50 protein-coding genes (1 of these 50 running past the window's edge) are annotated in these 57,083 nt (G+C 59.1%); 27 read left to right on the top strand and 23 right to left on the bottom strand.

Annotation, left to right across the window (positions count from 1 at the left end; all coding sequences use genetic code 11):
• Window positions 1–923: the 3' portion of a SurA N-terminal domain-containing protein gene (locus EAY64_RS04795; RefSeq protein ID WP_103523651.1), read on the top strand. 922 nt of this gene lie to the left of the window's left edge; 923 of the gene's 1,845 nt are visible here — the last part of the coding sequence; its start codon lies off the left edge, out of view; its stop codon occupies window positions 921–923.
• Between the two features lie 106 nt (window positions 924–1,029).
• Here EAY64_RS04795 and sodB read toward each other — a convergent pair whose 3' ends face one another.
• Window positions 1,030–1,611 (bottom strand): superoxide dismutase [Fe], encoded by a 582-nt coding sequence (gene sodB, locus EAY64_RS04790; RefSeq protein ID WP_103523650.1) that lies wholly within the window; start codon window positions 1,609–1,611, stop codon window positions 1,030–1,032.
• A gap of 129 nt (window positions 1,612–1,740) precedes the next feature.
• Between sodB and EAY64_RS04785 the strand changes: the two genes are divergently transcribed.
• From EAY64_RS04785 to EAY64_RS04770, 4 genes are read left to right on the top strand one after another with little or no spacing between them, the layout of a single operon-like run.
• Window positions 1,741–2,922, top strand: a complete 1,182-nt coding sequence (locus tag EAY64_RS04785) for a BaiN/RdsA family NAD(P)/FAD-dependent oxidoreductase (protein ID WP_103523649.1) — start codon at window positions 1,741–1,743, stop codon at window positions 2,920–2,922.
• Between the two features lie 52 nt (window positions 2,923–2,974).
• Complete coding sequence (dnaB, locus tag EAY64_RS04780; protein WP_103523648.1) at window positions 2,975–4,384, top strand: replicative DNA helicase; 1,410 nt, start codon at window positions 2,975–2,977, stop codon at window positions 4,382–4,384.
• A gap of 60 nt (window positions 4,385–4,444) precedes the next feature.
• Window positions 4,445–4,753 carry a (2Fe-2S) ferredoxin domain-containing protein gene (locus tag EAY64_RS04775; protein WP_103523647.1) on the top strand — a complete coding sequence of 103 codons (309 nt, stop codon included), beginning with the start codon at window positions 4,445–4,447 and terminating at the stop codon, window positions 4,751–4,753.
• Complete coding sequence (locus EAY64_RS04770; protein ID WP_103523646.1) at window positions 4,753–5,361, top strand: alpha/beta hydrolase; 609 nt, start codon at window positions 4,753–4,755, stop codon at window positions 5,359–5,361. The genes EAY64_RS04775 and EAY64_RS04770 overlap by 1 nt, the downstream gene beginning before the upstream one ends.
• Before the next feature lie 55 nt (window positions 5,362–5,416).
• Here EAY64_RS04770 and rnk read toward each other — a convergent pair whose 3' ends face one another.
• From rnk to dinG, 6 genes are all read right to left on the bottom strand, one after another.
• Entirely contained in the window at window positions 5,417–5,827 is a 411-nt protein-coding gene (rnk, locus tag EAY64_RS04765; protein WP_103523645.1) for a nucleoside diphosphate kinase regulator, read from the bottom strand.
• 126 nt (window positions 5,828–5,953) lie between these two features.
• Entirely contained in the window at window positions 5,954–6,808 is an 855-nt protein-coding gene (locus EAY64_RS04760; protein ID WP_103523644.1) for a flagellin N-terminal helical domain-containing protein, read from the bottom strand.
• Between the two features lie 125 nt (window positions 6,809–6,933).
• Window positions 6,934–7,731, bottom strand: a complete 798-nt coding sequence (map, locus tag EAY64_RS04755; RefSeq protein ID WP_103523643.1) for a type I methionyl aminopeptidase — start codon at window positions 7,729–7,731, stop codon at window positions 6,934–6,936.
• Between the two features lie 107 nt (window positions 7,732–7,838).
• Window positions 7,839–9,020, bottom strand: a complete 1,182-nt coding sequence (locus EAY64_RS04750) for a porin (RefSeq protein WP_226034278.1) — start codon at window positions 9,018–9,020, stop codon at window positions 7,839–7,841.
• 166 nt (window positions 9,021–9,186) lie between these two features.
• Window positions 9,187–9,501, bottom strand: coding sequence for a DUF3579 domain-containing protein (locus EAY64_RS04745; protein WP_059285374.1), 315 nt, complete (start codon window positions 9,499–9,501; stop codon window positions 9,187–9,189).
• Between the two features lie 127 nt (window positions 9,502–9,628).
• The gene (gene dinG / locus EAY64_RS04740) at window positions 9,629–11,755 is read right to left on the bottom strand and encodes an ATP-dependent DNA helicase DinG (protein WP_103523642.1); all 2,127 of its coding nucleotides are present in this window, start codon (window positions 11,753–11,755) and stop codon (window positions 9,629–9,631) included.
• Window positions 11,756–12,025: 270 nt separating this feature from the next.
• Between dinG and EAY64_RS04735 the strand changes: the two genes are divergently transcribed.
• The 4 genes from EAY64_RS04735 (at window position 12,026) to EAY64_RS04720 (ending at window position 16,766) form a co-directional block, all read left to right on the top strand.
• Window positions 12,026–13,984 carry an aminotransferase class I/II-fold pyridoxal phosphate-dependent enzyme gene (locus EAY64_RS04735; protein ID WP_103523641.1) on the top strand — a complete coding sequence of 653 codons (1,959 nt, stop codon included), beginning with the start codon at window positions 12,026–12,028 and terminating at the stop codon, window positions 13,982–13,984.
• Between the two features lie 191 nt (window positions 13,985–14,175).
• Entirely contained in the window at window positions 14,176–15,099 is a 924-nt protein-coding gene (gene argF / locus EAY64_RS04730; protein WP_103523640.1) for an ornithine carbamoyltransferase, read from the top strand.
• A 44-nt stretch (window positions 15,100–15,143) separates the two neighbouring features.
• Window positions 15,144–16,370 carry an argininosuccinate synthase gene (locus tag EAY64_RS04725; protein ID WP_103523639.1) on the top strand — a complete coding sequence of 409 codons (1,227 nt, stop codon included), beginning with the start codon at window positions 15,144–15,146 and terminating at the stop codon, window positions 16,368–16,370.
• 222 nt (window positions 16,371–16,592) lie between these two features.
• Window positions 16,593–16,766: a DUF2788 domain-containing protein gene (locus tag EAY64_RS04720; RefSeq protein ID WP_181836620.1), complete on the top strand. Its 174-nt coding sequence runs from the start codon at window positions 16,593–16,595 to the stop codon at window positions 16,764–16,766.
• 72 nt (window positions 16,767–16,838) lie between these two features.
• Here EAY64_RS04720 and EAY64_RS04715 read toward each other — a convergent pair whose 3' ends face one another.
• The 6 genes from EAY64_RS04715 to EAY64_RS04690 all read right to left on the bottom strand — a co-directional run bounded on the left by EAY64_RS04715 (window position 16,839) and on the right by EAY64_RS04690 (window position 24,118).
• Window positions 16,839–17,477, bottom strand: coding sequence for a LysE family translocator (locus EAY64_RS04715; RefSeq protein ID WP_103523638.1), 639 nt, complete (start codon window positions 17,475–17,477; stop codon window positions 16,839–16,841).
• A gap of 154 nt (window positions 17,478–17,631) precedes the next feature.
• A complete protein-coding gene (locus tag EAY64_RS04710) occupies window positions 17,632–19,170 on the bottom strand; it encodes an amino acid permease (RefSeq protein ID WP_103523637.1) in 1,539 nt (512 codons plus the stop codon).
• A 344-nt stretch (window positions 19,171–19,514) separates the two neighbouring features.
• Window positions 19,515–20,225 (bottom strand): gamma-glutamyl-gamma-aminobutyrate hydrolase family protein, encoded by a 711-nt coding sequence (locus EAY64_RS04705; RefSeq protein WP_103523636.1) that lies wholly within the window; start codon window positions 20,223–20,225, stop codon window positions 19,515–19,517.
• Window positions 20,222–21,385 carry an iron-containing alcohol dehydrogenase gene (locus tag EAY64_RS04700; protein ID WP_103523635.1) on the bottom strand — a complete coding sequence of 388 codons (1,164 nt, stop codon included), beginning with the start codon at window positions 21,383–21,385 and terminating at the stop codon, window positions 20,222–20,224. The genes EAY64_RS04705 and EAY64_RS04700 overlap by 4 nt, the downstream gene beginning before the upstream one ends.
• A gap of 3 nt (window positions 21,386–21,388) precedes the next feature.
• Window positions 21,389–22,774 (bottom strand): aldehyde dehydrogenase family protein, encoded by a 1,386-nt coding sequence (locus EAY64_RS04695; protein ID WP_103523634.1) that lies wholly within the window; start codon window positions 22,772–22,774, stop codon window positions 21,389–21,391.
• Window positions 22,775–24,118, bottom strand: a complete 1,344-nt coding sequence (locus tag EAY64_RS04690; RefSeq protein ID WP_226034279.1) for a glutamine synthetase family protein — start codon at window positions 24,116–24,118, stop codon at window positions 22,775–22,777.
• Window positions 24,119–24,401: 283 nt separating this feature from the next.
• Here EAY64_RS04690 and EAY64_RS04685 point away from each other — a divergent pair, with 283 nt between their 5' ends.
• The 3 genes from EAY64_RS04685 to EAY64_RS04675 all read left to right on the top strand — a co-directional run bounded on the left by EAY64_RS04685 (window position 24,402) and on the right by EAY64_RS04675 (window position 27,556).
• Entirely contained in the window at window positions 24,402–25,274 is an 873-nt protein-coding gene (locus EAY64_RS04685) for a MurR/RpiR family transcriptional regulator (protein ID WP_147456176.1), read from the top strand.
• A 63-nt stretch (window positions 25,275–25,337) separates the two neighbouring features.
• On the top strand, window positions 25,338–25,838 hold the full coding sequence (locus EAY64_RS04680) for a YajQ family cyclic di-GMP-binding protein (protein ID WP_103523631.1): 501 nt from the start codon (window positions 25,338–25,340) through the stop codon (window positions 25,836–25,838).
• A 116-nt stretch (window positions 25,839–25,954) separates the two neighbouring features.
• Window positions 25,955–27,556, top strand: coding sequence for an NAD(P)/FAD-dependent oxidoreductase (locus EAY64_RS04675; protein ID WP_103523630.1), 1,602 nt, complete (start codon window positions 25,955–25,957; stop codon window positions 27,554–27,556).
• 69 nt (window positions 27,557–27,625) lie between these two features.
• Here EAY64_RS04675 and EAY64_RS04670 read toward each other — a convergent pair whose 3' ends face one another.
• Both EAY64_RS04670 and EAY64_RS04665 read right to left on the bottom strand, forming a co-directional pair.
• Complete coding sequence (locus tag EAY64_RS04670; RefSeq protein ID WP_103523629.1) at window positions 27,626–29,113, bottom strand: aldehyde dehydrogenase; 1,488 nt, start codon at window positions 29,111–29,113, stop codon at window positions 27,626–27,628.
• A gap of 60 nt (window positions 29,114–29,173) precedes the next feature.
• Complete coding sequence (locus EAY64_RS04665) at window positions 29,174–29,719, bottom strand: cupin domain-containing protein (RefSeq protein WP_103523628.1); 546 nt, start codon at window positions 29,717–29,719, stop codon at window positions 29,174–29,176.
• 411 nt (window positions 29,720–30,130) lie between these two features.
• On the opposite strand from EAY64_RS04665, the gene EAY64_RS04660 reads away from it, so the two are divergent.
• From EAY64_RS04660 to EAY64_RS04620, 9 genes are all read left to right on the top strand, one after another.
• Window positions 30,131–30,886, top strand: a complete 756-nt coding sequence (locus tag EAY64_RS04660) for a gamma-glutamyl-gamma-aminobutyrate hydrolase family protein (protein ID WP_103523627.1) — start codon at window positions 30,131–30,133, stop codon at window positions 30,884–30,886.
• Between the two features lie 53 nt (window positions 30,887–30,939).
• Window positions 30,940–32,271 (top strand): glutamine synthetase family protein, encoded by a 1,332-nt coding sequence (locus EAY64_RS04655; protein WP_103523626.1) that lies wholly within the window; start codon window positions 30,940–30,942, stop codon window positions 32,269–32,271.
• A 219-nt stretch (window positions 32,272–32,490) separates the two neighbouring features.
• On the top strand, window positions 32,491–33,870 hold the full coding sequence (locus tag EAY64_RS04650) for an aspartate aminotransferase family protein (protein ID WP_103523625.1): 1,380 nt from the start codon (window positions 32,491–32,493) through the stop codon (window positions 33,868–33,870).
• A 324-nt stretch (window positions 33,871–34,194) separates the two neighbouring features.
• Window positions 34,195–35,052 (top strand): flagellar motor stator protein MotA, encoded by an 858-nt coding sequence (gene motA, locus EAY64_RS04645; protein ID WP_103523624.1) that lies wholly within the window; start codon window positions 34,195–34,197, stop codon window positions 35,050–35,052.
• 18 nt (window positions 35,053–35,070) lie between these two features.
• Window positions 35,071–35,979, top strand: coding sequence for a flagellar motor protein MotB (gene motB, locus EAY64_RS04640; RefSeq protein WP_103523623.1), 909 nt, complete (start codon window positions 35,071–35,073; stop codon window positions 35,977–35,979).
• 6 nt (window positions 35,980–35,985) lie between these two features.
• Window positions 35,986–36,732 (top strand): class I SAM-dependent methyltransferase, encoded by a 747-nt coding sequence (locus EAY64_RS04635; RefSeq protein ID WP_103523622.1) that lies wholly within the window; start codon window positions 35,986–35,988, stop codon window positions 36,730–36,732.
• The gene (locus EAY64_RS04630) at window positions 36,719–38,041 is read left to right on the top strand and encodes an HDOD domain-containing protein (RefSeq protein ID WP_103523621.1); all 1,323 of its coding nucleotides are present in this window, start codon (window positions 36,719–36,721) and stop codon (window positions 38,039–38,041) included. The genes EAY64_RS04635 and EAY64_RS04630 overlap by 14 nt, the downstream gene beginning before the upstream one ends.
• A gap of 3 nt (window positions 38,042–38,044) precedes the next feature.
• Window positions 38,045–38,848: a TrmH family RNA methyltransferase gene (locus tag EAY64_RS04625; protein ID WP_103523620.1), complete on the top strand. Its 804-nt coding sequence runs from the start codon at window positions 38,045–38,047 to the stop codon at window positions 38,846–38,848.
• A gap of 34 nt (window positions 38,849–38,882) precedes the next feature.
• Window positions 38,883–39,578: an N-acetylmuramoyl-L-alanine amidase family protein gene (locus EAY64_RS04620; RefSeq protein WP_103523652.1), complete on the top strand. Its 696-nt coding sequence runs from the start codon at window positions 38,883–38,885 to the stop codon at window positions 39,576–39,578.
• Window positions 39,579–39,620: 42 nt separating this feature from the next.
• On the opposite strand, the gene EAY64_RS04615 is transcribed toward EAY64_RS04620, so the two are convergent.
• The 4 genes from EAY64_RS04615 to EAY64_RS04600 are packed head-to-tail and all read right to left on the bottom strand — an operon-like array spanning window position 39,621 to window position 44,134.
• Window positions 39,621–39,995 (bottom strand): lysozyme inhibitor LprI family protein, encoded by a 375-nt coding sequence (locus EAY64_RS04615; protein ID WP_103523619.1) that lies wholly within the window; start codon window positions 39,993–39,995, stop codon window positions 39,621–39,623.
• Between the two features lie 44 nt (window positions 39,996–40,039).
• A complete protein-coding gene (locus EAY64_RS04610; RefSeq protein ID WP_103523618.1) occupies window positions 40,040–41,272 on the bottom strand; it encodes a multifunctional CCA addition/repair protein in 1,233 nt (410 codons plus the stop codon).
• A complete protein-coding gene (locus tag EAY64_RS04605; RefSeq protein WP_103523617.1) occupies window positions 41,272–42,219 on the bottom strand; it encodes a complex I NDUFA9 subunit family protein in 948 nt (315 codons plus the stop codon). Before EAY64_RS04605 ends, EAY64_RS04610 begins: the two co-directional genes overlap by 1 nt.
• 25 nt (window positions 42,220–42,244) lie before the next feature.
• Entirely contained in the window at window positions 42,245–44,134 is a 1,890-nt protein-coding gene (locus EAY64_RS04600; RefSeq protein ID WP_103523616.1) for a lytic transglycosylase domain-containing protein, read from the bottom strand.
• A gap of 345 nt (window positions 44,135–44,479) precedes the next feature.
• Here EAY64_RS04600 and EAY64_RS04595 point away from each other — a divergent pair, with 345 nt between their 5' ends.
• Window positions 44,480–45,217, top strand: a complete 738-nt coding sequence (locus EAY64_RS04595) for a hypothetical protein (protein ID WP_147456175.1) — start codon at window positions 44,480–44,482, stop codon at window positions 45,215–45,217.
• A gap of 208 nt (window positions 45,218–45,425) precedes the next feature.
• Here the strand turns inward: EAY64_RS04595 and trpE are convergent, their stop codons facing one another.
• The 4 genes from trpE to rpe form a co-directional block, all read right to left on the bottom strand.
• Window positions 45,426–46,889, bottom strand: a complete 1,464-nt coding sequence (gene trpE / locus EAY64_RS04590) for an anthranilate synthase component I (protein WP_103523614.1) — start codon at window positions 46,887–46,889, stop codon at window positions 45,426–45,428.
• A gap of 134 nt (window positions 46,890–47,023) precedes the next feature.
• Window positions 47,024–47,692 (bottom strand): phosphoglycolate phosphatase, encoded by a 669-nt coding sequence (locus tag EAY64_RS04585; RefSeq protein WP_103523613.1) that lies wholly within the window; start codon window positions 47,690–47,692, stop codon window positions 47,024–47,026.
• A gap of 20 nt (window positions 47,693–47,712) precedes the next feature.
• A complete protein-coding gene (locus EAY64_RS04580; RefSeq protein ID WP_226034280.1) occupies window positions 47,713–48,483 on the bottom strand; it encodes an SDR family NAD(P)-dependent oxidoreductase in 771 nt (256 codons plus the stop codon).
• Window positions 48,483–49,163 (bottom strand): ribulose-phosphate 3-epimerase, encoded by a 681-nt coding sequence (rpe, locus tag EAY64_RS04575; RefSeq protein WP_103523611.1) that lies wholly within the window; start codon window positions 49,161–49,163, stop codon window positions 48,483–48,485. Before rpe ends, EAY64_RS04580 begins: the two co-directional genes overlap by 1 nt.
• 105 nt (window positions 49,164–49,268) lie before the next feature.
• Between rpe and apaG the strand changes: the two genes are divergently transcribed.
• The 5 genes from apaG to EAY64_RS04550 all read left to right on the top strand — a co-directional run bounded on the left by apaG (window position 49,269) and on the right by EAY64_RS04550 (window position 56,970).
• Window positions 49,269–49,649: a Co2+/Mg2+ efflux facilitator ApaG/CorD gene (gene apaG, locus EAY64_RS04570; protein ID WP_103523610.1), complete on the top strand. Its 381-nt coding sequence runs from the start codon at window positions 49,269–49,271 to the stop codon at window positions 49,647–49,649.
• Between the two features lie 100 nt (window positions 49,650–49,749).
• The gene (locus tag EAY64_RS04565) at window positions 49,750–51,543 is read left to right on the top strand and encodes an ABCB family ABC transporter ATP-binding protein/permease (protein WP_103523609.1); all 1,794 of its coding nucleotides are present in this window, start codon (window positions 49,750–49,752) and stop codon (window positions 51,541–51,543) included.
• Window positions 51,544–51,955: 412 nt separating this feature from the next.
• Window positions 51,956–54,394 (top strand): EAL domain-containing protein, encoded by a 2,439-nt coding sequence (locus EAY64_RS04560; protein ID WP_158604608.1) that lies wholly within the window; start codon window positions 51,956–51,958, stop codon window positions 54,392–54,394.
• A gap of 31 nt (window positions 54,395–54,425) precedes the next feature.
• Window positions 54,426–55,211, top strand: coding sequence for an iron-containing redox enzyme family protein (locus tag EAY64_RS04555; protein WP_103523607.1), 786 nt, complete (start codon window positions 54,426–54,428; stop codon window positions 55,209–55,211).
• Between the two features lie 301 nt (window positions 55,212–55,512).
• On the top strand, window positions 55,513–56,970 hold the full coding sequence (locus tag EAY64_RS04550) for an aminoacyl-histidine dipeptidase (RefSeq protein WP_103523606.1): 1,458 nt from the start codon (window positions 55,513–55,515) through the stop codon (window positions 56,968–56,970).
• Window positions 56,971–57,083: the final 113 nt, after the last annotated feature.

The raw sequence follows: 57,083 nt of genomic DNA, 5'->3' as shown, positions 1-57,083 counted from the left end.
TGGGTTTCTTCGCCCATGGCGTGATGGTCAAGCCGTTTGATGACGTGGTATTCCGCATGCAGCCGGGCAAGATCAGCGAAGTGGTGGAAACCGAGTTTGGCTATCACATCATCAAGCTGGACGAGATCAAGCAGCCTGATTTTGCTGCAGTGAGAAGTGCGGTTGAAGCCAAGCTCAAGCAGCAGAAGGCCGCTGGCCAGTTGCGCAGCATGTCGGACAAACTGGCTGAGGTGGCATATCAGCAGGCGGATTCGCTCAAGGGCGTGCAAGATGCCCTGAAGCTGGAAATCAAGCATTCCGATTGGCTGTCTCGCGATAAGAAGTCGGCCGACCCGGACCTGGCCAATGCCAAGGTGCTGGATGCTGCTTTCAGCGATGATGTGCTGAAGAAGAAGCACAATAGTGAACCGGTAGATATTGGTGGCGGCAACCTGGTAGTGGTGCGTGTGGCCGACCATCAGCCGGCACGTCAGCAAGCGCTGGCTGAGGTACGTGAACAGATCAAGGCTGAACTGATTGCGACCGAAGGTGCCAAGCTCGCGGAAAAGCAGGGTCAGACTTTGCTGGCTCAGCTGAAGGCAGGCAAGGCCGTGGAAGCGCCTAAGTGGGGTGAGTTGCAGCCTGTGTCTCGCCGTAATCCGGGAACGATGCCGACGGCTGATGTCCGTGCAGTATTCTCGGTGGCGGCAAGCCCGCTGCCTGCCTTTGCCGGTAGCAAGCATGACAACGGTGACTACGCCATCTACCAGATTGCTAGCGTCGCGGCCGGTGCTGCGGTGAGTGATGCAGAGCGTGCGCAACTGGCTGCGGCGATGGAGCAGATGACCGCCCGTAACCAGCTGGGCAGTTATCTGGAAACCTTGCGCCAGAAATATCCGATCAAGCTGGGTAAACAACAGTTGAATGATCAGAGCGAGCAGTAAGTGGCTTAAGAAAAAGCCGACCTGATGGTCGGCTTTTTTGTTTGTCCCGACCGTGCCGGGGCAATATAAAAGGGCCGTGTGGCCCTTGTTTGGAACTCAAGCCTGCTTAGGCTGCAAAGTTCTTGGCGGCAAAATCCCAGTTCACCAGCTTCCAGAAGCTGTCCAGGTAGTTCGGACGGCTATTGCGGTAGTCGATGTAGTAGGCGTGCTCCCATACATCACAGGTCAGCAGCGGAGTCTTGTCAGTGGTCAGCGGTGTGGCGGCATTGCTGGTGGAAACCAGATCGAGCGAGCCATCGCTGTTCTTGACCAGCCAGGCCCAGCCGGAACCGAAGGTGCCAACGGCAGTCTGGGTGAAGGCCTTCTTGAATTCTTCGAAGGAACCCCATTTGGCGTTGATGGCATCGGCCAGTGCGCCGGTCGGTTCGCCGCCGGCATTGGGAGCCAGGCCAAACCAGTAGAAGGTGTGGTTCCACACCTGAGCGGCGTTATTGAAAATGCCACCTGAGGATTTCTTGACGATTTCTTCCAGCGAAGCGTTTTCGAACTCGCTACCCTTGATCAGGTTGTTCAGGTTGGTGATGTAGGTCTGATGATGCTTGCCGTAGTGGAATTCCAGGGTTTCCTTGGAGACGTGGGGGGCCAGCGCATCCAGTGCGTATGGCAGTTCCGGCAGTTTGTGTTCCATCATGCTCTCCTTGTTGAGAATTGGGCTTGCAGAATTGCGTAAGCCGAATCTAGCGGAATGCTGTATGCCCAAGTGTACTGGAATCGCCTGTTAATCGCCAATAGTTGACTAAATAAGTAAAGTAAGAAAATGAATAAGTCATTTGACGTCATTGTGCTGGGTGCCGGGGCTGCCGGCATGATGTGCGCAGCTGTTGCCGGCCAGAATGGTCGGCAGGTTCTGCTGCTGGACCATGCCGAAAAGCTGGCTGAAAAGATCCGCATCTCTGGTGGTGGTCGCTGCAATTTCACCAATAACACAGCCCGGCCCGAGTGCTATCTGTCAGAAAATGCCCATTTCTGCCGTTCGGCACTGGCACAGTTTGGCCCGCGTGATTTTCTGGCGATGGTGGAAAAACACGGTATTGCCTACCACGAGAAAAAGCTGGGCCAGCTGTTTTGTGATGACTCCAGCCAGCAAATCATCGACATGCTGGATGCCGAGTGTCGTCAGGGCGGGGTAGAGCGCCAGATGGGTGTTACGGTGCAGACAGTGAGCGCAGGCATGGCTGGTGGTTTTGTGTTGGATACTTCGCTGGGGCGTTTTGAGGCGCAATCGCTGGTCGTGGCCACTGGTGGTTTGTCCATCCCGCAAATTGGTGCTTCGCCGCTGGGCTATCGCATTGCCGAGCAGTTCGGCTTGCCAGTTACCAGCCTGAGTCCGGCCCTGGTGCCGCTGACCTTTCATGTAGAAGATGCCGAAGCTTTTGCCCCCCTGGCTGGAGTGTCACTGGATGTGGAAGTGCGTGCGGGCAAGGGCCGCTTCCGTGAGCAGGTGCTGTTTACCCACAAGGGACTCTCAGGTCCGGTCATCTTGCAGATTTCCTCGTATTGGGAACCCGGCATGGATGTGGTGATCAACCTCTTGCCCGATCATGATGCGCAGGCTTTCCTGGAGGAGCGGCAGGGTAGCGAGCAACTGCTGAGCAATGCGCTGGCAGAGTTGGGCTGGCCCAAACGCTTTGCCGAGGCCTGGCTGGCACGGCAGGGCTGCCATGTACGGCTGAAAGAGCTGACACCGAAGAAACGGCTGCAACTGGCCGAGCAGCTACATCACTGGCGTATCAAGCCCAATGGCACCCAGGGCTACAAAAAGGCGGAAGTCACGCGCGGTGGCGTTTCCACCAAGGCCCTGTCCTCCAAGACCATGGAGGCGCGGGATGTTCCGGGCTTGTACTTTATTGGCGAAGTGGTGGATGTCACCGGCTGGCTGGGGGGATATAACTTTCAGTGGGCGTGGTCATCCGGCTATGTGGCGGGTAAAAACTGCTAGAATTGCCACCTGATTCCCTGCTGTTGCCTGTAGCACATTTCATTGAGTCTCCATGACCGAACAGTACGAAAATTTTGACGGCGCCATGGCGTCCTTGCGCACACCGCCGCACTCCACCGAAGCAGAACAGTCGGTGCTGGGTGGTTTGATGCTGGACAACAGCGCCTTCGACAAGATTGCCGATGTGGTATCCGAGGCTGATTTTTATCGCCATGACCACAAACTGATTTTCAAGCACATTGCCCGCCTGATCGAGCTGGGACGCCCGGCCGACGTGGTGACGGTGTCCGAGGTGCTGGACAAGAATGCCGAGCTGGCTGATATCGGTGGCCTGTCCTATCTGGCCACGCTGGCGCAGAATACCCCGTCCGCTGCCAATATCCGCCGCTATGCCGAAATCGTGCGCGAGCGTTCCATCATGCGTCAGCTGGCGGTGGTTGGGGCGGAGATTGCCGAGTCGGCCTATGCGCCGCAAGGGCGTGATGCTGCCCAGTTGCTGGACGAGGCCGAAGGCAAGGTGTTCCAGATTGCTGAATCCACCGCCAAGTCCAAGCAGGGCTTTCTGGAAATGCCCGGTCTGCTGAAAGAAGTGGTCGAGCGCATCGACATGCTGTACAGCCGTGACAATCCGGACGAAGTAACCGGCATACCTACAGGCTTTATCGATCTGGATGCCAAGACCTCCGGCCTGCAGCCGGGGGACCTGGTGATCGTGGCTGGTCGTCCGTCCATGGGTAAAACTGCCTTCTCCATGAATATCGCCGAGCATGTGGCGGTAGAGTACAAGGCCCCCGTCGCCGTGTTCTCCATGGAAATGGGCGGCGCGCAGCTGGTGATGCGTATGCTGGGCTCGGTGGGCAGGCTGGATCAGCATGTCTTGCGTACCGGTAAACTGGGCGACGAAGACTGGCAAAAGCTCACCTATGCTATCGGCAAGCTATCCGAGGCGCCGATGTATATCGACGAAACGCCAGCACTGACGGCGCTGGAGCTACGTGCGCGGGCTCGGCGTCTGGCGCGTCAGCATGGTGGCAAGCTGGGCCTGATCGTGATCGACTATTTGCAGCTGATGTCGGGCTCGGGACGTGGCGACAACCGTACTGCGGAGCTGGGTGAGATTTCGCGCGGTCTGAAAGGTTTGGCCAAAGAGTTGCAGGTGCCGGTGATTGCGCTGTCGCAGCTGTCGCGAGCGGTAGAGCAGCGCCCCAACAAGCGCCCGATGATGTCTGACTTGCGCGAATCCGGTGCCATCGAGCAGGATGCCGACATCATCATCTTCATGTACCGCGAAGAGTACTACAGTCCGGAAAATGCCGAGGTCAAAGGCATGGCCGAGGCGATTATCGGCAAGCATCGTAATGGTCCCACGGGTGCTGTGCGGCTGGCCTTTGTCGGCAAGCATGCCAAGTTTGAAAACGCCGCCACACTGGGCATCAGTGGCTGGGCGGATAGTGATGGTTAAGCTGTGGGGTGGCAGCACGCTGCACGCACAGCGGTCTGCTGTACCTGGGAAAGGAAACGCATGAGTTTTTTCGACAAGCATGTTTTTGTCTGCTGCAATCAGCGGGCTGCCGGCGAGGATTGTTGCAATAACCATGGCTCCAGCGAGCTGCTGGCCTATATGAAAGACCGGATCAAGGCGCTGGGCCTGGCTGGCGACGGCAAGATCCGTGTCAATAAGGCGGGCTGCCTGGGACGCTGCGATCAGGGCCCGGTCATGGTGGTCTATCCGCAAGAGACTTGGTACACCTTTGTCGACCGCGAGGACATCGACGAAATCATCGATGAGCATATGGTGGCTGGCCGCATTGTGGAAAGGCTGAAAGTCTGATGCTGAAGGCGCAAAACAAGCTGCTCATCGCCGGACCTGCCGGTGCGCTGGAAACCATCGTGGTGTCGCCGTCTGGCCAGGTCAGTGGCATTGCGGTGATCTGCCATCCCAACCCGCTGCAAGGTGGCACCAATACCAACAAGGTGGTGCAAACCGCAGCCAAGGCGCTATCCCAGCTGGGCTACGTCTGCTATTGCCCCAACCTGCGTGGGGTAGGGGCCAGCGAAGGCCTGCATGATCATGGTCTGGGTGAGGTGGACGATGTGCTGGCCGTGGTGGCGCATGCGCGTGCGGAGCAGGGTGATCTGCCATTGGCGTTGGCAGGCTTTTCGTTTGGTGGCTTTGTGGCAGCCCGTACCAGGGCGGTGATCGAAGCTGACAAATTGCTGCTGATGGGCGTGGCCGTGGGCAAGTATGAAATCCCTACGCCAGCGGTACCAAATGATACCTTGGTGATTCATGGCGAAGAAGACGAGGTCATTCCCCTGTCTGCCGTGTTGGACTGGGCTCGGCCGCAGGATTTGCCGGTATTGGTTTTCCCGGGTGCCGGCCATTTCTTTCACGGCAAGCTGATCAAGCTGGCGCAGATGATTCAGCGTTGCTGGTGAGTGTTGTGGGTGAAAGCAGGGCCAGTCATCAGACTGGCCATTTTTTTGCCCGCGATCAGCGATGCAGTTCACCAGCGGCTTCAGGCTGGTAGATTACTTCCAGTACCGTCAACCTGGTCTGTCCCGCCAGTGTGGGCCAGTCTATGCTTTGGCCTTCGGCCAGTCCCAACAGGGCCGCTCCGATGGGGGCAAGGATGGATACATGGCCGGCGGTGCCATCGGCCTGATTGGGATAAACCAGCGTCAGCAGCTTTTCTTCACCACTTTGTTCAATACGAACCCGTGCCGTGCTGTTCATGGTGATGATGCCGGCCGGGATGTTTTCCGGATCAACCACCTCTGCGCGTTCCAGTTCTGCTTCCAGTGCCGCCAGGGTTGTCTTGTCCTGTGCGGGAAGACGCTCCATCCAGGCAGCCAGCCTTTCATAGTCCAGGCTGGAAACGATAATGGCCGGTTGAGTCGGCATGGTTCTACTCCTTGCTCATCAATAAAAAGCACAGGATAACGGTTGTTATCCTGTGCGGGTCGGTCAGCCTTGCTGCCGGTTGTTTACTGAAGCTTGGAGTGTCGCAGCGGGATAAAGTTGCCTGACTTAGCCGAGCAGGCTGAGTGCGCTGCGCTGGGAGATATTGGCCTGTCCCTGAACTGCAATCGCGGCTTGGCCGAGTATCTGTTGCTGCACCAGTTGCGCCGTTGCTGATGCATAGTCGGTATCGCTGATGCGACTATTGGCGGCCTGGGCATTCAGCGAGGCATTCTGCAAATTATCGATGGCAGCAGAGAACTGGTTGCTGCTTGCCCCAAGCTGGGTGCGCGAGCTGCTGATGGTATTCAGATCCGACTGGATATTACTCTGCGCAGCCAAGGCGCTGGCCGGGCTGGACAGGTCGATGGTGCCGGTGGCATTCAGATTGGCATTGTAGCCGTACAGGCCGCCACTAGCGGGGCTGGCGCTCAGGTCCGTGGTGTTTACGCTGATCTGGTTGCTGCTGTCGCCATTGGGGCCGACCTGGAATTGCAGTGCATTATTGCTGCTCAGCAAGGGGGTGCCGTTGTACTGGGTATTCTGGATGATGGCTGAATTGTTTTGGGTCAGCTGGTCGGCCTGCTGCTGCAAGGACTGACGGTTGCTGCTGTTCAGTGCGGCATCCCCGGCCTGAATGGCCAGATCCTGCAATTGCTGGCTATTGTCCTGTAGCTGGCTGAGCGCGCCATCCGCAGTTTGCACCAAGGAAATTCCATCCAGCGCGTTGCTGCTGGCTTGGTTGTCTCCTCGTACTTGTGCTTCCAGTGATTGTGACAGCGCAGTATTGGCTGCATTGACGGCGGCACTGCTCAGCTGCGTGCCAGAAGACAGTTCAGCCAGAGTCTGTTCTGTTTTTTTGCGCGACTTGTCCAGTTGAGTCTGTGCGCTGAGTGCGGAGGTGTTGCTACCGATGGTTAGCATGTCGAGCTCGCTTGAATTGCTGTCGGATCATGCAGTTACTATAGGAGCTCTTGCCGGGCTTAACCAGTATTTACATAAAAACACCCGCTATCAGCGGGTGTTTACTGTGGTATTGCTAACAAAACTCAGCGGCTGGCTGGTTTGGCCGGGGTGCCGGCGGACTGAGTCAGCACTTCATAGCCGGTTTCCGTTACCAGGATGGTGTGTTCCCATTGTGCGGAGAGGCTGCGGTCCTTGGTGGTAACGGTCCAGCCGTCGCCCATCATGCGCAGGTGGCGTTTGCCCTGATTGATCATCGGTTCGATGGTGAAGATCATGCCAGCCTGCAATTCCAGACCGGTCCCAGGACGGCCATAGTGCAGTACTTGTGGCTCTTCGTGGAAGCGCTTGCCAATGCCATGGCCGCAGAATTCCTGTACCACGCTATAGCCGTTGGTTTCGGCATATTGCTGCACGGCATAGCCGATATCGCCCAGTGTGGCGCCCGGCTTCACTTTTTCAATGCCGCGCCACATGCATTCATAGGTGATCTTGCACAGGCGACGGGCATGCTCGCTGACTTCGCCGACAAAGAACATGCGGCTGGTGTCGCCGTGGTAGCCATCCTTGATCACGGTGATATCGATATTCATGATGTCGCCGTTTTTCAGCGGCTTGTCATTGGGGATGCCATGACACACCACGCTATTGATCGAGGTGCAGATGGACTTGGGGTAGGGGTTATGGCCATCGGGGGCATAGTTCAGCGGGGCCGGGATGCAGCCCTGTACATTGACCATGTAGTCATGGCACAGCTTGTCGATGGCTTCGGTGGTCACACCCGGTTTGACAAAGGGAGTGATGTAGTCGAGTACTTCGGAGGCCAGTTTGCCGGCGATACGCATTTTCTCGATATCGGCGGCGGTTTTCAGTTCAACGCTCATTGTGGTGGTCTTGGTGTGTGCGGCAATGTTCCATTCTAGCAAATGATGAAAAAACGGGCATCCTTGCGGATGCCCGTTTTGCAGTTTGTTGCTAAGCGGTGTGCAGCTTAGAACGCAACTTTCAGACCAACACCGAAGGCTTGCGGGTCAACACCAGCTGCCAGTGCTGCGGAAGAGCCACCAACGCCAGAAGTGTAGATCGAAGTGTTGGCAAAGTTGGCGTTTTGAGCCGACTTGTTGGTGATCTTGGTGTAGTAACCGAACAGCTTGGTGGACTTGGACAGGTTGTAGTCAGCACCCAGAGCCCATTGGTGAGCCTTATAGTTGTCTTCGGTTCCGGCAGTTGCACCTTTCAGACGACCCAGCGAGCTGTACTCCAGCTTCAGGGTGGCAGCACCAATGTCCTGGCCAACCGACAGAGTCCAGTCATCCTGCTTCAGATCGGCACCGCTGGTACTGGAGCCAAAGCGACCAAATTCGTAGCCAGCACCAACAAAGGTTCCAGTGGCGAATTTGTAGCTGGTAGCCAGCTTGTAGAAGTCTACATTCTTGCCAGCCCAGTTTGCTGCGGCACCAGATGCGTTGCTTACGCCGCGGTCATACTGACGATCCCAGCCTGCGGCGACTTGCAGACCGCCATTAGTGTAGTTACCTGCCAGAGAAATACGGCTGGTGTTAGTCTGGCCGTTGGTGTTGGTTACAGTGCCGTCAGCTTTTACGTTGTTCAGGCGAGCTTCGTCAACGCCATAGGAAACACCAACCTGGAAGCCGGACCAGTTCGGCGAGAAGTAGTGAACAGAGTTCTTCAGACGAGTTTCCGCGCGGCTGTAAACCTGGCTGGAGCCGTTGTTTTCAGCAGTGCTGTCGCCGAACAGGTTCAGACCGATGTTAGTCATGGACTTGTAGGCGGTGTCGTTGTAACCAACGATAACTTTACCGAAGCTGGCATTGTCCAGGCCAACGAAGGAGTTGCGGGTGGCGAAGGTCGCGGTTTCGCCCTTATCGTTGGTACCGCCATTTTCAAAATACTTCAGGCTTTGTTCAACTTGCCAGATAGCCTTGTTGCCATTGCCCAGATCTTCAAAACCCTTGAAGCCGATGCGGGAGTTGTCATCCACGACACGGGTGCGGGACTTGTAGTCGGAAGCGGAGCCGGCGGTAGCGCCGGTAGCCTTGGTGGATTCAATGCTGCTGCTGATGAAACCGTAGATGGTTACATCGGCGTGGGCGGCGAACGGAACGGCGAACAGGGTTGCAACCAGTGCGGCTAGGCTTTTCTTTTGCATCATCAGTGCTCCATCAGGGGTTTTATGTTCGTTATACGTACTGGCTGTGGCGAAACTCTATGTTTGAGCCGTCCAGCACCTCAGTACTGTCGAAGTTTAACCACAAAATGTGACGCTGATGTTGCAGAAAAGATGCAAAGCTCTGCCGGAAAAAAGCTATCTGTTGTTTTTATGCTAAAAACTTATTGGGATAGACTTCATCAATTAGTGTCCGGCAATCAACAATGCGTAAATCATTGTCTTTGGCAAAGTCCATCAGGAACTGGAATACCTGCGGATCGATCTTTTGCAGCTTTTTGTCGACGGCTACACAGCGCACGCCTTCTAGCAGCATGGGGCGGACATAGGCGTGGTAGGACAACTTCTGGTCGCCGCCAAAGGAGGCCAGAATGCCCGCCAGGCGTTCTGCCCAGTCGCTGGGACGGAAAGTGCGGCCTTCGGAGGTAAGCCCCTGGATGACTACTTCATATGGATTGCAGATCATGGTGATGAACCGGAGTGTGCTTTTAAGGTGTGGTCTCTGTATTTATCTATAGCAAAGACAGTGTTGTTGTTTTGGACTGTCTTTGATGCAGCGCAATAGCGGGTTTACCCGCAATTTTACCCGAAAATCAAATGCGCTTGAATGGCGGTAGCGAGGCAAGTAGTTTTTTTCCGTAACTTTGTTTCAGCAAGCGGTTGTCCAGAATGGTGACGCGACCATAGTCGCGCTCGGTGCGGATCAGTCGGCCCACTGCCTGGATCAGCTTGATGGAGGCCTCTGGCACGGTCAGTTCCACGAAGGGATTGCCGCCGCGTTTTTCAATCCAGCGCGACAGGGTTTTACCAACCGGATCGTCCGGCATGGCGAAGGGCAGCTTGGCAATGATGACGTGCACGCAGCTTTCTCCCGGCAGATCCAGACCTTCCGAGAAGGAGTCCAGGCCGAAAATCACGCTGGCCTGACCTTGTTTCAGCCTGCTGTGATGGGTTTCCAGCAGCACGCTTTTGGGAATCTCGCCCTGAATCAGCAATTGTGCGCGCAGGGCTTCGGGTAGTTGACTGGCCACTTCCTGCATTTGCTTGCGTGAGGAAAACAGCACCAGGGTGCCGACCGGCTCGCCGGTATCTACGAGTTTGGGCAGCCACTCGACGATTTCGCGGGTATGGCCTTGCGGGTCTTTCGGGCTGGCCAGCATGGGCGGCAGATACAACTCACCTTGTTCGGTGAAATTGAATGGTGAGTCCAACGCCACGCAGCTGACTTGGGGCAGCCATTTGAGGCCGGTTTGCGATAGCAGCAGGTCAAAAGCACCCAGCGAGCGCAGGGTTGCCGAGGTCAGCACGGCACCGGCGGCACGGCGCCACAGGGTGGCTGCCAGGCTGGCGGCGGCGCTGACGGGGGAAGCGGAGAACAGATAGTCGCCCTTGCCCTCGATGCGCCGGGTAATCCATTTGGCAATCGGTGGTGCCGCTTCTTCGGTCTGCTTTTCAAACAGGTCCCACACTGCCATCAATTGCTCGGCGCGGCCGTTGAGAAAACCAATGTCGGCTGCCGCCTTGTCGATCTGGGTGGTATCGCTGCCTTTTTCCTTGCGCGCTTCGGTCAGGGCATCATTCAGCGCCGACAGATGTTTGAAAATGGCGCGCGCGGCAACTGCCATGTTGCGGGCGGGTTCTTGCAGGCGTTCCGGTAGCTGGCCATCGTCCATCAGCCAGGTGGGTTCCATATTGTCACTGCTGGCGCTGAGGGCTTCTTCACCGCTGAGCAGCCACAGCCATTCATTCAGTGTTTCCATGCAGGCGCTGGCGGCATCCATGGCCTGGGTGGCAATCTCCGATTTTCCGGTCAGGGTTTCCACCCGTGCGGCAATGGGCGCCACCTTGTCGAGCCAGCCAATAGCCTGTGCCAGCGAATGCTCGGCGGAGAACTGGTTGATGGCTTTTTTGGCCAGATGATGTGCCTCGTCGATGCAGTAGTAGCTGTCTTCCGGCGCCGGCAGGATGACGCCGCCACCCATGGAGACATCGGCCAGCATCAGGTCGTGGTTGGCCACGATGACGTCGACGGTTTCCAGGGTGTCGCGGGCCAGATAAAACGGACATTCCGGACGATTGGGGCAGGCGGCTTTCAGACAACCGTGTCGGTCGTTGGTGACGCGGCTCCACAGGCTGTCTTCAATGATGTCTTTCCAGCTGTCGCGGTCGCCATTCCAGCGGCGGTAATAGAACTCATCCGCCATGGCGCGCAGGGCTTCAATCTCACCAGCCTGCGGTTTGCGGTCCCACAGCGTCAGCATGGGGTCGGGTGCCAGTAACTGACCCTGGGCGTTTTCGGCGGTCAGGGCATAAATGCGCTGCGGACACAGATAACGGCCACGGCCCTTGGCCAGGGCAAAGGTCAGCGGCAGACCACTGTTTTCCACCACGAAGGGCAGGTCGCGGTTGACCAGTTGCTCCTGCAGGGCGACGGTGGCGCTGGTGACTACCAGCTTTTTGCCGCGCGAGCGCGCCATCACGCCACCGGCCAGCAGGTAGGCCAGACTCTTGCCGACACCGGTGGGGCCTTCGATCACCGCGATGCTTTCGCCTTCACGATTAGGGTAGGCATCGCCCTGTTTATCCAGACTGCGCGACAAGGCATTGGCGATTTCCGCCAGCATGCGGCGTTGGGCCGCGCGCGGACGGAAGCCGGGCAGGTTGTCGGCAATGGTGCGGTAGTGATCGCGGATGGCGTCTTTTTCAGCATCGTTCAGCATGGCGCGATTGTACCGCAAGCGGGGCGGCCGATTCGTGCTAAAGCGTCACGGATTTTCGTCTGTGCGCAAATGTTGCTATGCAAAATGACGGCTTGGTCAGCTTGTGGATACGATAGCCAAAAAACAATTCAGCCAGAGTCTTCGGCAAAGTCACCTTAAATCCGGGAAAACGGATGGTGATTGACTGGAAAATGCCGGCTCTGCATCGCGTACACATGGACAGACAGACAATAAAGTACGCAGCGTTCTACACACAGGAGAAATCAGTTCATGACACCCGTAAGCCGCGTTCTGGTGGTAAGCGATGATGCAAAGTGGCAGGCCGATGTGCTGGCCGGGCTGGGAGCCGTGGCCGTGCGTCTGGAGAATCCCTATGGTTTGACCTTTATCGGTGCGGCGCGCCTGAAAGAGGCCATGGATGTGATACGGCGCGATGGCGACATTCAGGCCGTGCTGGTCGACAAGCAGTTGCAGGAAAAGGGCATCAGCCAGGCTGCGGTACAGCTGGCCAACCAGATCAGCGACTTCCGTCCTGAGCTGTCGCTTTATGTATTGCTGGTGGATGACGATGAAAGAGTGCTGGTGGAGAGCCTGGCCAGTCATGCGGTGGATGGCTATTTTTACCGTGACGAGACCGATTACAACGGCTGGTTCCGTATCCTGACTGCCGAACTGGCGGAAAAATCGGCCACGCCTTTCTATGACAAGCTCAAGCAGTATGTGCGCATGGCCAAGGACTCCTGGCATACCCCGGGCCATGCTGGCGGTGATTCGCTCAAGGGCAGCCCGTGGGTGGGGGACTTTTACGATTTTGTCGGCGAGAACATGCTGCGCGCCGATCTTTCCGTTTCGGTACCCATGCTGGATTCGCTGCTGCATCCCACCGGGGTGATTGCCGAATCGCAAAAGCTGGCGGCCAAGGCTTTTGGTGCACGCAAGACCTATTTCGCCACCAATGGCACCTCTACCTCCAATAAGGTGATTTTCCAGACTCTACTGGCTCCGGGCGACAAATTGCTGCTGGATCGCAATTGTCACAAATCGGTACACCACGGGGTGATTCTGTCCGGTGCCTTGCCGGTGTATCTGGATTCCTCCATCAATCGTCAATACGGCATTTTCGGACCGGTGCCCAAGGCCACCATTTTTGCCGCCATCGAGGCCAATCCGGATGCGCGGGTACTGATTCTGACTTCCTGCACCTATGATGGTCTGCGCTATGACCTGGTGCCCATTATCGACGCCGCACACGAGAAAGGTATCAAGGTGATCGTGGACGAGGCCTGGTATGGCTTTGCCCGTTTTCATCCGGCGTTCCGCCCCACGGCGCTGGAGTCCGGTGCCGACTATGTCACGCAAAGTACCCACAAGATCCTGTCCGCCTTCTCCCAGGCCAGCATGATTCATGTGAATGATCCCGGCTTTGACGAACATCTGTTCCGGGAAAACTTCAATATGCATACCTCCACCAGCCCGCAGTACAACCTGATTGCCAGTCTGGATGTGGCGCGCAAGCAGGCAGTGACCGAAGGCTATCGCTTGCTCGACCGGACCCTGAAGCTGGCGGAGGAGCTGCGCGACAAGATCAACTCCACCGGCGCTTTCCGTGTGCTGGAGCTGGAAGACCTGTTGCCGGAGGATATCCGCGAAGATGGCATCCGGCTGGACCCGACCAAGCTGACGGTGGACATTACCCAGTCTGGCTTTACCACGGACGAGCTGCAGCATGCGCTGTTCGAGCGCTACAACATCCAGGTGGAGAAATCGACCTTCAGCACCATTACCTTGCTGTTGACCATGGGGACGACGCGCAGCAAGGTGTCGCGGCTGTACGATGCGCTGTTGCGCCTGGCCAAGGAGAAGCGGCCACCGCGTGCAGTGGGGCGGATGCCGGAAATTCCGCGATTCTCACGGCTGGCCTGCCTGCCGCGCGATGCCTTTTATGAGGCGGGCGAGCGCTTGCCCTTGCTGGATGACGATGGCCGCCCCAATGCCGAACTGAATGGCCGGGTGTGTTGCGACCAGATCGTACCTTACCCGCCTGGCATCCCGGTTTTGGTGCCAGGGCAGGTGATTGACGACAGTATCCTGTCATACCTGGCGCGTCTGCAAAAGACACAAAAGTCCATAGAAACGCATGGTTTGGCTGAAGATGGTGGGGAAATGTATGTCAGAGTGCTGAAAGATAGGGAGTTATCGCATTTGCCTGACAGATTGTTGTTCAGCTGAGAGCTTGTCAGAACGGCCAAATTCCGATAAATATAACAATTGTCGCAAATATGTAAATTTTGCATCCGTTTACTACGGGATTGCGACACCAGTTAACTGACTTGAGACCAGCGTGTAGTAATGTGCCATTGCGCATGAAGACACACACCGTGTTCTATGCGCGATGGCCTTTTTTTTTGGAAATCTTACCCATGAAGCCAGTAGGACATTACCTGCAATTCAGCGACCTGAACCACGAGGAATATCGCCACATCTTCGAGCGTGCCAAGGTACTGAAGCGACGACACAGCGAAAAACAGCTGTATCAGCCGCTGCTTGGCCGCGTAATGTCCATGATCTTCGAGAAGAATTCCACCCGTACCCGGGTCTCCTTTGAAGCCGGCATGGCCCAGCTGGGTGGCCATGCCATGTTCCTGGACACCAAGACCTCACAGCTGGGGCGCGGCGAGCCGATCGAAGACACGGCACGCGTGCTGTCGCGCATGAGCGACATCATCATGATCCGTACCTTCGAGCAATCGCTGGTCGAGCGGCTGGCCACCCATTCCAAGGTGCCGGTCATCAATGGCCTCACCAACGAATACCACCCCTGTCAGATTCTGGCCGACATCTTCACCTTCATCGAGCATCGTGGTTCGATCAAGGGCAAGACCGTGGCCTGGATTGGTGACGGCAATAATGTCTGCCGCACCTGGTTGCAGGCGGCCAAGATTCTTGGTTTCAAGCTGAAGGTGGCTACCCCGGTAGGCTATGAGCTGACCGTGCTGGATGGCGAGCATTACGGCCCCGAGCATTTCGAGCCCACCCACAGTGCGGTGAAGGCAGTGGAAGGTGCTGATCTGGTGACTACCGACGTATTCACCAGCATGGGCTACGAAGCCGAGAGTGCTGCGCGGCTGGAGGCTTTTGCCAGCTACCAGGTGAATGCCGAACTGATGAAGCATGCCAAGCCGGACGCATTGTTCATGCACTGCCTGCCTGCCCATCGCGGCGAGGAAGTAAGCGCCGAGGTGATTGACGGCCCGCAGAGCGTGGTATGGGACGAGGCGGAAAACCGCATGCATGCCCAGAAAGCCCTGATCGAATATCTGCTGCTTGGTCATCAGTACAACTGAGCCGGCAGGACAACCCACTAGATTCGCTGGAAAGAAAACGCATCATGTCTGATATCAAAAAAGTAGTATTGGCCTACTCCGGTGGCCTGGATACCTCCGTTATTCTCAAATGGCTGCAAGATGTTTACCACTGTGAAGTGGTGACCTTCACCGCCGACATCGGCCAGGGTGAAGAAGTGGAACCGGCACGCAAGAAAGCCGTTTCGCTGGGCATCAAGCCGGAAAACATCTTCATCGAAGACCTGCGCGAAGAATTCGTGCGCGATTACGTCTATCCGATGTTCCGCGCCAACGCCATTTACGAAGGCGAGTACCTGCTGGGTACGTCCATTGCTCGCCCGCTGATTGCCAAGCGCCAGATCGAAATCGCCAATGCCGTAGGCGGCGACGCCGTATCGCACGGTGCTACCGGCAAGGGTAACGACCAGGTGCGTTTCGAGCTGGGTTACTACGCGCTGAAGCCGGACGTCAAGGTCATCGCCCCGTGGCGCGAATGGGACCTGCTGTCCCGTGAAAAACTGCTGGCCTATGCCGAAACCCACGGCATCGACATCAGCAAGAAGAAAAACGGCGGCAGCCCGTACTCCATGGATGCCAACCTGCTGCACATCTCCTACGAAGGCACCGTGCTGGAAAACCCGGCCGCCGAGCCGGAAGAAGATATGTGGCTGTGGACGGTCAGCCCGGAAAATGCCCCTGACCAGGCCGAATACATCGAACTGAGCTACGAGAAGGGTGACATCACCGCCATCAATGGCGTTGCCATGACCCCGGCTCAGGTGCTGACCGAGCTGAACCGCCTGGGCGGCAAGCATGGCATCGGTCGTCTGGACATCGTGGAAAACCGTTACGTGGGCATGAAGTCGCGTGGCTGCTACGAAACCCCGGGCGGCACCATCATGCTGAAGGCGCACCGCGCCATCGAATCCATCACGCTGGACCGCGAAGTGGCCCACCTGAAGGATGAACTGATGCCGAAGTATGCCCAGCTGGTTTATACCGGTTACTGGTGGAGCCCGGAGCGTCAGATGCTGCAAGGCCTGATCGATGCTTCGCAAGCCACCGTCAATGGCTGGGTACGCCTGAAGCTGTACAAGGGCAATGTCATCGTGGTGGGCCGTGAATCCAAGACCGATTCGCTGTTCGACCCGAACATCGCCACCTTCGACGAAGATGGCGGCGCTTACAACCATGCTGATGCGGCCGGCTTCATCCGTCTGAATGCCTTGCGCATGCGGATTGCTGCCAACGCCAAACTCAAGCGCGGCTGATTGTCTGCCTGCTGAAACAGCCGCCTTCGGGCGGCTTTTTCGTTGGTGGCTGCTTGTGGCCGCTTGCGTAAAAGTTGAGCTGCCAAGGGATGCGGCGTATCGTAGTGACTTCGTCCGGGATGGCCCGGTGACAGCTGCGGTGCTTCAAGCGCCGCCTGAACTGAGCAGCCGCAACAATGAAGGAATGTCTGGGTGTCTGAAGATCAATTTACCGATATTTCCATGGCCGTGTGCCTGTCAGGGCTGATCATTTTCATGGGTTTCATCATCTGGGACCTTGGCAAGAAATCGCAGGCCGGCAAGATGGGGACGGCGATTCTGTTCCTGGTGCTGGGTTTTGGCGTATTCGGCTTTATTTTCAAAAACGTGCTGGTGGAATTTCTGGTGCTGAAATAAGCAGCTTGGGAAATACATAAACGGGTTGGCCAAGGCCAACCCGTTTTGCATGGTGCCGGTATTCCTGCACGACTAGCGCGTCGGTGCCAGTATCAGCCGCAGGCCCAGTGCGATGAAGACGCCGCCAGCGATACGGTCCAGCCATTGGCTGGCCTTGGGAGTACGGTTAAACCAGCTGCCGATGGCACCGGCGAAATAACCCAGGCTGCCAAACAGCAGCGCGGCCTGCGCGGTAAAGATCAGCCCCAGAATGGCGATCTGCCAGCCGCCGTGGCCCTGTGCCGGATTGACGAACTGTGGCAGGAAGGCAAGGAAGAACAGCACGACCTTGGGGTTGATGGCGTTGGCCAGCAGGCCTTTGCGAAAGTGTGCCGCCAGCGGTGTGCCATCTGCCGCAGCATCGGATGCCTGCAGCCGGCTGCCACGGCTGCGAATGGCATGCCAGCCCAGATACACCAGATACGCGCCGCCAGCAATTTTCAGCAGGCCGAAGGCGAGGGGCGAGGCGGCAATCAGCGCGCTGACGCCGATGGCGGCCAACACGGTATGGGTCAGGCAACCCAGTGCGCAGCCCAGGCCGAAGGCCATGCCCTGGCGACGCCCTTTGGCAATGCCCAGGCTCAGCACCATCAGATTATCCGGGCCGGGTGACAGGGTGATCAGCATGGCGGCGGCGGTAAAGGCCGCCAGTTGTTCCGGGGTCACAATCATGTCGATGTTCTCAAGGTAAACCAGACAGCATCATTAAGTATTTTCTGGCGGCGGGCAAGCCGCTTGCTTCGGCGCGGACGGGTGATTTCGCGGCAGCACATCCTAAAGAAAACGGCCATGCAAGGCATGGCCGTGGTTCTTGCTGAGTTCGGGCTCAGGCGGTCTTGTCCAGCGCATTCTCGATCTCGCGGATATGCGCCTGGTGTTTCTGGATGCGCTCACCGACCGGTGGCCCCTTGAATTGCTTGCGTACCCCCAGCACAAACCAGAAGAACAGCAAGACTACCAGCAGGGCGATGGTGAGGTAGAGCACCTTTTCATTGGGTGGCTGTACGCCGACAAATGCCAGGATGGCACCACCAATGGTGGCCAGCAGCGCAATGGGCTTGGAGGCGGCGCCCAGGCTGAAGGGGCCTTTGTGGGTCCAGCTTTTGCCTTCGGCAAACAGGCCGGCCGTGGTGGGCAGGATGTAGGAAATGTACAGGAACACCGCAGAGCCGGCCGACAGCACGGTAAAGGCATCGCCATACAGGGTGGCGACAATGGCCAGGATGGCACTGACCCAGATGGCCAGGCCCGGTGTGCGGTGTACGGGATGGACCTGTTTCAGCTGGTGGGAGAAGGGCAGGCCGCCGTCACGTGCAAAGGCATACATCATGCGCGAGGTGGAGGTCAGGCAGGCCAGGCCGCACAGATAATTGACCAGGAAAATGCCGATACCCAGTAGCGCTTTCAGTGCCGGTGGCAGGCTGCTGAGCAGCAGGTCGAAAAAGCCCATGCCGGCTTTGACGCCAGCCTGCATATTCGGCAGCACCAGCACGAAGGTGCAGATCAGGATGTAGCCGAACAGGGCCGACCACAGCACCGAGCGGATGATGCCCTTGGGCACATTGTGCGCGGCCTGGTGGGTTTCTTCCGAGGTATGCGCCGAGGCGTCGTAGCCGGTAAGGGTGTAGACGGTCAGCAGCAGGCCAGACAGGAAGAGCATCAGGCTGCTGTCGGTCTTGGGCCAGGTGCCACCATCGACACCGCTGAAGTTGGTAAAGGTGAACAGGCGCGAGAAATCCAGCGGACCCGGTGCATAAGCCAGCAGCGATACTGTCAGTAGCAGGGCGATGGCAAAGATCAGATAGCCCGACATATCAGTCAGCCGGGTGGTGAGCTTGATGCCCAGATGGTTCAGCCAGGCCTGACTCAAGGTGATGCCGGCCAGAAACAGCGTCTGCTCTGTCCAGGTGAGGTGGTCCGGGTTGATGCCCAGCAGGGGGGCGATCAGGGTTTTGAAGAAGGGATCGTAAACCCCGAAGTTGACCGAAGCCACCACGAAGATCAGCCCCAGCAGATTGATCCAGGCGGTTACCCAGCCCAGCCCCTTGCCACCCAGAATGGACGACCAGTGATAGAGGCCGCCAGCGGTGGGGTAGGCCGAGGCGATCTGCGCCATGGCCGCAGCCACGATGCTGGCAAACAGTGCGCCTACTGGCCAGCCGATGCCGATCGATGCACCGCCGCCAGCGCTGATGCCAGCCGGAAAGGCGGTGATGCCACCGGCCAGAATGCAGATGATGGAAAAGGAAATGGCGAAGTTGGAAAAACCGCTCATGCGTCTGGATAGTTCCTGAGCGTAACCCATGCTGTGTAACAGTTTCTCGTCCTCACCCTGTGGTGCGGAGCCGTGCTGATCTCGGTTCATGATGATCCTCTTACATGTGTTGACCTACACTGTATGGAAATGCACTGTGCTGAGACTTCACCCTTTGCTGAGCCAGCAGCGGACGGCGGACAAAGGCGCGGCCTGCGTCCGGCCTTGCCTGTTGGCAAGAGCCATACCCATCTGCGTTTTATCCGTGTCTGCTGCGTGGCGCTCTGCGTCCCGTTCGTGCCGGGCATACTCTGGAATACTTGCCGCTCGTGCTGTCGGCTTTGGAGCAGCTAACAAAACCCCTGCTGCTGCGTTGCGCTGCCTTGCCTACTGCTTGTACTGTCTGCAGCTGCGCACCTTGCCCCAGGGCCGCTACGCTATTTTGTTAGCCGCTCTTAATTACTGCGTTTGCTGCTCATGCGCACCAACTCATCAAACAGCCCCTGCTGGCTGCTGTCTTCCCGTGCAGATAATTCCGGATGCCATTGCACGGCAATCAATTGCGGAAACCCTTCCACCTCGATGGCCTCGATCACGCCATCGGCTGCCCAGGCCACGGCGTGGACGCCCTGACCCGGCTGGTCGATGGCCTGGTGGTGCCAGGACTTGGTGGCCACTTCGGTGCTGCCCAGCAGGCTGGCCAGGCAGGAGTCTGCCGCCACCCGTACCCGGTGCAGGGTAGGGTCGCGTGGTGCCACCCGGTGTTCCACGGCCTCGCCCACCACATCCGGCAAGTGCAGGTGCAGTGTCCCGCCCAGTACGGTATTGAGAATCTGCAGGCCACGGCAGATGGCCAGCGTCGGCAGCTTACGCTGAAGCAGGGAGCGTGCCAGCGCGGTTTCGGTGTGGTCGCGCTCCGGGCTCAGGTTGTAAATGGTGGGGTGGGCGCCGCCGTCGAACAGCTCCGGGTCGATATCGCCGCCGCCAATCAGCACTACGCCGTCCAGTGCATCCAGCCAGCTGTCGATGGCGGCATCACCCACCGGCGGCAGCAGCACCGGCGCACCGCCGGCACGCAACACGGCATGCACGTAGTCCACCGGAGTGTGATAGCCATACCCCTGGCCGGCGGGGTAGGTGGTCAGGCCGATGAGGGGGGGCTTCATGGCAGTTGGCCTTGCACGGCAGCCAGATAGATGGCGCTGTAATCGCTGGCGCTCAACGGCAACGGATTGCCGCCGTCGCTGGGGTCGGCCTTGGCCATGCGACCGATCTCGCTGGCTTGCTCTGCCGGGATGTTGATCTGGCCCAGGCTGTGCGGAATGCCCAGATCGCTGCGCAGTTGCAGTATCCAGGCGAGGAAACCATCAAAACTGCTGTCGGCCAAGCCGATATAGCGGGCAGCAGCGGCCAGTTTGTCGGCGATGGCCGGGCGGTTGCGCACCAGCACATAGGGCAGCAGGATGGCATTGGCCAGGCCATGGTGGGTGTCGAATACCGCCCCAATCGGGTGCGCCAGTGCATGCACGCCGCCCAGCCCTTTCTGGAAGGCGGTGGCCCCCATGATGGAGGCCGCCAGCATGTGCGAGCGGGCTTCGATATGGCTGCCATCGGCATAGGCGGTGGGCAGCCAGTCGTGCACCAGTTTCATGCCTTCTAGCGCCACACCCTGTGCCAGCGGGTGGTAGGTGGGTGAGCAATAGGCTTCCAGATTGTGCACCAGTGCGTCGATGCCGGTGGCCGCGGTCAGCTGCGGGGGCAGGCCGGCGGTGAGTTCCGGGTCGGCCAGCACCAGTCTGGGCAGCATGGAGGGGTGGAAGATGATGACCTTGCGGTGGTCTTCTTCATCAATGATGAGCGAGGCGCGGCCTACTTCCGAGCCGGTACCGGAGGTGGTCGGCACGGCAATGGTGGGTGCCACGCCGGCCACATTCACCCGCAGCCAGTTGTCGCCCACGTCTTCAAAATCCCACAGTGGACGGTCCTGACCCACCATCAGCGCAATCGCCTTGCCCACATCCAGTGCGCTGCCGCCACCGACTGCAATCACGCCATCGTGCTTGCCCTCCTTGTAGGCATTGACGCCGGCGTAGACATCGCGGCCTACCGGGTTGGGGCGCATATCGCTGAACACCTGTGCGGGCATGCCGGCGGATGCCAGGTAGTCGAGCAGGCGGGCCACCAGTGGCAGCCGGGCGAGACCAGGGTCGGTGACCAGCAGCGGGCGGCGCATGCCCAGTTGCTGGCACAGCGCGGGCAGCTCGCTGGCGCGGCCTGCGCCAAAGCGGATGCTGGTCGGATAGTTCCAGTTACCTTGCAGTTGCATGCTTTACCCCTTGAGGTGGAAGGATTTGATACGGGTGAGCTGCTGATAACCCAGCACAGATAGCGAAATGCCGCGGCCAGTGTCCTTGATCCCGGTCCAGGCCAGGGCAGGGTCCAGGTAGTCACAACGGTTCATGAATACCGTGCCGGTGGCAATCTCATTGCCCAGGCGGATGGCGGCTTCCTGATCCCGTGTCCACAGCGAGGCGGTCAGGCCATAGGCGCTGTCGTTCATCAGGGCCACGGCTTCGGCATCCGAATCCACCGGCATGATGCCGATGACAGGGCCAAAGCTCTCATCTCTCATCACGCTCATACCGTGGTGCACGTCTACCAGTACTTGTGGAGCCAGATAGGCCGTGCCCGGCGCATCGGCGGCAAAGTGCCCGGCAGGAATCAGTGCCCGCGCCCCGGCGGCGACGGCATCGGCAATCTGGCCCCGCACAAAGCTGGCGGCACTGGCGCGCACCATGGGGCCGAGATTGGTGCTGGCATCCAGCGGGTTGCCAAAGCGGTAAGCCTTGGTGAGTTCGACAAAGCCATCAACAAAGGCGGTGTAGTGGCTGCGGTGCACGTAGATGCGTTCGATGCCGCAGCAGGATTGCCCGGAGTTGAAAAAGGCACCGTCCACCAGGTTTTCGATGGCGCTGGCCAGGTCGGCGTCTGCGCGGACATAGGCCGGGTCCTTGCCACCCAGCTCCAGCCCTACGCCGATAAAGCGCTCACTGGCCGCTTGCTGTACGGCACGGCCACCGGCTACCGAGCCGGTGAAGGCGACAAAATCGATCTGCGGCGCGGCTACCAGCCGCAGGGTGGCCGCATGGTCCAGCTGCAGGCTCTGGAATACCCCGGCAGGCAAGCCGGCGGCATCAAAGGCCTGCTGGAACAACTCGGTCACCAGCGGGGTTTGCGAGGAATGCTTGAGGATGACGGTATTGCCAGCAGCCAGTGCCGGCACGATGGTGTTGATGGCGGTGAGGAAAGGGTAGTTCCACGGCGCCAGCACCAGTACCGTGCCCAGTGGCTCGCGGCGCAGAAAGCGCTGGAAACCTTCCTTGGCCGTGGGGTGGATGTCGGCCAGCCCTTCCTCGGCAATAGCCAGCATGTGACGGGCGCGCTCTTCCAGACCGCGCACTTCGCCGGGTGACTGGCTGATGGGGCGGCCAATCTGGCGGGTAATGGCTTCGGCACAGGCGTCCTTGTGCGCCGCCAGCCAGTCTACCGCTTTGCCGATCAGCGCCTTGCGTTCGGCCAGCGGGGTGTGTCGCCAGCCGCGCTGTGCGGCAGCGGCCGCATCGAGCACCGCCTGGGTCTGGCTGGGCGTGGAGTAGGGGCGCTCCAGCAGGATGGCACCATCGACGGGGGAAATGACGGAATAGGATGTGCTCATTTAGATGATCTCGAAGTAGCGTTTCAATTCCCAGTCGGTGACATGGCGCTGGAACTCGCGTTCTTCCCACTCGCGCGTGGCGGCGAAGTGATCGACAAAATCATCACCAAACCAGTCACGGGCAGCGGCCGAGGCGCGCAGGGCCTGGGCAGCATCCCACAGGGTGCGGTGCAGTTGCAGGTGGGGCGGGGCTTGCAGCAGATAGCCATTGGCGGTCACCGGTTCTTCCGGCTCGATCTTGTTCTCGATGCCGTACAGCCCGGCGGCCAGTCCGCTGGCCAGTGCCAGATAAGGATTGGTATCCGCGCCGGGCAGGCGGTATTCCACCCGCTGCGATTTGCTGCTGCCCGGAATGGCGCGAATGGCCACGGTACGGTTATCTACCCCCCACAGCGCGCTGGTAGGCGCCCAGTAGCCCGGCACCAGGCGGCGGAAACTGTTGATGGTGGGGGCGGCCAGGCTCATGAATTGCGGCATCAGCTTTTGAATGCCGCCGATGAAGTGGCGCATGGTGTCGCTGATATTGTGATCGCGGCCGGCCTGATGGAAGGCGCTGTGGCCGTCGCGGTTCTTCAGCGAGATATGGATGTGCCCGCCCTGGCCGGAGTGCTCTTCGTTCCACTTGGCCATATAGCAAATCATGCGGCCCTGTTTTTCCGCCAGCACCTTGGAGAAGGTCTTGAAGCACACTGCGTTGTCGGCGGCAGTCATGGCCTTGTCCACCGTCAGCGCGGCTTCCAGGGCGCCGGGGCCGGTTTCTTCGTGAAAGCCTTCTACCGGCATATTCATCTGCTCGCACAGATCAAGCAGGCCACGGTAGAAATCGGTATTCACCGAATTGCGCAAAACCGAGTAGCCGAAAGCACCACTGCCCAGTGGCTTGGGGTTCTGGTACAGCTTGTCTTGCAGCGCGGCATTGCTTTCGTCAGTGACCAGGAATTCGTATTCGAAGCCGGCCATCGGCTCAAAGCCCATGGCGCGGGCCCGCTCCACCACCCGCCGCAGCACGCCGCGCGGACACAGCCCTTCCAGTCGGCCGATCACCTCGCCCTGCACGAAGATCATATTGTCTTCCAGCGGCAGCTCACGACAGGATTCGGGGATCAGCCGGATCTGCGCATCGCCATAGCCACGGCCCCAGCCGGTGAGCAGGGTGTTGTCGTAGAGCTTGTCGCCCACGTCCCAGCCGAACACCACATCACAGAAACCGAAGCCGCCCTCCAGCGAGGACAGGAATTTGTCACGCGACATGTATTTGCCGCACATCACGCCATCAATATCAACCAGGCCAACCTTGATCTGCCGTAGCTGGCGCTCTTCGATCAGGGTCTTCAAATCTGCCATTGTCTTTACATGCCGAGCATCCATGATTGCTCCTTGCGCTGGTGTTGGGTGGGTGGCAGGGGTGTTTCCTTTCCTGTTGCGGCTAGTATTGTTCGTTAGAAATTCTGCAATCAAGATAAAAATGTAATAAAAATTAGATTGTGCTGTGCAATGTGGAAGCAATGCCACAGTGCCGTTTTGTCGCTGTGGACTGCTATCATTGCCGAGTGAATGCTGGTTGCGCCTTGTTGCCGGCCATTGATAACAGGTACTTGTCAGCCGGTGCCTGATTGTGGAGAAGCCTGTGAGTAATAGCCGGTCCATCGCGGAAGAACTGCGCGTGCTGTTTGAAACCCTGACCCCGACCGAGCGCAAGGTAGGGCGGGTGCTGCTGGCGAATTACCCGGTGGCCGGGCTGGAAACCATCGCCCAGCTGGCGCTCAGGGCCGATGTCAGTGGCCCGACGGTACTGCGCCTGATCAGCAAGCTGGGCTTCGACAGCTACACGGCCTTTCAGACCTCCTTGCGTGACGAACTGGAAATCCGCCTGCAGTCGCCACTGGTGCGCCACGACCCCGCACAGTTGCAGGGCGATAGCGATTTTCTGGTCAGCTATGCGGCGCGCATTACCCAGCTGATGCAGGAAACGGTGGCGCATCTGCCGCGGGTGGAATTCGACGGCGTGGTGGACCTGCTGGGCGAGCGCAAGAACCGCATCTGGCTCCTGGGCGGCCGGCTGACCGACCCGTTGGCGGCCTATCTGTGTCACCACCTGAAAGTGGTGCGGGCCGATGTGGTGCATCTGCGAGGCGTGCCATCCAGCTGGGCGGACTCGCTGGTGGACATGGGCAAGCATGATGTGCTGGTGATCTTCGACATCCGCCGTTATTGGGATGGCGCCTTGCACATTGCCGAGATGGCCGCGCAGCGCAAGGTCAGTGTTCTGCTGTTTACCGACCAGTGGCTGTCGCCGGTATCGCGGGTGGCGCGCTTTACCCTGGCGGCCCACACCGCTGGCCCTTCCGGCTGGGATACCAATACGCCCTTGATGTTGCTGGTGGATGCCGTCATCGCCGCCCTCAACACCCGGCAATGGGGGGCCATCAGCGACCGTCTGCAGGAAGTGGAAGCCATGCGCGCCCGGCTGGGCGAGGGCAGCAGCCGGGCTGACGAGTGACAAGGGCGCGCGCAGCCACTAAAATTGCGCCATTCAGATATACCAGCCTTACAGGATCAAGCCATGCCGTCTTTTGATATTGTTTCCGAAGTCAATAAAGTAGAAGTGCGCAATGCCATCGAGCAGGCCAACAAGGAAGTGTCCACCCGCTACGATTTCAAGGGTAGCGACTCCCGTATCGAGCAGACCGACAAGGAAGTCACCCTGTACGCCGACGCCGAATTCCAGCTGGACCAGGTTAACGACATTCTGGTGAACAAGCTGTCCAAGCGCGGTGTGGATGTGCGCTGCATGGAATACGGCAAGCTGGAAAAAGTCAGCGGCAACAAGGTGAAAAAAGTGCTGACGGTAAAAGAAGGCCTGGAAACCGAAATGGCCAAGAAAATTGTCCGCATCATCAAGGATTCCAAGCTCAAGGTGCAGGCCAGCATCCAGGGCGAATCGGTGCGCGTGTCCGGTGCCAAGCGCGATCTCCTGCAGGAATGCATCGCGCTGATGCGCAAGGAAATTGCCGATGACAAGGAAAACGGCATGCCGCTGCAGTTCAACAACTTCCGCGACTAAGCCTGTCCGGCATGGCGACGACGACCGGCCCACTGGGCCGGTTTTGCTTTTGCCGGGCGTCCCTCCTACAATACGGCCCTTGTTGAATAGACAGCAACCTGTGCATTGGAATCAGCATGTTACGCATTACCGAACTCAAACTGCCGCTGGACCACAGCGAGCAAGATCTGGCCGCTGCCATCGTGGCCTTTCTGGGCATCAAGCCGGCTGACCTCAAAAGCTACACCGTTTTCAAACGCAGCTATGATGCCCGCCGTGGCGTAATGAGCCTGGCCTACATCATCGACATGGAAGTGGAAGGCGAAGCCAGATTGCTGGCCCGCTTCAAGGACGATATCCATGTGTTGGCCACGCCGGATACCAGCTACCACTTTGTCACCCAGGCCCCGGTCACGCTGGCCAAGCGCCCGGTCGTGGTGGGCTTTGGCCCCTGTGGCCTGCTGGCAGCGCTGGTGTTGGCGCAGATGGGCTTCAAGCCCATCGTGCTGGAGCGCGGCAAGAAAGTGCGCGAGCGCACCAAGGATACCTGGGGCCTGTGGCGCAAGAATGTGCTGAACCCGGAATCCAATGTGCAGTTTGGTGAAGGTGGTGCCGGTACTTTCTCGGATGGCAAACTGTACAGCCAGATCAAGGACCCGCGTCATCTGGGCCGCAAGGTACTGACCGAGTTCGTCAAGGCTGGTGCCCCGGAAGAAATCCTGTTCATTGCCAAGCCGCATATCGGCACCTTCCGCCTGGTCAGCATGGTGGAAAAAATGCGGGCGGAAATCGAGTCGCTGGGCGGGGAAATCCGCTTCCAGCAACGCGTGACTGATCTGCACATCGACAATGGTCATATCCGTGGCCTGACGCTGGCCGATGGCAGCCAGATCGAGGCCGATCAGGTGATTCTGGCCCTGGGCCATAGTGCGCGTGACACCTTCGAAATGCTGCACCAGCGTGGCGTGTTCATGGAAGCCAAGCCGTTCTCGGTGGGCTTCCGTATCGAACACCCGCAAACCATGATCGACAAGGTGCGCTGGGGCAAATACGCGGGTCACCCGATTCTGGGGGCGGCGGATTACAAGCTGGTGCACCACGCCAGCAATGGCCGTGCGGTGTACAGCTTCTGCATGTGCCCGGGCGGGCAGGTGGTGGCGGCCACCTCGGAAGAGGGCCGTGTGGTCACCAATGGCATGAGCCAATACTCGCGTGCCGAGCGCAATGCCAACTCCGGCCTGGTGGTGAGCATCAATCCGGAAGACTACCCGGGTGGCGCACTGGCCGGTATTGCCTTCCAGCGTGCGCTGGAAAGCCACGCCTATGTGTTGGGTGGCAGCACCTACGAGGCGCCGGCGCAACTGGTGGGCGACTTCCTGGCGGGGCGTGCCTCCACGGCGGTGGGTTCGGTGGAGCCGTCCTATCAGCCCGGTGTGCACTGGACTGATCTGGCCACGGCGTTGCCGGACTTTGCCATCAGCGCCATGCGCGAGGCGCTGCCGGAGTTCGGCAAGAAGATCCGTGGCTACGACATGCACGACGCCGTGCTGACCGGGGTGGAAACCCGTACCAGCTCGCCGCTGCGCATTACCCGTGGCGAAGACTTGCAAAGCCTGAACGTGAAGGGCCTGTATCCGGCCGGCGAAGGTGCCGGTTACGCTGGCGGCATCCTGTCGGCTGGCGTGGATGGCATTCGCGTGGCCGAGGCGCTGGCGCTGGAGATCACCCGCCAGGGCTGATGTCTCCATCATCGGTATTGAAAGAAAAAGGCGCTCCGTGGAGCGCCTTTTGCATGCAGCTGAGCTGTCTTACAGCTTGATCAGCGTGCTCTTCAGCTCGCTGTATTTTTCCAGCGCGTGCAGCGATTTGTCGCGGCCATTGCCAGACTGCTTGAAGCCGCCGAAGGGGAAGTTCATGTCGCCGCCTTCGTCGTAGCAGTTGACCCACACGGTGCCGGCGCGCAGACGGCGCGATACCTGATGGGCAGTGCTGACGTTGGAGGTCCATACCGCAGCGGCCAGGCCGTATTCGGTATCGTTGGCGATGCTGACGGCTTCGTCCAGGGTGTCGAAGGTGATGACCGACAGCACCGGCCCGAAGATTTCCTCGCGGCAGGTAGTCATGTCCGGGCGCTGGCAATCAAAGGCGGTCGGTTCGATGAACAGGCCCTTGTCGGTGTGGGCAGCCTTGCCGCCGCAAATCAGGCCGGCGCCTTCGCTCAGGCCCTTGTCGACATAGGACAGCACCTTGTCGTACTGGATCTTGTCGACAATGGCACCCATGCTGGTGGCCGGGTCCAGCGGATCGCCCGGGAACCAGCCCTGGGCAGCCTTCTTGAACTCGGCCAGGAAGGCTTCTTTCACGCTGCGCTGTACCAGCACGCGCGAGCCGGCGGTGCACATTTCTCCCATATTGAAGAAAATGGCGCCTGCTGCGGTGCGGGCGGCCTTGGCAATGTCCGGGCAGTCTTCCAGCACGATATTGGGCGACTTGCCACCCAGCTCCAGCCAGACGCGCTTGAGGTTGGATTGGGCGGCATAGCCGGCAATCAGCTTGCCCACGCCGGTGGAGCCGGTAAACGCCAGGCAGTCCACGTCCATGTGCAAGGCCAGTGCCTTGCCGACGTCACCCGCGCCGGGCAGTACCTGGAAGATACCGTCAGGGATGCCGGCATCCTTGGCCAGCTGCGCCAGGCGAATGGCGGTGAGCGGGGATTTTTCCGAGGGCTTGACGATGACGGCATTGCCGGCAGCCAGGGCGGGGCCGAATTTCCAGCTTGCCATCAGGATGGGGAAGTTCCACGGCACCACGGCTGCCACCACGCCAATGGCTTCGCGGGTCACCAGGCCCACCAGCTTGGGGTCGACCGGCGCCACTTCGCCACCGATCTTGTCGATGGCTTCGGCAAACCATTCCACACAGTAAGCAGCACCCGGCACGTCCACGGTGGTGGAGTCGCCAATCGGCTTGCCCATGTCCAGTGTTTCCAGCAGTGCCAGCTCGTCGCCGTGTTCGCGAATCAGCGCGGCAAAGCGCTTCAGGACCTTGCCGCGAGCCAGCGGGGCCAGCTCCGACCACTTGCCGGAATCAAAGGCGGCGCGAGCAGCGGTCACGGCAGCGTTCACTTCGGCCTCGCCGCAGCTGGCGATGTCGGCCAGTTTCTGACCGTTGGCCGGATTGACGCAATCGAAGGTCTTGCCATCGGCGGCGCTGGTGTAGGCACCGTTGATGAAGGCACGGCCTTCGATATTCAGTTGTGCAGCAAGCTGTTTCCACTCTGCATGGGTACGCGCCATGGGTCTTCTCCTGATATTTATGTAAGGTGATTCCGGTTGCTCGTTGCTGGCGACCGTCAATCAGAATGTGGGCGGCGAGCTGGCGCTGACCATTTCGCAGATTTCATTGCCGATGTTGCGAAAGCGATGCGGCAGTTTGCTGTCGAAATAGTAAGAGTCGCCCGGACCCAGAATACGGGTTTCGTTGTTGACCGTGATTTCAATCGAACCGGCAATGATGACGCCACCTTCCTGGCCCTCATGCATCAGCATATCGGGGCCGGTGTCGGCACCCGGTTCGTAATGCTCTTTCAGAATGGCGATATCACGCCGTTCGTGGGCGGTGCCGACCAGCAGCAGCCTGATTTGATCATTGCCCAGATTGGGAAGTTCTTTTGCCTGGTAGAACACGCGCGGCTGTTGCGGCTCTACATCAAAAGTGAAAAATTCCGCCAAGGTCATCGGCAGGCCTTCCAGTACCTTCTTCAAGGAGCTGATCGACGGGCTGACGCGATTCTGCTCGATCAGGGAGATCGTGCCGTTGGTGACGCCTGCCCGCTTGGCAAGTTCGCGTTGTGACAGACCAAACCGGTCTCTGACCACTCTCAATCGTGCGCCTACATCCATCTGGCTGCTTCCATCTATGTTAATAATTTTAGACGTTCCATCATATGGTTTTTGATCGTATCCTGCATCTGTTGTTGCGCTGCAAAATCAAATTTCTTTGCATGTTTTGGAGTTTATAGCCAGAATCAGCCTCAGGAATCAAGGGTGTTGTGGATTTTTTTAAACATCTGCAACAGTATATTTGATCAAACCTTGGTTTGTGCGATGATAGCGTTCATGCTGTCCGTCATGGTTTGCTGGACGGCATGACGGGTACTTTCTTCTGTTCAGTTTCTTGTGGCCGGCACGGCCGGACTTGAGTCACACTGGACAGGTGCGGTACCAGGCTGCAGCCAGGCAGTGGTGTGCAGTCGCTGGCAACCTGTCGGAAACCGCGTGTGCGGTTTCTCCAATCGAGTCAACGAGGTCCTTATGCAGCAACCGATTATCGGCATTCCGTGTGATGTGAAAATGGTGGGCGGTCTGCCATTTCATGCGGTTGGCGAGAAATACATTGCAGCTGCCGCAGGTGGCGTGGGTGGTATTCCGGTGCTGATTCCTTCATTGGGCAGCGCGGCACCGCTGCGTGAATATCTCAAGTTTGTGGATGGTGTGCTGCTGCCCGGCTCACTATCCAATATCGAGCCTCATCGTTATGGCGGCCAAGCCAGCCGCCAGGGAACACTTCATGATCCGGCGCGTGATGCAACCACGCTGCCGCTCATCGACCTTCTTCTGCAAGAAGGCATCCCGCTTCTGGGTATTTGCCGCGGTTTCCAGGAAATCAATGTTGCACTGGGCGGTGAACTCTTCCAGCACGTACAGGAAGAACAAGGCTTTGGCGATCATCGCGAGCCGGATACTCAGAATCTGGATGAGATGTATGGTCTGGCACATGCCCTGCACCTGCAACCGGACAGCCTGCTCAAGAGCTGGCTGGGGCAGGATGAAGTCAGGGTGAACTCGCTGCACCAGCAAGGGATCAAACGTCTGGCCGACCGCCTGGTGGCGGAAGGCGTGGCGGATGACGGGCTGGTGGAAGCATACCGGGTCAGGGATGCCAAGGGCTTTGCCTACGGCGCGCAGTGGCATCCTGAATGGAAATACTGGGAAAACCCGGTGTCCATGGCCATTTTCAATGCGTTCGGTGACGCTTGCCGCGCGCGTCGTGCCAGCCGTCAGGGCTGAATCGCACGTCATCCAGAGCCGGTACACCGGCCACAATGGAAGTAGAGGAAAACATGAACCAAATCAATGATTGGCTGCGAGAACATCGCATCACGGAAGTCGAGTGCATCGTACCGGACATGACCGGCGTGGCACGCGGCAAGATCGTCCCCAAGGACAAATTCGTCTCCGACCCGGAAATGCGTCTTCCGGAAGCGGTACTGATCCAGACTGTCACCGGCGATTACCCGGATGACAGCATGCTGGACCTGACTGACCCGGACATGGTGCTGACGCCCGATCCGAACTCGCTGCGTTTTGTGCCCTGGGCAGCCGACCCCACCGCCCAGCTGATCTACGACTGCTACCGCGCCGATGGCTCGCTGGTGGACGTGGCACCGCGCAGCGTGCTCAAGCGCGTATTGGGCCTGTTTGACGAACTGGGCTTCGAACCGGTACTGGCTCCGGAAATGGAGTTCTACCTGATGTCGCCGAACCCGGATCCGGACATTCCGCTGACCGCACCGATCGGCCGTACCGGTCGTGCCGAGTTTGGTCGTCGTTCCTACTCCATCGATGCGGTGAACGAATTCGACCCGCTGTTCGAGGACATCTACGACTACTGCCATGCGCAGAATCTGGAAGTGGACACGCTGATTCATGAAATCGGCACCGCCCAGATGGAAATCAACTTTCTGCATGGCAACCCGCTGGATCTGGCCGACCAGGTATTCCTGTTCAAGCGTACCGTGCGCGAGGCAGCCTTCCGTCACAATATGTACGCCACCTTCATGGCCAAGCCGATGGAAAACGAGCCGGGCTCGGCCATGCACATGCACCAGAGCCTGATCGACAAGAACACCGGCAAGAATGTGTTCACCAATGAAGATGGCAGCCCGTCCGACATCTTCTTCCACTTCATCGGTGGCATGCAGCACTACATCCCGGAAGTGATGCCGTTCTTTGCCCCGTATGTGAACTCCTTCCGTCGCCTCAGCCCGTATACTGCTGCGCCGACCAATGTGGAGTGGGGCTACGACAACCGTACCGTCGGCCTGCGCGTGCCGCATTCTTCCCCGGCCGCCCGTCGCGTGGAAAACCGCGTACCTGGCGTGGACGTGAACCCCTATATCGCCATGGCCGCTACCCTGGCCTGCGGCTACCTGGGCATCGTCAACAAGATCAAGCCGCGCGAACCGATGTCGACCGATGCCTACGAGCTGCCCTTCCAGTTCCCGCATGGTGCGGAAGAGTCGCTCAAGCGTCTGGCCGCCTGCCCGGATATTCCGGAAGTCATGGGCCCGCATTTCGTGAAGATGTATCTGGGTATGAAGGAGAAGGAATTCTCCGAATACTTCCGCGTCATCAGCCCGTGGGAACGCAAGTTCCTGCTGCTGCACGTATAAAAAAACGTTTCAGGTGAGTGCTGCCGATCCGCAGGGGTCGGTGGCGGATGCCCGGCATGCCGGGCGTCCGGATAGTGGCAGTCGCAGCAGGCATCTTGATCGCAAGGCCCGTCAGGGCCTTGTTTTAAACATCCATGTTGCAGCCTGAGGCTGGCCGATTCCGGCCAGCCCAACAATAAGCCCCGCAGGGGCTGGAGAGATAGTAGAGAGGAAGCTTTTATGCAGAACCAACGTACTACGACCGAATGGCGCGAACTGGATGCAGCACACCATCTGCACCCGTTTACGGACACCAACTCGCTGAACGAGCAGGGTGCGCGCGTCATCACCAAGGCCGATGGCATTTATCTGTACGACTCCGAAGGGAACAAGATTCTCGACGGGATGGCCGGCCTGTGGTGTGTGAATATCGGTTATGGCCGCAAGGATCTGCCGGAAGTGGCAAAGCGCCAGATGGAACAGCTGGCCTACTACAACACCTTCTTCAAGACCACGCATCCGGCCGTGGTGGAATTGTCCCACCTGCTGGCTGAAGTGGCCCCCGAAGGCTTCAAGCACGTTTTCTACACCAACTCCGGCTCCGAGTCCGTTGACACCATGATTCGCATGGTGCGCCGCTATTGGGATGTAAAAGGCAAGAAAGACAAGAAAACCCTGATCGGCCGCTGGAACGGCTATCACGGTTCCACTATCGGTGGTGCCAGCCTGGGCGGCATGACTTACATGCACGAGCAGGGCGACCTGCCGATTCCGGGCATCGTCCATGTCGAGCAGCCGTGGTGGTACAAGCACGGCAAGGACATGACACCGGAAGAGTTTGGCCTGGCTGCCGCCAAGTGGGTGGAAGACAAGATTCTGGAAGTGGGTGCCGACAAGGTAGCCGCTTTTGTCGGTGAGCCGATCCAGGGCGCGGGTGGCGTGATCGTACCGCCGTCCACCTACTGGCCGGAAATCCAGCGCATTTGCCAGAAATACGACATCCTGCTGGTGGCCGACGAAGTCATCTGTGGCTTTGGTCGCACTGGTGAATGGTTTGGTCAGCAGGTATTCGGCTTCAAGCCGGACATCTTCACCACCGCCAAGGGCCTGTCGTCCGGTTACCAGCCGATTGGCGCGGTATTCGTCAATGACAAGGTCGCCACTACCCTGGCCGAGGGCGGTGACTTCAATCACGGCTTTACCTACTCCGGCCACCCGGTAGCCGCTGCCGTGGCACACGCCAACGTCAAGGCACTGCGTGACGAAGGCATTGTTGACCGCGTGAAGAACGACACTGGCCCGTACATGCAAAAACGCTGGCGCGAGGTGTTTGGCCAGTTCGAGCATGTGGACGATGTCCGTGGCGTGGGTCTGATCCAGGCTTTCACCCTGGTGAAGAACAAGGCCACGCGCGAACTGTTCCCCAACTTTGGCGAAATCGGCACCCTGTGTCGCGATATTTTCTTCAAGAACAACCTGATCATGCGTGCCTGCGGCGATCACATCGTCTCCGCACCGCCGCTGGTGATCAGCAAGGAAGAAATCGACCAGATGCTGGATACCGCCGCCAAGTGCATGGTGGAGTTTGAAAAGCAGCTGAAAGAACGCGGTCTGGCCTGAGCCGTAGGCGTGGCTAGCGCTTGATGCAAACGGGTCGCCCATGGGGCGGCCCGTTTTTCTTGCTGATTGTCACCGCTTTGCTTGCCAGATTGGGCGTGCGCTGGCTACAAAAGAAGGGCGCAGGTCAACTGCAAGCTGTAAATGCCATGCTATTATTCGGGCTGTCGTTGCCTTGTCAGGGTGTTGGCCTGCCATCCGGCCGGCCCGGTCTGGCCGGGTAATGCAGGTGCTTGACGCCAATGCCGGCCAGTGCGGGGATGCCAGGAACGGAATGGCAGTGACAGTGAATCTAGTCGCGATAATCACAATTACAGGACCAAGCTAATGTTTGTCGGAATCGGCTACCTTCTTCTTCTCGGCTGCGTGCTGGGGGGCTTTGTTGCAGCAGGCGGCCATCTGGAGGCGCTGATGCAGCCGCTGGAAGTGCTGATGATTGCCGGTGCGGCCATCGGTGCTTTTGTCGTGGCCAATGGCGGTGCACCGATGAAAGCCACCATCAAGGCCTTGCCGACGGTGTTCAAGGGGACGCCGTATAACAAGGCCTTCTACATGGAACTGTTTACCTTGCTGTTTGAAATCCTGTCCAAGGTGCGCAAGGAAGGTCTGATGTCGGTGGAAGCCGATGTGGAAAATCCGGAAGCCAGCCCGGTTTTCTCCAAATATCCGGCGGTGCTGCATGATCACCATGTGGTCGAGTTCATTTGTGACTATCTGCGTCTGATGGTGGGCGGCAACCTGAACGCCTTCGAAATCGAAAACCTGATGGATGTGGAAATCGAAACCCATCATCACGAAGGTGAAGTGCCGATCAGTGCCGTGAAGGGCCTGGCCGATGGCTTGCCGGCTTTCGGTATCGTGGCCGCCGTGATGGGGGTGGTGCACACCATGGAATCGGTAGGCGCACCGCCATCCGAGCTTGGCATGCTGATTGCCCACGCGCTGGTGGGTACTTTCCTCGGTATTTTGCTGGCTTACGGCTTTGTGGCTCCGCTGGCCACCATTCTGGAACACAAGCTGGGTGATGGCACACGTGTATTCCAGACCATCAAGGTAACTTTGCTGGCCAGCCTGAATGGCTACGCGCCTCAGGTTGCCGTGGAATTTGGCCGTAAGGTGCTGACTTCGACCGATCGTCCTTCCTTCAAGGAACTGGAAGACCACGTCAAGCAGGCCAAAAAATAAGCGTAACAGGGTTGGATCATGGCTGACGAATCGCAACGCCCCATTATTGTCAAACGCATCAAAAAAGGCGGGCACGGCCATCATGGCGGTGCCTGGAAGATTGCCTATGCCGACTTCGTGACGGCAATGATGGCTTTCTTCCTGCTGATGTGGCTGCTGGGTTCGGCATCGCAGGGCACGCTGAACGGCATTGCCGAATACTTCAAGACCCCGCTCAAGGTGGCGATGTCCGGTGGCGATGGTGCCGGCGATGCCACTTCGGTGGTGAAGGGTGGCGGTAACGACCTGACCAAGAAGGCTGGCCAGGTCAACAAGAGCACCAAAGAGCAAGAGCGCAAGGTGATGGAAAAGCAGGCGCTGGACAAGCTGCAGCAAAAAATCCAGTCCAGCGTGGAGCAAAGTCAGGTTCTGAAGGATTACAAGAATCAGATGAAGCTGGAAATGACGCCAGAAGGCCTGAAAATCCAGATCGTTGACGAGCAGAACCGTCCCATGTTCGATTCCGGTAGCTCGCGCATGCTGCCGCATACCCGTGAGTTGCTGCAGCAACTGGCGCAACAGCTCAACCAGTTGCCCAACCGCATCAGCATCTCCGGGCATACCGATGCCACCCCTTTTGGCAATGGCCAGGCTGGTTACAGCAACTGGGAGCTGTCGGCTGATCGTGCCAATACTGCCCGCCGCGAACTGGTGGCCGGTGGCTTGCAGGAAGACAAGGTGATGCGCGTGGTGGGGGTGGCCGCAGCCAACCCGCTGATCAAGAGCAATGTATTCAGCCCGGAAAACCGTCGCATTACCATTGTGGTGCTGAATCAGGAGGCCGAGCAGGCCATTCTGAACGACGGTGTCAAGCCGCCGCTGAGTCAGGAGCCGATTGGCCCGATCGGCCCAGCGGAAAACGCCGCCGCCCCGGCCAAGGCAGAATAAACCGGCATGCGCTGGTTCTGGCTGCGCCATCTGACGGTGCAAGTGCTGGCAGCGCTGGCGGCCTGGTTTTTCATCGCGCCGGCCATGCAGCCGCAGGCCTGGTCGGTGTTGCAAGCTTTGTGTGCGGTTGTACTGGCCTATGTCTGGCGTATGGCCGGCTGGCAAAAGCTGGCACACGGCCTTTTTCTGCCCGCGGTGGTGCTATTGCAGCAACAGGGTTTGCCCGGCTGGGTGTATCTGCTGGGCCTGCTGCTGACACTGGCGCTGGGTCGCAATGCGCTGACCGAGCGCGTGCCCTTGTACCGCTCTGCACCGGAAGTGGCGGCCCGGCTGGCGCAATACCTGCCGCAGGGCGCCCGTTTGCTGGAGGCTGGCTGTGGCGATGGCCGGCTGGCGATGCAGCTGGCCACATTACGGCCCGATCTGCAGATTCTGGCACTGGAAAACGCCTGGGGCAGCTGGTTGCTGGCGCGCTTGCGCTGGTGGCATGCCGGGTGTCCGGCCGGTCTGGCTTTTGCCTGCCATAGCTTCTGGAAAGAACACTGGGGGGACTATGACGCGGTATATGCCTTTTTGTCGCCAGCACCCATGCCCCGGGTCTGGCGCAAGTTTCTGGCAGAAGGCGCACCAGCCAGCGTGCTGGTGAGCAATACCTTCATGGTTCCCGATGTCCAACCTGATAGCCGGATTCCGCTTGGCGGACCGCTGCAGAAAGAATTGCTGATCTGGTGCCACCCCCATGGATCTCGCTAACTGGTTTCAGTCCATCGCCGAACGGCGCTGGCCGATTCTCCCCGCTACCTTGCTCGAGGTCAGGGATGCCTGCTCGCGTCATAATGATCTGATCAGCTTTACCGAGCTGGCCAATCTCTGCCTGTCCGATCCGCTGCTGCTGTTCGACCTGCTGCGGGTGGTGGGTGGCTCGCGTGCCTTGCAGCGTAATGAATCCATTCCTTCGGTCGAGCAGACGCTGATGCTGATGGGGCTGGAAGCGGTGGTGCATCGCTTTGGCAAGCTCAGTGCCATGCAGGCAGTGCCGGACAAGCTGGATGCCGAAGTGGTCGATGCGGTGGAAGACTGGCTGGGGCGCAGCCGCGTGGCAGCACTCATCATCAAGGAATGGTTGTCGATTTCCGGCGAGCACAAGGTGGAAGACTGCTTTGTTGCCGCGTTGATTTATAATCTGCCCGCCTGCCTCTACCTGATCTACCGCAACCAGCTGCCAGACAAGCCTTTGCTGCAGGAAGTGGCTGACCACTTTGGCAGCGATTATTCCAAGGTGCTGGAACAATTTGTCCAGGCCATGCCATTGCCGGCGGGATTGTTGAATCTGCTGGGTAGCGGTGCTCCGTCAAAGCGCAAACAGTTGCTGAAGCTGGCCATGGCTACCGCCAACTCGCTGGAGCAGGGCTGGTGGCGGTCATCATGGAATGTGGGGCTGGATCTGGTCGCCAAGCTGATCGGGGCCACGCCGCAGCAGGTTTATCTGGGTGTGGTGCAAGCCTGTCTGACGGTGGCGCGACAGCCGCGTGCGGCAGCCTATACCTACCCGGCACGTTGCATTCTGTTGATCGAGGGCGAATACAAGCGGCCGGAGCTGAAAAAGGCGGCCGTGCTGACCAGCCCCGACCAGCTGGAGCAGGGTATACGCGAATCCATCCGCCATCTGTCCAACGACCTCAAATTCGAGCGGGTACTGTTTTACCGCTACGACCACGACAGCCACAGCCTGCGCCTGAAATATCAGGTAGGACTGGCCGAAGGCCACGCGCTGCGCAAGCTGCCGCTGGAGCTGGAGCCTGGCAGCTTTCTGGCCTTGCTCACCAGCAAGGCGCAAAGCTTCCATGCGCCGGAAAGTGTGCGCAACCAGCTGGTGCGCAAGTACGAGGATGATTTTTTCGAACATATCGGAGATAGCGAATTCGCCATCATGAGCCTGTATCTGGGCCATCGGCTGGCCGGGGTGTTCTATGTCGACAATGGCCGCAGCGGCCGCGACATCGACGACACCAGCTATCACCGCTTCAAGGAACTGGTGGCCAGGCTGACGCCGCACCATTGATGCATGCAGTACACCGGTAAAACCATAAGCTCTCCCCATAACGACGAAGTCAAACAGCTGGCGCGGCTGGTACAAAACAGCCGCGAGCGGCGCAAGCAGGGCCTGATGGTGCTGGAAGGCATTCATCTGACCCAATCCTGTCTCGAGGCCGGCCTGCTGCCGCAGCGTGTCTATGTCAATGCCCAGGCACTGGCTCATGCCGAGGTGGCGGCCTTGCTGGCGTCCTTGCCGGCGAGCTGTGCCGTGGCCATCCTGCCCGAGCCCATCATGGCCAAGGCCAGTGCCCTGGCCACGCCGCCCGAGTTGCTGGCGCTGTGTGCCCGGCCACAACCGGCGGCCCCGGCGGCCAATGCGGCGCGGGTGCTGCTGGAAGATATCCAGGACCCAGGCAATCTGGGTACCATCCTGCGCTGCGCTGCCGCCTCTGGCGTGCGCGAGGTGCTGCTGTCCAAAGGCTGTGTCGATGTCTATTCCCCCAAGGTGCTGCGTGCCGGCATGGGGGCGCATTTTGTGCTCAGCATTCATGAACAGGTTGAGCTGGAGCCGGCCATGCGTGGCTTCGCCGGGCGCAAGCTGGTGACTTATCTGGATGGCAGCAGCTCGCTGTACAGCCAGGATCTGACCGGTGCGGTGGCGCTGGTGTTTGGTAATGAAGGTGCCGGTGTTTCGCCGGCCTTGCTGGCGCTGGCCGATGCCCGCATCCGTATCCCCATGCCGGGGCATGCCGAGTCGCTGAATGTGGCGATGGCAGCCACCGTCTGCCTGTTCGAACGAGTGCGCCAGCTGGAGCTGGCCGCCACCCGCTAAGGTGCAGGCCTTATTTTTCCAAGGTGGATTCCTGATGAGACAATGCTGGAGCCTGATCCTGCTGCTCGGCCTGGCCGTGCCGGCGCTGGCGCAGAACGTGCAAAGCGTGGCAGTGGACGTGGGCCATTCGCTGGCGGCACCGGGTGCGCGTAGCGCCAGCGGCCAGACCGAGTTCAGCTTCAACCGGCGCATGGCCCTGCTGTTGGCCGAGCAGTTGCGTGAACGGGGTGTCGATGTACTGCTGATTGGTGCGGCAGGGGACATCAGGCAGCTGAGTGAACGCACGCAACTGGCGCAAGGGCGGCAATTGCTGCTGTCGGTGCATCACGACTCGGTGCAGCCACAATACCTGTCCGAGGCCGGACGGTTTCAGGGTTACTCGCTGTTTGTTTCGCGCAAGAACCCCTTTGCCGAGCTGAGCCTGGCCTGCGCCCGGCAGATTGCATTGTCGCTGCAGGAGGCCGGCGAGCGACCAACCCTGCATCATACTGAAGCCATTGCCGGGGAAAACCGGCCCTTGGCGGATGCGGCGCTGGGGATTTACTGGTTTGATGATCTGGTGGTGCTGAAAACGGCGACCCAGCCGGCGGTGTTGGTCGAGCATGGGGTGATCGTCAATCCGGCTGAGGAGGCAAGGCTGGCGCAGCCGGCGGTGACGCTGAAGCTGGCGCGGGCAGTCGCTGCGGGTGCAGCGCGGTGCCAGGCGGTGCCGGCAGCGACTTCGCCATGAGGCAGACCCTGCCGCCGGGAGGCGGGCAGGGTGAGGCAGCGTTTATTGCAGCTTGCTGTTCATGCAGCCGGCACTCTTGCACTCACGCTTGCGGTCATTGATGAATTGCAGGCGGTCGATGGTGGTGCGGGTGGCACAATCCAGGTTGACGAAAAAGCCGCGCTGATCGCTATAGCTGCAATCGGCATTGCGCTGGCGAATCCAGCTCAGCTGGCCGCTTTTCAATTGTTTTTTGCCTTCGGCATCCAGCATCTTGGCCAGTTCGCCATAGCTCTCGTTCAGGTCTTTGTCGGCCTGGCTATACACCTTGTTCAGGCAGTACAGACCGTCAAAATCATTCTTGGGCTTGTCACAGGCGGAATTGGCCAGGGCGCTGGCGCTCAAGGCCAGCAAAATCAGGCTCAGGCAGGTTTTCATCGGGTTCTCCAGTAAGTTGGTGCGGCTAGTTGATCATGGCTGCATTACGCTTTGTCGGGCAGGCCAAGTGTCATCCGGGCCTTGGCGATGGCCTGGCTGCGGGCACTATCGACAGCGGCGGCGATTTGTCCGGGCTCGCTGCAGGTCTTGGCGATGCTGCCGGCATCCACCGCCAGCGCTGCGCTCAGCAACTGGTCCAGCCAGCCGGCTTGCGGATAGGGGTCGGTCTCGAAATGCAGCCTGCCCCGGGCGTCGGCCACCCCGGCGGCCAGCATCTGGCGGAAACGCTCCGGCCGGCGCAGGGCATCGCAATCCTTGAACAGGCGCAGGATGGTGCTTGGCTTCATCTGTGCGGTGCCATGCACCTTGGTGTGGTGCAGCACGGTGATGCGCGCCAGGTCACGACACTCGGCGGGTACGCGCAGCCGTTCACATAATGCCAGCAAGGGTTTTTCACCGCGGGCCTCGTGCCCGATATGCCGCGGCAGGATGTCGGCCGGAGTCAGCGCCTTGCCCAGGTCGTGGGTCAGTGCGGCAAAACGCACGGCCAATGGCTGCTGCATGCTGGCTGCCATGTCGATCACGCGCATCACGTGGTCGCCGGTGTCGATTTCCGGGTGGTAATCGGCCCGTTGCGGCACGCCGAACAGGGCGTCGACTTCTGGCAGAATGCGCTGCAGCGCACCGCACTCACGCAAGATCAGGAAGAAACGCGAGGGCTTGTCTTCCTGCAAGGCCTTGGCCATTTCCTGCCACACCCGCTCGGCCACCAGTGCGTCTACCTCGCCGGCGGCCACCATGTCCTGCATCAACTGCATGGTTTCCGGGGCAACGCTAAAACCGAAACGGGCGGCGAAGCGCGCCAGCCGCAAAATGCGTACCGGATCTTCGGCAAAGGCCGGGCTGACATGGCGCAGCACGCCAGCGCGCAGATCCTGTTGCCCGTTGTAGGGGTCGATCAACTGCCCCTGATCGTCCTGGGCAATGGCATTGATGGTGAGGTCGCGCCGGGCCAGATCCTGTTCCAGCGTCACGCTTTCATCAGCATGAAAGGCAAAGCCGTGGTAGCCCTTGCCGGTTTTGCGCTCGGTGCGCGCCAGCGCGTATTCCTCGTGGCTATGCGGGTGCAGGAAAACCGGAAAATCCTTGCCTACCGGTTTATAGCCCTGCTGCAACATGCTTTCGACACTGGCTCCCACCACCACCCAGTCCCTGTCCTTGACCGGCAGGCCGAGCAGGCGGTCGCGCACGGCGCCGCCGACAATATAGACCTGCATCAGCGGGCGGCTTCCCTGCGGTAATCAGACAGGATCAGATTGAATTCATCCTGGCCCAGGTATTGAGGCGCCACGACTTCCAGCGGCGTCGGGGCAAAGCCGAGCAGGGCGCTGGGGAAGGGCTGCGGGCTGACATTGTCCACCGCTAGTGAGCGCACATTGTCGCGGCTCATCAGGGTGGGGCCGGGCAGCAGCTCCATCAGCCCGGCTTGCAGCATGGCAATTCCTTGCGGCAGGCCGATGACCGGGCGCGGTGTGCCACGCAGCTGGCCGACATAGCGCACCAGCTCGGCCAGGGTATAGCTGCGCGGGCCGGTCAGATCGAGGCTTTGGCCCACGCTGTGCGGGTTTTGCAGGCAGGCGACCACGGCGCGTGCCAGATCATCGGCCCAGACCGGGGCAAAGCGGGTATTGGCTCCGGCCAAGGGCAGCAGCGGCAGCTTGTCGAGCAGGCCGGCAAACAGGGTGAGAAAGCTGTCGCCACGACCGAATACCACCGACGGCCGCAGAATGGTCCAGTCCAGTCCACTTTCCCGCAGTCGCTGTTCGGCGATGCCCTTGGTTTGCTGGTAGTCGCTGGGTGCATTGGCATCCGCGCCCAGTGCGCTGATATGCAGCAGCCGGCGTATTCCCTGCTTGTGGCAGCTGGCGATGATCTTGTCCAGCAGCTCGACATGGGCGCGTTCAAAGGCCTTGCGCGTGCCATGCAGGATGCCCACCATGCTGATCACCGTGTCGTGGCCGGCCAGCAGCTGCTGCAGGGCCAGCGGGTGGTGCACATTGGTGGAAACCACTTCGGTCTTGGGCAGGACAATCAGTGCCGCCTTGTTACGGTCGCGATTGCGGGTGGCAATGGTCAGCGCGGCTTCCTGTTCGGCCAGCCGTTCTGCAATATAGCTACCGATGAAGCCACTGCCGCCGATCAGGCAGATACGTCGATCTTGCATTGCTTTCTCCTTGTGCTGCTGTGGTTCAGCGTGCCGGAATGGTGCCCATGCGGGTCTTCAGCGAAATATTGGCATGGCCGAATGTGCTGGCATAGTAAGCGGCATTGGCCATGACCTTCTGCACATAATCACGGGTTTCGCTAAAGGGAATGGTTTCAGCATAGATGGTCCCGTCCAGCGGGCGGCTATCCTGCCAGGCACGGGCACGTCCCGGCCCTGCATTATAGGCAGCGGTGGCCATGACTTCGTTGCCGGACAGGCTGTCACGGACATAGCGCAGATACCAGGTGCCCAGCTGCACATTGGTGTCGATATCGGTGACCGAATAGCTGGTCAGCCCCATCTTCTTGGCCACCCATTTGGCGGTGGCCGGCATCAGCTGCATCAGGCCGGAAGCCCCCACGCCGGAGCGGGCGGCAATGATGAAGCGGCTTTCCTGGCGGATCAGGCCATAGACCCAGGCATCGTCCACATCCAGCTGGCGGGCGTAACGCTGGGTGATGTCGCGATAGGGTGTGAGGTAGCGCAGCGAATAATCGTGTTCTTCCTTGGTGCGCTCGGCACTGTAGATGGCCATGTCGTAAAACGCTTCACGGCGGCCGATTTCCGCTGCGGCCAGCAACTCCATATCATTACGGCCGCGCATGGCCCAGCGCCACTCGCGTTGGGCATCGCTGCGCAACTCCGGCTTGCCAAAGCTATTGCTGATGTCCAGCAAGGCCAGGGCGCGCTGGATGGCCGGATTGGCGCGCATGGCGCTGATGTCGGCCGTGCTGGGGCCGGTTTTGCTGGCCGGGGTGGACAGCGCATTGCCCAGTTCTTCCAGCGACAGCAAGGCGTAGTAGTGATGGCCGATGCTGGCCTTGGCAAACAGCGCCGGTGCTTCGCTGCTGCGGCCCAGTTGCTTCAGGCTGCGGGCGCGCCAGTATTGCCATGCCGGCTTGCTGGCCACGGCTGCCGGCATGGCGCGGGTGATCTGTTCCAGCTGCGCCCACTGCTCGCCACGCAAGGCCGCGCGTGCCCACCATTCCCATTGTTCGGCGGTCAGCTGCTGCGGATCAGCCTTGGCATACCATTGCAGTGCCTGTGCCATCAGCTGTTTGCGTGCCGACAGCAAGGCCAGCTGTCCCCAGGCAAAGCCGCTGCGCTCCTTGCTCAGCGAACCTTCCACTGCCAGCAGGCGGCTGACTGCTGCATTGCTGTCACTGCGTGCCTTGCTGACGATGCCATACAGGATGGCTTCCTGGCCGCCGGCGCTGGCCGGGCTGGCAGCCGCCGGATTATTCAGTGCGGCATTGTCCAGCGGCAAATTGGTGGCATCAGCCAGTTGGCGTGCCTGTGTGACAAAATTGCCGGCCAGCAACAGGCGCACCCGGCGCCACAGCCAGTCCTGGGAGAGCTGGCCTTGTGCGGCGGCGGCAGTCAGCAACTGGTTACAGCCATCCGGAGCCGGGCGCATCTCGAGAAAACGGTTGAGGTCATCCGGCTTCTTGCCCTGGCGCACATCCTGCAATTGACCATAGCAGATGGATTCTTCATCCCGGGCATCCTCCGGCAGCTTTTTCCACTCGGCGTTGAAGTTGCCCCAGTCTTCGCGCTTGCCCAGCTTTTTCAGCCACTCATTGCGGATTTTTTCCGGCATCCAGCCATCGCGTACGCTATTGAGAAACCCTATTACCTGGCCATCGTTGTCGCGGTCCAGTGCTTTGAGGGTGAGCCAGTAGGACGGGTAGTCGTGCAGTGCGTAGCTGGCCGGCATGGCGCTGGCGATGCTGGCCAGCTTGCCGAGGTCGTTGCTGCGGTAGGCCTCGCGGGCGGCAAGCAGGTCTTCGTTATTGCCGGCCTGTGCGGGCAGGGCGGCGACAAGTGTCAGGGCAAGGCTGAGGGTGCGGAGTGTACTGAGCGAACGGGTCATGTAAACAGATTCTCTTGAGGTCGGCCATTCCCGGCGGCTGCCCTTGTCAGGCAGTCAGGGTGGGGGGTAGAGGCCAGGAGCGGCAGGCTGATTATACCCGCTTGGCGGCCCGCGCAAACAGCAAGCATTCGTCATGGCTGCTGGCGGGAAGTGCTGTGCCCGGTCAATCTAAGTAATTTCTTATTATATGGGGCGGAACAGCTTGTTAGATTGGTTGGCCTTGTTTTGCTGGCAGGGGATGTCGACATAAGCCGATGGCTTGTATTGCTCAAGCAAATGCCAGCCACTACAGCAGTCTTCCGGCCAGATTATCCGGGCTGACTGGCTTGGCCGGGCAGGTGCCGCATGCGTGCCGCCAATATTACATTGAGGTGTCTGATGTATAGCTTTGCCGATATTTTTTCCACCATGCGCTACCATCTGCATCTCTTGTTGCAGCACTTTCCCTTTGTCTTGATGCATGTTGCCGCGCTGTTATTGGCCTGGCGCTGTTTGCGGCGCGGATATATGCAATGCTGCCGGCAAATGCCTTGCATGCGCTGCGCAGAAAGAACTGAGCAATATCAGCAATACTTGTTGATTGTGATGGTATTGATTTCATTGCTGTTGTCGTTGGCGCTGTTTTATTCCCTGCGTATCACGCTGTATCTTGCCAATGACTATGTGTATATGGCGGGTGTGCTGCTTGGTTGGCGGCGCGGATGGCCTGTCATGCTGGTTGCCATACTATGCACTGCATGCAGGGCATATCTGCTGGGGAGTGATTTGATCTGGCAGGTATATATTTTGCTGGATGTGCTGATCTATTATCTGATTGGCAGCGTATTGCACAAAATGCTTTATCTCGGTTTGGAAGATTTTTCCTGGAACGAAATTTTATTTGTCTGTGTGAATAAAGTCATGGTGAGTCTTGTGTCGGCAGCGTGCTGGGTATTGCTGATGCAGGATTCATGGTTTGCCGGTTTTAATATCCTGTTGTTCCGGCTGATTGCATGGCCGTTGGTGTCATTGCCGGTAATCTTCTTGCTGCTGATCATTCTGAGCAGCGATTATCGTCAGTGCCGTACGCATTGCTATGGTTGAAGCTGCCAGACAGTGCTCGGTTGGCTGGGGTGGCCGCTTTTTTCCTGCCGCTGCCCACCTTGTTGCTGCTGTTGCGTGGTGATTATCACCAGGGGCGCAGGCGCTTACGCTTGATGGCAAGTGTGCGGCCTCGCCGTCAGGGCCAGATAAAAAACAAGCCCCGCAGTATGGCTGCGGGGCTTGTTTTGTCTGCTGCCGGAGGCGCTACTCAGGCATCCAGCCCGGCTTGGGCCAATTCGGCGGCGCGAATCACCGCGCGGGCCTTGTTCTGGGTTTCCTGCCATTCCGCTTCGGGGACCGAGTCGGCCACGATGCCGGCGCCGGATTGCACGTACAGCATCTTGTTCTTGACCACGGCAGTGCGGATGGCGATGGCCAGGTCCATGTCACCATTAAAGCCCAGGTAGCCCACGGCGCCGCCATAGACGCCGCGTTTGGTGGGTTCGAACTCGTCGATGATTTCCATGGCCCGCACTTTCGGTGCACCAGACAGGGTGCCGGCCGGGAAGGTGGCCTTGAGAATGTCGATATTCGAGACATCCGGCTTGACGCTGCCTTCCACGCTGGAAACGATGTGCATCACATGCGAGTAGCGTTCGATCACCATATTGTCGGTGATGTTGACGCTGCCGGTATTGGCGACGCGGCCGATGTCGTTGCGGCCAAGGTCCATCAGCATGACGTGTTCGGCGATTTCCTTGGGGTCAGCCAGCAGCTCTTCCGCCAGTGCCTCGTCTTCCTCGCGGTTCTTGCCGCGCACGCGGGTGCCGGCGATCGGGCGTACGGTGACCGTTTCCTGTTCGCGCCGAACCAGGATTTCCGGCGAGGAACCGACAACATGGAAATCGTCGAAGTGGTAGAAGAACATATAGGGTGAGGGGTTCAGGCTGCGCAGGGCACGATACAACGACAGCGGTGAATCGCTGTAGGGCATCTGCATGCGCTGCGACAGGACGACCTGCATGATGTCGCCGTCCACGATGTATTGCTTGCATTGTGCGACAGCCTGCTTGAATTCTTCCTGGCCATACTCAGACACCGCCTTGCTGGGTTGGGAGGGCAGCGACAGCGGAATATCCATCGGTTCGCGCAGGCGGGCGCGCAGCTGGCCGAGCCGGCTTTCCGCCTTGGCCAGCGCATTGGGTACGGCGGGGTCGGCGTAGACAATCAGATAGAGCTTGCCCGACAGATTGTCCACCACCGCCAGTTCTTCCGACACCATCAGCAGGATGTCCGGGGTGCCAATGGCATCAGGCTTGCGGGTGGCCGCCAGACGCTTTTCCACATAGCGGATGGTGTCGTAGCCGAAATAGCCGACCAGGCCGCCGGTAAAGCGCGGCAGGCCTTCTACCGGTGGGGCGCTGAAACGCTGCTGGAAGGCTTCGATAAAAGCTAGCGGATCGCCTTCGAACTGTTCGATCACCTTGTCGCCGTACTCTACCTGTACCTTGTTGGCATTGACGCGCAGGCGCGTGGTGGCAGGCAGGCCGATGAAGGAGTAGCGGCCAAAACGCTCGCCGCCTACGACGGACTCCAGCAGGTAGGAGTAGGGCTGGTTGGCCAGTTTGAGGTAAACCGACAAGGGGGTGTCCAGGTCGGCAAACAGTTCCAGCGTCACCGGAATACGGTTGTAACCAGCTGCGGCCAGCTGGTCGAATGTGTCATGCGTCATGAGTGAGCTACCTTGAAACCGGATGGAAAGCGAAAGAAGTAAACAGGGTGTGGCTTAGCGTTGCCATCGCCAACTGGCCGGTGCGGGCAGGATAGTCATGATGCAGATGCAATCCGTATTGAATGTTGTAGTGGTCAGTTATTTTTCATCAAATCGTACAGTTCGGCAAGATTGCCGATGAGCAGATCGGCCTGCAGCGTGCTGGCATCAGCATAGCCATAGCTGACGGCGATGGCGGCTGCGCCGGCAGCGCGGGCCGACAGGATGTCGTTTTCGGAGTCGCCCACCATGGCCAGTTCGCTGGTGTTGATGCCCAGCACCTCGCAGACATGCTGCAGCGGCAGGGCCGAGGGTTTTTTCTCTGCCAGGGTGTCGCCACCGATCACCAGGCTGAAGGCATCGCGCAGCTCCAGTTGCTGCAGCAGCGGCACGGCCAGGCATTCCGATTTGTTGGTAACCACCACCAGTGGCAGTTGCAAGGCGCGCAGCAGTCCCAGGCCATCGCGCACACCGGGGTAGACGCTGGTGTTGTCGCTCAGGTGCTCGTGGTAGTAGCGCACGAAAAAGCTGAAGCCTTGTTCCCACAGTGTGGCTTCGGCCACGCCGTGGCGCTCATCGGTAATGGCTCGGTGTACCAGGCTGGCAATGCCGTCGCCGACGTGCTCTTGAATGCGCAGCTCGGCCAGGGCCGGCAGGCCCAGATGCTGGCGCATGGCATTGGCCGCGGCGGCCAGATCGGGAATGGAGTCAACCAGGGTGCCGTCCAGATCGAAGGCAACGGCTTTGATGTGTTTCAGATTCATACGATGTCAGGGCTAGGGTGTCAGTTCTGGGCTTGATCCGGCAAATGGCGGATGTCGAGTACGGGGTGATGGCCAAAGTCTGCGCTGAGCAGATGCTCGGCCAGCTGGCGGGCGGCCTGCTGTGGTGTGCTGAGGCCGCCTTCGCGTTTGAGGGCATCGAACCGTTCCTTGTTGGGGAACTGGGCCGGGTCGCTGTCGCGGATATGCGCCTGCATGTCGGTATCCACCACGCCGGGATAAACCGCAGCAATCAGCGCCGGGTTGGCGCAGGCTTGCTGCTCTTCCGCCACATGGCGGCAGAAGTGATCAAGCCCGGCCTTGCTGCTGCCGTAGACGCCCCAGCCGGGGTAGGCTTTTACCGCCGCACCCGATGAGATGCACATAATGCGTAGCTGACAGTCCAGTTCGTCGCTCAGCCGCAGCAAGGCGTCGGTCAGCAGCATGGGAGCCGTCAGATTGATGGCGATGGCCTGCGTCAACTCGGCTGTCGGGTAGAAGCCAGCACTGGCGATGGGCATGACTACGCCGGCATTATTGATCAGCAGCAATTGCCGTACGGCTTGCATGGGCAGCAGTTGCAAGGCCTCGGCCAGCAGGCCGTGCAGGGCGGGGCTGTCGGCCATGTCGGCGCGCAGGTAATGCAGCTGTTGCGGATATTGCCGAGCCAGCAAGCGAAACGCCTCGCTATGCTGTCTGGCCAGCCCCACCACCACAAAGCCGCGCTGCAGGAGCTCGGCACACAGTGCCAGGCCGAGCCCGCGCGAGGCACCGGTGACGAAGGCCGCTTGCATCAGGCTACCTTGGCCAGTTCGGCACGCATGGCGGCAATGACCGCCTGATAGTCAGGCTGGCCGTAAATGGCCGAGCCGGCGACAAAGGTGTCGGCCCCGGCAGCCGCGACGGCGGCGATATTGTCGACCTTGATGCCGCCGTCTACTTCCAGCCAGATCTCGCCGCCATGCTTGGCGGTATACTCATCGATGCGCTGGCGTGCGGCGCGCACTTTTTCCAGCGCATGCGGAATGAAGGATTGGCCGCCAAAGCCCGGATTCACCGACATGATCAGCACCATGTCGATCTTGTCCATGACATGATCAAGGTAGGACAGCGAAGTGCCCGGATTGAATACCAGGCCAGCCTTGCAACCGGATTCCTTGATCAGGCCCAGGGTGCGGTCGATATGTTCGGACGCTTCCGGGTGGAAGGTGATGATGTCGGCGCCGGCCTTGGCAAACATCGGCACCAGGCTGTCCACCGGCTTCACCATCAGGTGCACGTCGATGGGGGCTTGTGTATGCGGGCGGATGGCTTCACATACCAGAGGGCCAACCGTCAGGTTCGGCACATAGTGATTGTCCATGACATCGAAGTGAATGATGTCGGCTCCGGCGGCGATGACATCGCGCACCTCCTGGCCCAGACAGGCGAAATCGGCGGAAAGGAGGCTGGGGGCAATACGGAAGTCGCGCATGGTCTACCTTGCAAACACGGATGGGGTCATGAAATGGCGTTTATTCTACCGCGCCCAAGGCCAAAGGCGGGATAAAATGCAGTACAACAGCACAAGGAAAACACCATGCCAGATAAAAGCTACCAGATAGAGGTGGAGGCCGAACCGCATTACATCGCCGAACAGTCCAATGTGGCGACCGATGTTTACGTGTTTGCTTATCGCATCCGCCTGACCAATACCGGCAGCGAACCCGCCCAGTTGGTCAGCCGCCACTGGATTATTGTCGATGCCAATAATCAGGAGCAGGAAGTGCGTGGCATGGGCGTGGTGGGCGAGCAGCCACGGCTGGAGCCGGGCCAGTCCTTCGAATACAGCAGTGCCACCCACCTGAAGACACCGTATGGCTCCATGCGGGGCAGCTACCAGATGCTGGCCGACGACGGCAAGCGGTTCGATGTCACCATTCCCGAAATGACGCTGGTGGCGCCGCGCGTGCTGCACTGATGCCTTCCGTGATTGGCTCGGATACATTTCGCAGCCGCCGGTCGGCGGCTTTGCTCATTTTTCGTGCCGGCTCTGGCCGGCATTCCGACAGGTAGTTTCCATGCGCTTCACCCATAGTGGTCCGGCTCCCGGCAACCGCAACGATTGGCAAACCCTCAAGACGCTGCTGCCTTATCTGTGGGCTTTCAAGGGCCGGGTAGTGCTGGCGCTGGCCTGCATGATCCTGGCCAAGGTGGCGGCAGTCACGGTGCCGCTCTATCTCAAGGACATTGTCGATCAACTCTCCGTACCGGCCACCCTGCTAGCGGTACCGGTGATGGCACTGGTGGGCTATGGCCTGGCCAGGCTCACTTCCAGTGTGCTGGGAGAGCTGCGTGATGCGGTATTTGCCCGGGTCATCCAGGGCGCGGTGCGCAGTGTGGCACGCAGTGTATTCCAGCACCTGTTTCGCCTGTCGCTGCGTTTTCATCTGGAGCGGCAGACCGGTGGCATGAGCCGTGACATCGAGCGCGGGACCAAGGGTATTGGTTTCCTGCTCAATTTCACCGTGTTCAACATTCTGCCCACACTGTTAGAAATCGGCATGGTGTCGGCCATTCTGTTCCGCCGCTATGCCTGGGAGTTTGCTGCGGTAACACTGGCCACCATTGCCATCTATATTGTGTTTACCCTGCTGGTGACCGAGTGGCGCACGGTGTTCCGCCGCAGCATGAATGATCTGGATTCCAAGGCCAATGCCAAGGCCATCGATGCGCTGATCAATTACGAAACCGTCAAGTACTTCAATAACGAAGGCTATGAAGAGGCGCGCTATGACCGCAATCTGGCAGCCTGGGAGGCCTCTGCCATCAAGAACCAGGTATCGCTGTCCATGCTCAATGCCGGCCAGGGCATCATCATTGCCAGCGGTGTTACCCTGATCATGGTGCTGGCGGCGCGTGGCGTGGTAAATCACAGCATGACGGTTGGCGATGTGGTGCTGGTGGCCACCTTCATCACCCAGCTGTATGCGCCGCTGAATTTCCTGGGCTTTGTCTATCGCGAGATCAAGCATTCATTGGCAGATATCGAACGCATGTTCGGTCTGCTGTCCACCAATCAGGAAGTGGATGACGCACCCGCTGCGCAGCAGCTGGACACGCGACAGGCCAGCATCCGTTTTGCTGGCGTGGAGTTTGGCTATGACAGCAAGCGCACCATTCTGCATGGCCTGAATTTCGAGATTCCGGCAGGCAGCTCGCTGGCGGTGGTGGGTGCCAGCGGTGCCGGCAAATCCACTCTTTCCCGCTTGTTATTCCGTTTTTATGATGTGGGTCGTGGCAGCATCAGCATCAATGGCACGGATATCCGTCAGCTGCGACAGGATAGCCTGCGCAGCCATATCGGCATTGTGCCGCAGGATACCGTGCTGTTTAATGACAGCATCTATTACAACATTGCTTATGGCCGGCCCGATGCCAGCCGCGAAGAAGTGATGGAAGCGGCGCGTTCGGCACATATTCACGACTTCGTGCTGAGCCTGCCTGATGGTTACGACACCCAGGTGGGCGAGCGCGGGCTCAAGCTGTCCGGCGGCGAAAAACAGCGGGTGGCCATTGCCCGCACCATCCTGAAAAACCCGCCCATCCTGATCTTTGACGAGGCGACCAGCGCACTGGATTCGCGTACCGAGAAAGCTATCCAGCAAGAACTGGCGGCCATCTCGGCCAATCGCACCACCCTGATCATCGCCCACCGCTTGTCCACCATCGTCGATGCCGACCAGATCATCGTGATGGAAGATGGCCGGGTGCTGGAACGCGGTACCCACCGTGAGCTGATCGAACATGGCGGGCGTTATGCAGAAATGTGGCACCTGCAACAGGAACAGCAGGCTGGTGAGCTGGCTTCTTAGAAACTGTGCATGACCTGTTGTGACGTGGAAAGCTGCTTCGGCAGCTTTTTTCATTGTGCATGGGAAAAGTGTATTTGTTACAAATACTTGTGCCAAATCGGGCTATACCTATTAGATGGCTATGCCATTTGCAAACTGCCTGATATTGACAGTTTGTTTAATTGACATTTAAATATTAGTAATAAATATCAGGAATAATCGATAAGCACCATGACGTATGCCGGGCGGTTTGTCTGCACGGTGTCGCGAGCATCTGTTTGTTTGCCATGGGTATTGATGGCGATGGGTGGTGGTTGGCCGCATCAGCTGACAGCGACGGCATGCCTTGGCATGCTATCTGTGGTAAAAATGACCCGGTGTGGATGATAATTCCATAAATGAGCAATGCAGTAAGCGGGGGGCAATGTCTGCAATGAGTGCGTACGGCAGCCGCAGGCTGATACGGGTAGTCTGGCCCTTTGTCGCTATTGTGGGCGCCTTGTTGCTGATCAGTGCCTTCAGCTTCAATGCCTTGTCCACCATCCGTGCCTATGTAGGCGGGGAAGGTCTGTGGTCGAAGGCGCAAAAAGATGCCATCTACTATCTGACGCGTTATGCCGGCAGCCGTTCGGAGCAGGATTTTCAGGCCTACAAGGCGGCCATTGCCATCCAGTTGGGGGATCGCCAGGCACGGCTGGCGCTGGATCGTCCGCAGCCCGATCTGCAACAGGCCAGAGCGGGGCTGCTGCAAGGCGGCAACCATCCTGACGATATCGCCAATGTCATCAATGCTTTCCTGTGGTTTCGCCATGTCAGCTATCTGAGTCAGGCCATTCATTATTGGGAAATCGGTGACAGCTACATTGTCGAAATTTCCGGTATCGCCGAGAGGCTGCATGACGGATTTACCCGCAGCTATATCGGTGAAGATGAGCTGATGGTGCTCAGTCGCCGTATTGCGGACATCAATGAAGAGCTGAAGGCACCAGCACGATCCTTCTCTGAAGTGCTGGGTGAGAGTTCCCGCTTTGCCACTAGCCTGCTGTGGTCGATCAACCTGCTGGCAGGGGCCGGTTTGTTGCTGCTGACGGTACGGCAGGTGCAGGTTTTGCTACGCCAGTCCGCCCGCTTTGAGGCCGAGTTGCATGCGGAAAAGGAAAGGGCGGAAACCACGCTTAATTCGATTGGCGATGCCGTGGTCACCATTGATCTCTCCGGCAAGCTGCGCTACCTCAACGCCGTGGCACTTCATCTGGTCGGCGGCGCGGGCAAAGGGGCTATCGGTCGTTATTTCGAAGACGTGTTCTCGATGATCGACCTCTCCGGCAGCAGCATGGACCTGATTACCACCAGTCAGCTGCGGGCAAAGTGTGAAAACAAGCAAACTTACCCTAGCCTGCGCCTGCAAGGGCTGGATGGTAGCAGTCACATGATTTCACTGGTGGTTGCACCTATCCACAACTCGCTGGGGCAGGTGGACGGGCTGGTGTTGGCCTTGCACGACAAATCGATCGAGCAGCAATACATCAATCATTTGTCCTGGCAGGCTGCGCATGACGCGCTCACCGGCCTGTATAACCGGCGCGAATTCGAACAGCGGGTCACGCGCGCGCTAAGCCGCCTGATGGTGACGGAAACATCGCATGCCCTGCTGTTTGTCGATCTGGATCAGTTCAAACTGGTCAATGATACCAATGGCCATGCGGCAGGCGACGAGTTGTTGCGCCAGGTGTGCCGGGTGCTGCAGGAGCAGCTGGGTCTGTCCGATGTTCTGGCCCGCTTGGGTGGCGACGAGTTCGGCGTCTTGCTGGAAGATTGCCGGGTGGACGAGGCGCTGGACAAGGCTGACCGCTTGCGGCGCGCCGTGCAGCAGTCCAGCTTCCAGTGGGAAGGCATTCCTTTCTCCATCAGTGCCAGTATCGGCATGGTCTTCCTTGGGGAAGCTGGTGCCACGCTGGCCGAGGCGCTGCAAGCTGCGGATATCGCTTGTTACATGGCCAAGGAAAAGGGGCGCAATCGTATCCAGCTTTACAGTTCGAAAGACACCGAGCTGGCGGTGCGTTCGGTAGAAATGGCTTGGGTACAGCGTCTGCGTACCGCCATGGAGCAAGAGCGTTTCTGTCTGTACTGTCAGGAAATCGTGCCGTTGCGGCCGGTGGTCAAGGGTGCCGGTCGGCATGTCGAGGTGCTACTGCGGCTGCGCGATGAACATGGCAACATCATCTTGCCAGCTTCCTTCATTCCTGCGGCCGAGCGCTTCGGCCTGATGCCGGATATCGACCGCATCGTGGTGCGCCAGACCTTCGAAACCCTGTGGAACATGCGTTCGCTGGGGGATAGGTCGATTGATGTCTGTGCCGTGAATCTGTCAGGTGCCACGCTGTGTGATGACAATTTCCTTGATTTCATCCGGCGGCAGTTTGTCAGCTATGACATCCCGCCGGCAATGATCTGTTTTGAAATCACCGAAACCAGTGCCATTTCCAATCTGCAGCAGGCCACGCGCTTCATCAGCGAACTGAAAGGTTTGGGCTGCCACTTCTCATTGGATGATTTTGGTGCGGGCATGTCGTCATTTGCCTATCTGAAGCATTTGCAGGTCGACTACCTCAAGATTGATGGCAGCTTTGTCAAAGACATGGTGGACGACTCGGTGGATCGCGCCATGGTGGAGATGATCAACCATATTGGTCATGTCACCGGCAAGAAAACCATTGCCGAATTCGTCAGTGCGCCAGAAATCCTGGCGGAGCTGCAAAGAATTGGAGTGGATTACGCCCAGGGGTATTTCATTGGCGAACCCGCTCCTTTCATCCCTCCCTTGCATGGCAGGCCGCAGTCGGTTTTGCACCACCTGCCAGGCGGGGAGTGATACAGGCCCACAATTGAGAAAGAGGTCCAGAATGAAAGACCAGCATCAATTTGTCAGAACCGGTCCCTTGATGGAAGTTGCCAGCTACCCGGAGTGGACGCAGGAGATGGTGCATTACTGCGATCGCTTTAAAAGCGAGGTAGTCGAGCACGATTTGTTCACCCAGATGAAGGAAGCACGGCTGGAGCATTCCATACACAAGGCCTTCCTGTCCGGCGGCTGGCCGGTCATTGATCAGTTTCCCCAGTACATGGCGATGAATTTGCTGAAAATCCGCTATGGACAAGGCGAAGGGCATGATATGGCGCGGCGCTACCTGATCCGCAATATTCGGGTCGAGCAGAATCATGCTGATCACTGGGTCAACTGGGCGACCGAATCAGGTGTGGATATCCAGGCCATGCTGCACAACCAGCATGCGCTGGAGACGCTGTCGCTGAGCCAATGGTGCTGGCAGGTGTGTGACCGTGAATCACTGGCAGTGGCCATGGCGGCTACCAATTACGCCATCGAAGGCGCGACGGGTGAGTGGTCGGCCCGGGTCTGCTCGGAAGATCGCTATGCCAATCTGTTTGACGAAGAAGGGCGCGCCAAGGCAATGAAGTGGCTGAAGCTGCATGCCAAGTATGACGATGCCCACCCGTGGGAAGCGCTGGAAATCATCGTTACCCTGGTCGGACTGCAACCCAGCCAGGAAACCATCATCAAGCTGCGTAATGCCATTTGCAAGAGCCATCAGTTCATGCGCTTGCTGCTGGATCATTACATGCGTCCGCTCCCACAGTTGGGCGCCCGCCCGCAGCTGGCCCTGGTCTGACCCTTCCTCCGGGCATGGGCTGCATCCCGTTTACCGGAATGCAGTCCATGCTTGACTCCTTCCGGCTGCTGTGTCGAGCAGCCATGGTCCTTCTGCTGCTGATCGCTCCTGTACCCAGCTTGCCATTCTCCTGAGCACATTAATTTGTCGCGCTCTGGCTGCATTGCAGCATGACCCCGCGTCGCTAGCATGATAAAGTCGATTGTGTACAAAACAGGGCTGTATGCAACAGTCTCTGCCACGTTTCATCGATGATGGCGACGTAATATGCCCATCAGCACGTCAAGACAAAGGATACATTGTGGTCAATATCGCCGAACTCCAGCCACAGGCGGTCTGGGAGCATTTTCAGACGCTGTGCGAGATTCCCCGTCCCTCCAAGCATGAACAGCAACTGCGTGACTATCTCAAGGGTTGGGCTGAGCTGCGTGGCCTGCAGACCGTTGTGGATGGGGCAGGCAATCTGATTGTGCGCAAGCCGGCTACCCCGGGTTACGAGAACCGGGTGGGCGTGGTGCTGCAGGGGCATCTGGACATGGTGTGCCAGGCCAATGCCGGTACCGAACACGATTTTTTCAAGGATCCGGTGCGTCCCGTGCTGCGGGATGGCTGGCTGGTGGCGGAAAATACCACGCTAGGCGCGGATAATGGCATCGGCGTCGCCATGGGGCTGGCCGTGTTGGCTAGTGAGGATATTCCGCATGGCCCGGTTGAAGTGTTGATGACACTGGATGAAGAGGCCGGCATGGGCGGGGCGCTTGGCCTGGAAGCTGGCCTGCTGCAAGGCAGCATGATGATCAATATTGATACCGAGGAGTGGGGTGAGTTCTATATGGGCTGCGCCGGCGGTGTCGATGTCAATGTTACCCGCGATTATCAGACTACCGAGCTGCCTGCCGCTTACGCAGTGAGCGCGCTGTCGGTGCGTGGCCTGAAGGGTGGTCATTCTGGTGCTGACATTCATCTGGGACGTGGTAATGCCAACAAGATTCTGGTGCGTCTGTTGCGCGAACTGCAGGCCGATAGCGATTTGCGCCTGATCAGTTTCAGTGGCGGTACCGCCCGTAATGCACTGGCCCGTGAGGCGCAGGCTGTCGTGGCTTATCCGCAGCAGGATGCCGCCAACGTCGCTGCCCGACTGGATGCCTTCCAGTCCTTGTTGCGTTTCGAACTGGCCGGTGTGGACGAGGGCGTCACCTTGGAGTTGGCTGCAGCCTCGGCTAGCCAGGTGCTCGCCATCGAGGATCAGCAAGCCATTCTGGCTGCGCTGCATGCTGCCCCGCACGGGGTGAAGCGCATGAGCCAGCGGGTGAGTGGCGTGGTGGAAACCTCGAATAATCTGGGCGTGGTGCGGGTGGAGGGGGGCAAGGTATTTGCCAACCTGATGGTGCGTTCGCTACTGGATTCCGGTACCTGGATGCTGGCGCGCGAAGTGGAAAGCCTGTTTGGGCTGGCCGGCTTTGCTGTTGAGATGGAAGGCGGCTATCCGGGCTGGGCGCCCAATCCGCAGTCGCCGTTGCTGGCGTTGTTTCAGCAGGTATATGAGCGAGAGTTTGCTGCCAAGTCCGGCGTGCAGGTGATTCATGCCGGGTTGGAGTGTGGCATTATCGGCTCCAAGTATCCTGACATGGACATGGTTTCCTTCGGTCCGACCATCCGTGGTGCGCATGCGCCGGGCGAGCGGGTCGAGGTGGAGTCGGTGGGCAAGGCCTGGCAATTGCTCAAGGCGGTGCTGGCGGCGATGCCCGAACGTCGCTGAGCCGTAGTGCTGCAAAGAAAAAGCTCCGGGTGACGGAGCTTTTTCTTTATCCATATCGCAAGGGTGTTCAGTCTTTCTTTTTGGCGCGCGGGTGGGCTGCATCATAGACCTTG

The organism is Aquitalea palustris, from assembly GCF_003693445.1.
Lineage (GTDB): Bacteria > Pseudomonadota > Gammaproteobacteria > Burkholderiales > Chromobacteriaceae > Aquitalea > Aquitalea palustris.
The sequence above is the reverse complement of the archived record's forward strand: the minus strand, read 5'-3'. Positions and strand labels throughout refer to the sequence as shown.

Coding starts and splice junctions, on each gene's coding strand:
- EAY64_RS04725 (WP_103523639.1), top strand. CDS start 15,144: ATGTCTGATATCAAAAAAGTAGTATTGGCCTACTCCGGTGGCCTGGAT.
- EAY64_RS04720 (WP_181836620.1), top strand. CDS start 16,593: ATGGCCGTGTGCCTGTCAGGGCTGATCATTTTCATGGGTTTCATCATC.
- map (WP_103523643.1), bottom strand. CDS start 7,731: ATGAGCGTTGAACTGAAAACCGCCGCCGATATCGAGAAAATGCGTATC.
- EAY64_RS04695 (WP_103523634.1), bottom strand. CDS start 22,774: ATGAGCACATCCTATTCCGTCATTTCCCCCGTCGATGGTGCCATCCTG.
- argF (WP_103523640.1), top strand. CDS start 14,176: ATGAAGCCAGTAGGACATTACCTGCAATTCAGCGACCTGAACCACGAG.
- EAY64_RS04700 (WP_103523635.1), bottom strand. CDS start 21,385: ATGCAACTGCAAGGTAACTGGAACTATCCGACCAGCATCCGCTTTGGC.
- trpE (WP_103523614.1), bottom strand. CDS start 46,889: ATGACGCATGACACATTCGACCAGCTGGCCGCAGCTGGTTACAACCGT.
- EAY64_RS04555 (WP_103523607.1), top strand. CDS start 54,426: ATGAAAGACCAGCATCAATTTGTCAGAACCGGTCCCTTGATGGAAGTT.
- EAY64_RS04735 (WP_103523641.1), top strand. CDS start 12,026: ATGACACCCGTAAGCCGCGTTCTGGTGGTAAGCGATGATGCAAAGTGG.
- EAY64_RS04750 (WP_226034278.1), bottom strand. CDS start 9,020: ATGATGCAAAAGAAAAGCCTAGCCGCACTGGTTGCAACCCTGTTCGCC.
- EAY64_RS04775 (WP_103523647.1), top strand. CDS start 4,445: ATGAGTTTTTTCGACAAGCATGTTTTTGTCTGCTGCAATCAGCGGGCT.
- EAY64_RS04680 (WP_103523631.1), top strand. CDS start 25,338: ATGCCGTCTTTTGATATTGTTTCCGAAGTCAATAAAGTAGAAGTGCGC.
- dinG (WP_103523642.1), bottom strand. CDS start 11,755: ATGCTGAACGATGCTGAAAAAGACGCCATCCGCGATCACTACCGCACC.
- EAY64_RS04610 (WP_103523618.1), bottom strand. CDS start 41,272: ATGCAGGTCTATATTGTCGGCGGCGCCGTGCGCGACCGCCTGCTCGGC.
- EAY64_RS04770 (WP_103523646.1), top strand. CDS start 4,753: ATGCTGAAGGCGCAAAACAAGCTGCTCATCGCCGGACCTGCCGGTGCG.
- EAY64_RS04615 (WP_103523619.1), bottom strand. CDS start 39,995: ATGAAAACCTGCCTGAGCCTGATTTTGCTGGCCTTGAGCGCCAGCGCC.
- EAY64_RS04675 (WP_103523630.1), top strand. CDS start 25,955: ATGTTACGCATTACCGAACTCAAACTGCCGCTGGACCACAGCGAGCAA.
- EAY64_RS04710 (WP_103523637.1), bottom strand. CDS start 19,170: ATGAACCGAGATCAGCACGGCTCCGCACCACAGGGTGAGGACGAGAAA.
- EAY64_RS04595 (WP_147456175.1), top strand. CDS start 44,480: ATGCGTGCCGCCAATATTACATTGAGGTGTCTGATGTATAGCTTTGCC.
- EAY64_RS04665 (WP_103523628.1), bottom strand. CDS start 29,719: ATGGATGTAGGCGCACGATTGAGAGTGGTCAGAGACCGGTTTGGTCTG.
- EAY64_RS04600 (WP_103523616.1), bottom strand. CDS start 44,134: ATGACCCGTTCGCTCAGTACACTCCGCACCCTCAGCCTTGCCCTGACA.
- EAY64_RS04620 (WP_103523652.1), top strand. CDS start 38,883: ATGAGACAATGCTGGAGCCTGATCCTGCTGCTCGGCCTGGCCGTGCCG.
- EAY64_RS04650 (WP_103523625.1), top strand. CDS start 32,491: ATGCAGAACCAACGTACTACGACCGAATGGCGCGAACTGGATGCAGCA.
- EAY64_RS04635 (WP_103523622.1), top strand. CDS start 35,986: ATGCGCTGGTTCTGGCTGCGCCATCTGACGGTGCAAGTGCTGGCAGCG.
- EAY64_RS04655 (WP_103523626.1), top strand. CDS start 30,940: ATGAACCAAATCAATGATTGGCTGCGAGAACATCGCATCACGGAAGTC.
- motA (WP_103523624.1), top strand. CDS start 34,195: ATGTTTGTCGGAATCGGCTACCTTCTTCTTCTCGGCTGCGTGCTGGGG.
- EAY64_RS04760 (WP_103523644.1), bottom strand. CDS start 6,808: ATGCTAACCATCGGTAGCAACACCTCCGCACTCAGCGCACAGACTCAA.
- EAY64_RS04705 (WP_103523636.1), bottom strand. CDS start 20,225: ATGAAGCCCCCCCTCATCGGCCTGACCACCTACCCCGCCGGCCAGGGG.
- EAY64_RS04670 (WP_103523629.1), bottom strand. CDS start 29,113: ATGGCGCGTACCCATGCAGAGTGGAAACAGCTTGCTGCACAACTGAAT.
- EAY64_RS04605 (WP_103523617.1), bottom strand. CDS start 42,219: ATGCAAGATCGACGTATCTGCCTGATCGGCGGCAGTGGCTTCATCGGT.
- rpe (WP_103523611.1), bottom strand. CDS start 49,163: ATGCGCGACTTCCGTATTGCCCCCAGCCTCCTTTCCGCCGATTTCGCC.
- sodB (WP_103523650.1), bottom strand. CDS start 1,611: ATGGAACACAAACTGCCGGAACTGCCATACGCACTGGATGCGCTGGCC.
- EAY64_RS04560 (WP_158604608.1), top strand. CDS start 51,956: ATGAGTGCGTACGGCAGCCGCAGGCTGATACGGGTAGTCTGGCCCTTT.
- EAY64_RS04565 (WP_103523609.1), top strand. CDS start 49,750: ATGCGCTTCACCCATAGTGGTCCGGCTCCCGGCAACCGCAACGATTGG.
- EAY64_RS04630 (WP_103523621.1), top strand. CDS start 36,719: ATGGATCTCGCTAACTGGTTTCAGTCCATCGCCGAACGGCGCTGGCCG.
- apaG (WP_103523610.1), top strand. CDS start 49,269: ATGCCAGATAAAAGCTACCAGATAGAGGTGGAGGCCGAACCGCATTAC.
- EAY64_RS04690 (WP_226034279.1), bottom strand. CDS start 24,118: ATGGCAGATTTGAAGACCCTGATCGAAGAGCGCCAGCTACGGCAGATC.
- motB (WP_103523623.1), top strand. CDS start 35,071: ATGGCTGACGAATCGCAACGCCCCATTATTGTCAAACGCATCAAAAAA.
- dnaB (WP_103523648.1), top strand. CDS start 2,975: ATGACCGAACAGTACGAAAATTTTGACGGCGCCATGGCGTCCTTGCGC.
- EAY64_RS04785 (WP_103523649.1), top strand. CDS start 1,741: ATGAATAAGTCATTTGACGTCATTGTGCTGGGTGCCGGGGCTGCCGGC.
- EAY64_RS04585 (WP_103523613.1), bottom strand. CDS start 47,692: ATGAATCTGAAACACATCAAAGCCGTTGCCTTCGATCTGGACGGCACC.
- rnk (WP_103523645.1), bottom strand. CDS start 5,827: ATGCCGACTCAACCGGCCATTATCGTTTCCAGCCTGGACTATGAAAGG.
- EAY64_RS04745 (WP_059285374.1), bottom strand. CDS start 9,501: ATGATCTGCAATCCATATGAAGTAGTCATCCAGGGGCTTACCTCCGAA.
- EAY64_RS04715 (WP_103523638.1), bottom strand. CDS start 17,477: ATGATTGTGACCCCGGAACAACTGGCGGCCTTTACCGCCGCCGCCATG.
- EAY64_RS04660 (WP_103523627.1), top strand. CDS start 30,131: ATGCAGCAACCGATTATCGGCATTCCGTGTGATGTGAAAATGGTGGGC.
- EAY64_RS04625 (WP_103523620.1), top strand. CDS start 38,045: ATGCAGTACACCGGTAAAACCATAAGCTCTCCCCATAACGACGAAGTC.
- EAY64_RS04580 (WP_226034280.1), bottom strand. CDS start 48,483: ATGCAAGCGGCCTTCGTCACCGGTGCCTCGCGCGGGCTCGGCCTGGCA.